Source organism: Nonomuraea sp. NPDC049695 (genome assembly GCF_040674955.1).
Classification (GTDB): domain Bacteria; phylum Actinomycetota; class Actinomycetes; order Streptosporangiales; family Streptosporangiaceae; genus Nonomuraea; species Nonomuraea helvata.
The window spans coordinates 54,426-110,667 of sequence record NZ_JBFANV010000024.1; the positions used below are offsets into that span (position 1 = coordinate 54,426).

Consider the following 56,242-nt stretch of genomic DNA (forward strand, 5'->3'; position numbering starts at 1 on the left):
AGGCCAGCTCCACCATGGACTGGCCGGCCTCGGCCCGCTCGTACAGCAGCTCGCGCAGGGCGTCGATGACCTCCTGGCGGCCGCCGTACCCGATGGCCAGCGTGAGGTGGAAGCCGGTCTCGCACGTGCGGGTCGCCTCGACGGCGCTCTTGAGCGCGCGGGCGGTGGTGTCGGGGAGCATGTCGAGCAGCCCCGCGACGTGGACGCGCCAGCGGGCGTCGGGCCGGTCGAACCGGTCGGCGACCATCTGCTCGATCACCCGCAGCAGGTAGGCGACCTCCTCGTCGCCGCGGCGCTCGAGGTTCTCGGTCGAGCACAGGAACACGGTGACGTGCTGGATGCCCAGGCCCTCGCACCACGACAGCAGGTGCGCGATGTGCTCGGCGCCGTACTTGTGGCCGATGCTCAGGCTCGGCAGACCCTGCTTCCTGGCCCAGCGCCGGTTGCCGTCGGTGATCAGGCCCACGTGGCGGGGCAGCGGCCCGGCCGTGACCTGGCGGCGCAGGCGCCTGGCGTAGAGGGAATGAAGGAGGTCAGTCGTCCGCATCCTCCAATGATCGCTCACCCGAGGGACCGGAAGGCGCTCCTTCCCGATGTGCCGGGCCGAGGTGGGTGAGCTTGTCGGGGTTGGTGATGATGTAGATGCCGCTCACCTGCTCGCCGTCCGGGGTGAGGTCGAGCACCATCATGCCGAACGGCGCGTCGCCGTCGAACACCACGGCCGACGGGTCGCCGTTCACCTCGCGGTGGTGGACGTCCAGACCGGCGGGCACCCGGTCGAAGCCCGAGGTGAGCAGCCTGGCCACCTTGTCCCGGCCGTGGACGGGACGCAGTCCGGGCTGGGGGGCCTTGCCGCCGCCGTCCGACCAGAGGGTCACGTCCGGGGCCAGCAGCCGCAGCAGGCCCGTCAGGTCGCCGCCGAACACGGCCGCCAGGAACTTCTCGGTGGCCCTGCGCCGCAGCCTCGGGTCCACGTCGTAGCGGGGGCGGCGGGCGTGGACGTGCTCGCGGGCGCGGTGGGCGAGCTGGCGCACGGACGCCGCGGTACGGTCGAGGATCTCGGCGATCTCGGTGTGCGCGTAGCCGAAGACCTCGTGCAGCAGGAACACCACGCGTTCCAGCGGGCTGAGCGACTGGAGCACGACGAGCAGCGCCATCGACACCGACTCGGCGCGCATGGCCTCGCCTGAGGCGTCCTCCCGGTCGCCGGTGGCGACGGGCTCGGGCAGCCACGGGCCGACGTACTGCTCGCGGCGGCGGTTGATGCTCTCCTGGCGGGCCAGCGCCCGGTTGATCGCGATGCGTACGAGGTAGGCGCGCGGGTTGGCGATCTCCTCGCCCGACTCGCTGCGCGGCGCCCAGGCCAGCCACGTCTCCTGCAGCACGTCCTCGGTGTCGGCGACGCTGCCCAGCATGTTGTAGACGACGGAGAACAGCAGCTCTCGGTGGTCGACGAAGACCTGGGTGGCCTCTGGCATCGCGGTGTCCCTCCTGGGGCGGTCACGGCCGTCTACCTGGTGAGAGCCCTCCCGCCCCGGGGAATGTGACGCGCTGGGCGCGAATGTGACCGGCCTCTCATTCCGTACGCGGCCAGGCGTCGCCCCAGTCGGCGTCCCGCGCGGCGCGGTAGAGTTCGCCCTGCCGCTTGGACACGATCACGTCGCTGACCTCGTCCTCGCCGGTGCACAGGCGCAGGGACACCACGCCCTTGCGCTTGACCGGGTGGCGCAGGATCCGGGCCGCGGCCCGCTCCGCCGGGGCCGTCGTGGCGGCCACGTACGAGAACTTCTCGTCCTCGAAGCTGAGCGTGCCCGCTTTGATCCGCCGGTGCAGGGAGCTCCTGGGGAGCCTGACGGAGAAGTGGCACCAGTCGCGTCCCGGCACGATCGGGCAGGGACCGTCGTGGGGACAGGGGGCCACGATGGTCAGGCCGCGGGCGGCCAGGACCTCCCTGGCCTCGGCGACGGTGGCGTAGCCCGCGGGGGTGCCGGGCTCGACGACGATCACCATGGCGGCGTCGGCGGCCAGCCAGCCGACGATCTCCCGGCGCTGGGCCGCGGGCAGCTCGCCCAGCGCGTACGACATGGTCACCAGGTCGGCCGGGGGCCGGTCGAGGCCGGGGCGGACCGACGCCTGCCGCCAGGTGACGTCGCGCAGCGACCCGGACGTGCGGGCGAGGCGTTTGCCCAGGTCGATGATGTGCGGGTCATGTTCGATGACGGTGACCTGCTCGATGGGGCCCCAGGTCTGGTCCGCCGCCCAGATCGCCGCCCCGGTGCCGCCGCCCACGTCGAGGTGGGTCCTGGGCCGGAAGCCCGGGGTCAGGGTCGCGGCCTGGCGCATGGCCGTGGCGGCGGCGGCGTACGTGGCGGGCATCCGGTAGGCGGCGTAGGCGACGACGTCGGCCCGCGACCTGATGTGGGTGCCCCCTCCCGTGCCCGTACGGTAGCTCTGGGTGAGGCGCGCGACGGAGTCGGACAGGTCTTGCGGCGAGTAGCCGGAGACCGCCTTGTCCAGTGCGGCTCTGAGTTCATCGGGCAGGAGCATGTACAAACCTCAGCGGATTCCTTGAGCGGGGCGGACGTCTTCACCGGGTGACGGCCGCCGCCGCGTCCGTCACGTGGTCGGAGGGGAGCCAGGCGCGTCCCGTCCGGGACGTATGCTCGGCCAGGAGGCCGCCGATGGCCGACGTCAGCAGCTCCCTGTGCTCCTCCGGCAGCTCCCCCGTCAACGCGTCCAACTGCCGCGTGACCCCCTCGTGGGCCAGCACGGCGATCCGGGCCCCGTCCGGGCTCAGCTCGATGCGGCAGGCCCGCCGGTCACGGGAGTCGCGGGTGCGGACCACCAGCCCCCGTTTCTCGGCCCGGTCCACGAGCCCGGTCAGGCTCGACTTCTCCAGGTGCAGCGCGCGCGTCAGCTCGGTCATCCCCACGGGCCCGTCGATGAGCAGGCACAGCAGCTGCGCCTGCTGGGGCGTCAGGTCGTGCTCCCTGCTGACCTCCCCGAACACCTGCTGCACCAGATGCGCCAGCCGTACGAGCGCTTCGGTGAACCGCAGGGCCGGCTCCTTCGTCGTGACCACGGCACCGAGTCTACTTGACAATGGTTCCTAGTACGAACTAATTTCGTTTTCCCTGTCAACTGTTCGTACAACCAACCAAAGCGCCCGGCCAAGGAGCCCCCATGCCCGACTACGGCCACGACCTGCTCTTCGGCGCGAACATCGTGCCCTCCGCCCAGCAGGCGGACACCGTCGTAGCCCTCTCCCAGCTCGCCGAGCGCGCCGGGCTCGATCTCGTCACCTTCCAGGACCACCCGTACCAGCCCGCCTTCCTCGACACCTGGACGCTGCTCAGCTACGTCGCCGCCGCCACCGAGCGGATCCGGCTGGCCGCCAACGTGCACCCGCTGCCGCTGCGTCCGCCCGCCATGCTGGCGCAGGCCGCGGCCAGCCTCGACATCCTCAGCCGTGGCCGGTTCGAGCTCGCGCTCGGCAGCGGCGGGTTCAGGGACGCCATCGCCTCCATGGGCGGCCCGCCTCTCACGCCGGGCCAGGCCGTCGACGCGCTCGAGGAGGGCATCGCGATCATCCGCGCCGCCTGGGACACCGACGCCGCCGGCGACATCGGCCACAGCGGCGAGCACTACCAGGTCTCCGCCCCGCGAGGTCCCCGTCCCGCCCACGACATCGGCATCTGGCTGGGCGCGTACAAGCCGCGCATGCTCCGCGTGACCGGCCGCCTGGCCGACGGGTGGCTCCCGTCCCTGCCCTATCTCCGCTCGGTCGGCGAGCTCGGCGAGGGCAACGCCGTCATCGACGAGGCCGCCGCCGAGGCGGGCCGCTCGCCGCGCGACATCCGCCGGCTGCTCAACCTCGGCGAGGAGCTGCCCGCGGACCAGCTCGCCGAGCTGGCCCTCACGTACGGGGTCAGCGTCTTCACCATCGTGGCCGGCGATCCCCGCCAGATCCAGCGCTTCGCCCAGGAGACCGCCCCGGCCGTACGCGAGCTCGTCGCCGCGGAACGCGACCAGGCCGTACGCGAGCCCGTCACCGCGGAACGCGACCAGGCCCGCCCGTCCGGCCGCCAGGACACCGGCTCGGGAACCACCCCGCAGGGCGACGCCCCGTTTCCCGCCACCCCGACCCCGGACGACGGCGTACGGCTCACCGACATCCGCGTGTGGGACGAGAGCGCCCGCCCCACCGCCCCGCGCTCCGACCCCGGCAGGCGCTACACCCCCGCGGAGCAGGCCAACGCCCAGCACCTCATCGACGTGCACGACCACCTGCGCGGGGAGCTCGCCCAGCTCCGCGACCTCGTCGACCAGGTCGCCGCGGGCACGATCGACGCGGGCGCCGCCCGCTCCCACATCTCCACCATGACCATGCGCCAGAACAACTGGACGCTCGGCGCCTACTGCGAGTCCTACTGCCGCCTCGTCACCATGCACCACTCCGCCGAGGACGCCATGGTCTTCCCCACGCTGCGCCGCGCCGAGCCCGCTCTCACCCCCGTGATCGACCGCCTCGAGGAAGAGCACCACGCCATCCACAAGGTCCTCGAACGGCTCGACCGCGCCCTCGTCGCCTTCGTGGGCGACCCGGCGGGCCTCGACGACCTGCGTATCGCGGTGGACCTGCTCACCGACAGCCTGCTGTCCCATCTGTCGTACGAGGAGCGCGAGCTCGTCGAGCCCCTGGCCAGGCACGGCTTCTAGGAGCGGCGGGCGGGGAAGGCGTGGCGGCGCGCCGCCACCACGATCGCGAGGGCCGCGGCCACCAGCGGCAGCGAGGTCCACGGCAGCGCGCCCGCCCCGGCGCTCTCCAGCACCACCCCGCCGGCCAGCGACCCGGCCGCGATGCCCGCGTTGTACACGGTGGTCTGCATGGACGTGGCCACGTCCGCGTTCCCCGCGCCCGTGGCGTCCACCAGAGCCGTCTGCAGCAACGTGGGCACGCCGCCGAAGGCCGCCCCCCACAGCCCGACCGCCCCGAGCAGCGCCCAGTCCTGCGCGGCGAGGAGGGCCAGCACGGTCATGGCCCCCGCCACCACGCCCAGCACGGCCACGAGCGCCACCCGAGGGAACCGGTCGATCACGGCGCCGGTGATCCAGATCCCCGCCACCGTCCCGGCCCCGAACACGAGCAGCACGAGACTGGTCTCCCCGTACCCGGCGAAGGCCACGAACGGCGCCAGGTATGTGTACATCGCCTGATGTCCCACCAGTACCAGCACCGTCACCCCGAGGATCGTACGGACCCCGGGAAGGACCGCCACCCGCCGCAGCGGCACCCGCGCGGCGGCCGCCTCGCCGGGGAAGCCCGGCACCTTCCACAGCACCCATCCCACCAGCACGAGCGCGACGACGGCCAGGCCCAGGAAGGTCGCACGCCACCCGAAGACCGAGGCCAGCGCCGCACCGGCCGGGATCCCCGCGCACAGCGCCACCGTGATCCCCGCCGAGACGATCGCGATCGCCCGCCCGCGCCGCTCGGCAGGCACCATCCGCGCCGCGTAGCCGACCAGCATCGCCCACAGGATCCCGCCCATGACCCCGGCCAGCACCCGCGCCCCGAACGTCACCGCGTAAGACGACGAGAGCCCGGTCACCGCGTTGAACAGGGCGAACCCCGTCAGCGCCGAAACCAGCACCGGCCGCCGCGGTAGCCCGCGCAGCAGCGCCGTCACCGGGATCGCCGACAGGGTGGACGCCACCGCGTACGCCGTCACCAGGAACCCGGCCCGCCCTTCCGGCACCTCCAGCGCCCTCGCCATCGGCGGCAGCAACCCGGCGGGAAGCAGCTCGGTCATCACCGCCGTGAACGCCGCCGAGAACAGCGCCAGCAGCCCCGACCACGGCATCCGCCCCACGCGGACCGCGTCGGTGATCGTCGCACCAGACATGCCGCCTATGCTGAAACCTTCACATCAATGTGAAGGCAAGCCGGGAGGCCCGCCATGAAGATCGGGGAACTGTCGCGCCTCACGGGCGTGCCCACCCGCATGCTCCGCTACTACGAGGAGCAGGACCTCCTGCACCCCGACCGGGCCGGCAACGGCTACCGCCGGTATCCCGAGTCGGCCGTGTACCGGGTCCAGCAGATCCGCGGGCTGCTCGATTCCGGCCTCACCACGGAGATCATCCGCCGGATCCTCCCGTTCCTGAACAGGCCCGACGAGATCCACCTCCACCCGCAGTGTCTCACCGCCGAGCTGGCCGAACTCCTCGAGGCCGAGGCGAGCCGCATCCAGCAGCGCATCGACTGCCTGTCCCGCAATCGCGACGCCATCCACGCGTACCTCGCCGCCGTACGATCCGCGGGCCTTTTGGATTCGGAGAAATAGGTGTCTGTCGGGAGCGGTCCCGTTCGTCGGTTGGGCGTCATCACCGTACGAAAGGACCACCGATGAACACCGTGACATCCCGCGACGGCACCCGCATCGCCTTCGACCGGGCGGGCGAGGGCCCGGCGATCGTCCTGGTGGACGGCGCGATGTGCTACCGGGGCGCGGGCCCGTGCGACGCGCTGGCGCCGGAGCTGACCGGCGACTTCACCGTCTACACCTACGACAGGCGCGGCCGGGGCGAGAGCGGCGACGCCGACACGTTCGCGGTCGAGCGCGAGATCGACGACCTCGCCGCGCTCATCGAGCACGCGGGCGGCAGCGCGTACGTGTTCGGGCACTCCTCGGGCGCGGTGCTCGCCCTGGAGGCGAGCCTGCGCGTGGCGGGGATCGCCAGGCTGGCGCTGTTCGAGCCGCCCCCTCTCACGGACGACGCGGCGCTGGTCGGGCGCCTCGACGAGCTGGTACGGGCCGGGCGGCGGGGCGAGGCGGTCGAGGCGTTCCAGCTCGGGATCGGCCTGCCGCCCGAGATGGTGTCCGGGATGCGCGGCGCGCCGTTCCGTGCCGCGCTCGAGGCCATCGCGCCCACCCTCGTGTACGACACCACGCTCACGAGCTCGGCCCGGCTCCACCGGTACGCCTCCGTCGCCGTGCCCACGCTCCTCCTCGACAGCGAGAACAGCACGGAGGCGCTGCGCACCGCCACGGAGCAGGTGGCACGGACGGTGCCGGGGGCCCGGCACCGCAGCCTGCCCGGCGGCTTCCACGACGTCCCACCGAAGGTGCTCGCTCCCGTCCTGACCGACTTCCTCAGCTGACGGAAGCTGCCGGAAGCCGACGCAAGCTGGCGGAGGCCGACGGAGGCCGACGGACCGGCAGGCTGAGCGCGTGCGGCCCTCTGTCATGCGCCGGGAGACTGGTACTCCACCTCCTTCCTCGCGGCCTCGTCGATCTCCTCCGGCGTCATCAGGACAACCGTCTTCATCCGCACGCCGCCGGACGCCGCCACGTTCAGCGCCACGGCGGCCGAAGTCACGTTGTCCGGCAGGTCGACGATGAGGTACACGTCGTTCTCGCCGAACGCGAAGTACATCTGCTCGACCCGGCCACCGACGCTCGCCGTCAGGCGCTCCACTGCCTGGCGCCGTCCGGTGCCTCCTTCTCGGAGCACCCCCTTGGCGCCGTCCGCAGTGTAGGTCGATTGAATGAGGTATTTGGGCATGGTTGAACCCTTCTCGTATCCGCCGCTCCCGCGCTCAGACATCACGGTAGGGAATGACTCGGTGACGACACGGGATCCGCCGCTGGGCCGCAGCGGAACGGACCAATGTTTTGCCGCGATTGAGGCTTTCATCGACTGAGCGGTCGCGTGCTGTGCTACCCCACCGGGTAGCCCGGTCGGGACAGCGATTTAGGGGGGAATCCGATGATTCGAATGCTTCACAAGATGGGAATCCGGTCCACGACGATGTACGCGGCGGGGCTGGCCTCGATCGGGTTGTCGGTCGCGAGCTGGGCCGCCTCGCTGAGCTACGAGCGCGCCGGCATCGACCGGGCCGACCGCTGGGGCATCTTCATCGGGCAGTGGGCGCCCACCCTCTTCGCGCTCGGCACCGCTCTCCACCTCGAGGAGACGCGCCAGGAGACGATGGCGGAGGAGCGCATGCGCATGGGCGAGCGCGAACCCAGCCGTATGCCCGCGGGGGCGCACGCCTGACCGGGGCTCTCCATCCCCGAAGACGCGGCCCGGCCTTTTCGGAGGCCGGGCTTTGCGCTGTCCCCGGCCATGGAGACGTACGTCACCTTCATTTCCCCTAAAAACGGATCTCAGGGCATGATCGGTGTAAAACACACCGAAAGATGGGACCGCGTACTGCCTATGATCCGTGATGTCGCGAAGTGGTGGACCGTTGTCATTCCGGGGCTGGCCCTGCTCGCCCTCGTGGGCTCGTGGGGGCGCGAGCTGCCAGTCGTCCTGGTGATCCTCCTGGCCCTGCTGCTGGCCGGGGCCGTGCTGGCCGCCGTACACCACGCGGAGGTCATCGCCCACCGCGTCGGCGAGCCGTTCGGGTCATTGGTGCTGGCCGTGGCCGTGACGGTGATCGAGGTGGCGCTCATCGTCAGTCTCATGATCTCCGGTGGCACGCAGACGGGGGCGCTGGCGCGCGACACCGTGTTCGCGGCGGTGATGATCACCTGCAACGGGATCGTCGGGCTGTCGTTGCTCACCGCCACGCTCAAACGGCGGATCGCGGCGTTCAACGCGGAGGGCACCGGCACGGCGCTGGCCACCGTGGCCACGCTGAGCACGCTGAGCCTGGTGCTGCCCACGTTCACGACGAGCGCGAGGGGGCCGGCCTTCTCCCCCGCGCAGCTCGGGTTCGCGGCGGTGGTGTCGCTCGCGCTGTACGGGCTGTTCGTGCTGACGCAGACCGTACGCCACCGTGACTACTTCCTGCCCGTCCAGGCGGAGGGCCGGCCGCCCACCGACGAGGAGCACGCCCCGCGGCCCTCGGGGCGCACCACGCTGACCAGTCTCGGGATGTTGCTGGTCGCGCTGGTGTCCGTGGTCGGCCTGGCGAAGGTGGAGTCACCCGTGATCGAGACGGCCGTGTCGGCGGCCGGGCTGCCGCAGGCCGTGGTGGGCGTGGTCATCGCGCTGCTGGTGCTGCTGCCCGAGACCATCGCCGCCATCCGCGCGGCCAGGCGCGACCAGGTGCAGATCAGCCTCAACCTGGCGCTCGGGTCGGCGATGGCCAGCATCGGGCTGACCATCCCGGCCATCGCGGTGGCGTCGATCTTTCTGGACGGGCCGCTGCTGCTCGGCCTCGGAGGCACCCACATGGTGCTGCTCGCCCTGACGGTCGTGGTCTCCACGCTCACGGTGGTGCCGGGGCGGGCGACCCTGCTCCAGAGCGGGGTGCACCTGGTGCTGTTCGCCTCGTTCCTCTTCCTGGCGGTCAGCCCCTGATCGCTCCCTATCACTCCCTTTGCTGTGCCACTATAGGGAGCGATATGGAGCAATACACCGTCGAACAGGCTGCGGCGCTGCTGGGGCTGCACGTCAAGACCGTCCGCAACTACGTACGGGACGGGCGGCTGCCCGCCGTGCGCGTCGGCAAGCGGTACCGCATCGCCAAGGACGACCTCGCGGCCTTCGCGGGCCTGCCGGTCGGCGTTCCCGCCGCGCCCCGCCGCGCCGAGGTGTCCAGCATCGTGCAGATCGACGGCATCACCAGGGCCGACATGGACCGGGTCAGCACGATGGTCCTGGCCTCCCTGGCGAGCCGCCCGCACGGCCTGCGCGTGGAGTTCGCCTACGACGAGGAGCGCGCTCACCTGAAGGTCATCGTGCTGGGCGGGCTGGAGGAGAGCGCCCAGGTCCTGCGCATCGTGGACGCGCTGGTCCGCGATTGACGCCCCCGCACATCGAGAACATGGAGTTGCAGGATGCCTGACGACAGTGTGTACGTCTGCGAGCCGCACGGCGAGCCGCTGCGCGAGAGCAGCGACGCGCTCGACCTCCTCGGCGAGGCCTTCGGCAGGGGCGCTACCTGGGTGGCCGTCCCGGCCGAGCGGCTCCACGACGACTTCTTCGCGCTGCGCACCGGCGTGGCGGGCGAGTTCGCGCAGAAGTTCGTCAACTACCGCGTCGGCCTGGCCATCGTGGGCGACGTCTCCCGCTTCACCGCCGCCAGCTCCGCGCTGCGCGACTGGGTGCTCGAGTCGAACCGGGGCGCCCACATCTGGTTCGTCGGCGACCTGGAGGAGCTGGCGGCACGGCGGTCAGCTCGCGAACATCCCGCCGGCGGCCCGGTCTGAGACGAGGAACGCGGCCGTCTCGGCGACGCTGGGCGGAACGGCGCGTCATCCACAGGGACGCCCATCCCTGCAGCACGCCCTGGAGCGCGGCCTGTCGAGCGCGGCCAGCACGGCGGCCTCCGCGTGGCCGCCCGCGGCGGTGATCTCCTCAGGGCCGGCAATCGGTTCCTGCCGACGCGTCGAACGCGGGCGGCACGGATCGGCAACCGGCCCGAGGATTTTCTCAGCCGTTCTTGACGGGCGCCGCGGCCTGAGAGGAAGGGTCCGTCCGGGGACGGCGGGCGGCCACGGCGGCGAGCATCTCCCAGGCCGCCTCCGGGCGCAGAGTCTCCTCCGGGTCCCGATGGAACGGGTCGAGGACGACGGTCTCCGCGCCGAGCAGCCGCAGCTCCTCCAGGTCCGCCATCACCTGGTCGATCGTGCCCTCCCCCGCGCGCCGCTCCTCCGGCGGCGAGTCCGTGATCCGCAGCAGGATCCTGGGCGCCAGGGCGGGCGCCGGGCGGCCCTGCTCGGCGGCGATGTCCTGCACGCGCGACCACGTCTCGCGCAGCCAGGCGACGCTGTTGCGCAGGGGGTGCCACGCGTCGCCGTACCGTACGGCCCTGCGCAGGGCCGCCTCGCTGCCGCCGCCCACCCAGATCGGCACGCCGCCGGAGCGGTAGTCGTGCTCGTCGGCCCAGGCGGCGCGGATGGCGGCGAGGTACTCGTCGGTCACCTTGCCGCGCCGCTCGTACGCCGCCCCGAGCGCCTCGAACTCCTGCCGCGCCCACCCGACCCCCACGCCGAGCACGAGCCGCCCGCCGCTGAGGTCGTTGAGGTTGGCCGCCATGCGGGCCACCAGGAGCGGATGACGGTACGGCACGAGGATGACGGTGGTGCCGAGACCGATCCCCGAGGTGATGCCGGCGAGCCAGGAGAGCGTCGTGAACGGCTCGTAGAAGGGCGCCGGATACTGCTCGGCCACGTCGGGGGTGATCACCACGTGGTCGGAGACCATGAGCAGGTCGAACCCGAGCCCTTCGACCGTCTGCGCCCACCGCCGCAGCACGTCGGGATCGGTGCCGGGGCCGAAGTTGGGGACGTTCACGCCAAGTCGCATCGACCCAGGTTAGACCAGGGCGCCCGGACCGTGGCTCGACCATGTGCCGGGGGGCGCGCCGCGGCCGCTAAAGTGAGTGGATCTTCCAGACCGCCGTCCTCGCCCTGGCCCTGCTCGCGACAGCCGGTGACCTCTTCTTCGGGCTGATCCACCCCGGGCCGCCGTCGCTCCCCCAGCTGCCCCTGCTCGCGCTGGGCCTGGCGGGCGGCTGGTCGTTCGTCGCCGTCGGCCTCGTCGTCAGGGCCAGGCAGCCCGCCGGCCGCTCCGGCGGGCTGATGACCGGAGCCGGGCTCTGCCTGCTGTTCTCGGGGGTCAACTACCTCGACGAGCGCTGGTCCGTACTGGCGGGAAACGTCATCGGGTGGCTGGCGCTGACGATGCTCGCGCACGTCGTGCTGGTCATGCCGGAAGGCAGGGCCGTCGGGCGCGGGCAGCGGGCCACGGTGCTCGTCCTGTATCTCGGCATGGCGCAGGCGCTGGCCGTCTGGCTGCGGTTCGGCCGGCTGGGCGACGGCAGCTGCACCTGCCTGCCGCTGGTGCCCGGCGGCGAGAGCCTGTCACGGCCGCTGATCGCCGCCGTCGCCGTGTTCCTGTGGCTGTTCGGGCTCGCGCTGACGGCGATGCTCGCCTGGCGCTGGCTGGTCCGGCTGCCCGCGCCGCGCCGCCACACGTTCGCCCCCGTCGCGCTGGCCGGCGGCCTGATGCTGCTCGCCACCTGGACGCGGCAGGCCGTCTACCTGTGGCCGGACGCCGCCGACCCCGATCTCCAGGCCGTCCTGCACGGGCTGCAACTCCTCACGCTGGTGCTCTGGCCGCTGGGAGTGCTGGCGGGGCTGGTCCGCGCCCGGCTGGACCAGGCGGCGGTGGCGCGGCTGGCCGACCGGCTCGGCCCGTCACCGGGCGCCCTGGAGGCGACGCTCGCCAGCGTGCTGCGCGACCCGACGCTGCGGCTCGGCTACCGGACGGGCGACGGGTACGCGGGCACGGCGGGCGACCCGCTCACCGTCCCGGGCACGCGGTCCGCCGCGTACCTGGAGATCGACGGGGAGCCCGCGGCCGTGCTGCTCTATGACCCCGCGCTGGACCTCGACCCTGAGCCGGTGCGGTCGGCGGCGGCCATCGCCCGGCTGGTCGTGGAGAACGAGCGCATGCGGGCCGAGCTGGCCGCCCAGCTCGCGGAGGTCCGCGCGTCCAGGGCCCGCATCGTCGCCGCCGGCGACGCCGAACGCCGGCGGATCGAGCGCAACCTGCACGACGGAGCCCAGCAGCGGCTGGCCGGGCTCGCCGTGCTGCTCGGGCGCGCCCGGCTCCGCAACGCCGATGCCGAGGTGGCGGGCCTGCTCGACGAGGCGGTGACGGGCCTGCGCGCGGCCCTGGCCGAGCTGCGCGAGCTGGCGGGCGGCATCCACCCGGCCATCCTGTCCCAGGCGGGGCTGGCCGCCGCGCTGCGCTCGCTCGCGGAGCGCTCGCCCGTCCCCGCCGTGGTGGAGGAGGCGCCGGACGGGCGGCTGCCGCCCGAGGCCGAGCAGGCCGCCTACTTCGCCGCCGCGGAGGCGCTCGCCAACGTGGCCAAGCACGCCGGCGCGTCCAAGGCGACGATCAGCGCCGTCGTACGCGACGGGATCCTCCTGCTGGAGGTCGGGGACGACGGGAGGGGCGGCGCGCGAGCGGAGGCCGGGACGGGCCTGCGCGGTCTGGCCGATCGCGTGGCGGCGCTCGACGGCACCCTGCGCGTGCACAGCCCGCCCGGCCAGGGCACCCGCGTGACCGCCGAGATCCCGCTCAAGGGGAGCTGACGGCCGCCGCTCAAGGAGAAGCCGTCATGCCCGCAGGTAGGCCAGGACGGCCAGGACGCGGCGGTGGTCGTCCTCCGTCGCGGCCAGCCCCAGCCGGACGAAGATGTTGTGCACGTGCGTCTCGACCGTCTTGGGGCTCAGGTGCAGGCGGTGGCTGATCGCCTGGTTGGAGCGGCCCTCGGCCATCAGCGCGAGCACCTCCCGCTCCCGGTCGCTGAGCCGCGCGACGGGTCCGTTCACGCGCCGCCTGCCGACGAGCCGCTGGACGACGTCCGGGTCGATCACCGTGGCCCCGTCGCGCACCCGCTTGAGCGCGTCGGTCAGCTCGGTGACGTCGGCGACCCGGTCCTTGAGCAGGTAGCCGACCCCGCGGGCGTCCTCGCCCAGCAGAGCGATCGCGTGCTGCGCCTCGATGTGGTTCGACAGCACCAGCACGCCCACCCCCGGGTGCTCCCTGCGGATGCGGTGGGCCGCCTCCAGTCCCTCGGCGTTGAAGCCGGGCGGCATCCGTACGTCCACGACGACGACGTCGGGCGGGTCGGCCCGGACCGCCGCGAGCAGCGCCGGGGCGTCACCGGCCTCCGCGCTGACCGTCACGCCGCAGTCGCCGAGCAACCTGGCCAGCCCCTGCCTGAACAACACACTGTCCTCAGCGAGCACGACGCGCATAGTGCGCCATAGCCTAGCTTTTCGGGGTTAACCCTGAGCGGTTTGGGGGACCGCCCGGTGGGCAACCGGTCCTGGCGTTGCCAGCCTTTCAGGGTGAAAGACTTCGACTCCTCGGCGGCCGTCAGGCTGATAGAGGTGACCAGGCGTTTCGGCCGCGGCAAGAGCGCCGTGGCGGCGCTGCGCGGCGTGTCCGTCGGTCTGAGGGCCGGCACCTTCACCGCGATCATGGGCCCGTCGGGATCGGGCAAGAGCACCCTGCTGCAGTGCGCGGCGGGCCTCGACCGGCCGACCTCCGGCCAGGTGCTGCTGGGCGAGACCGACCTGGCCACGATGAGCGAGTCGCGGCTGACCAAGCTGCGCCGCGACCGCATCGGTTTCGTGTTCCAGTCGTTCAACCTCATCCCCGCGCTGACCGCGCGGCAGAACATCACGCTGCCGCTGCGGCTGGCGGGGCGCCGCGCCGACAAGGACTGGCTGGAGGACCTGGTCAAGCGCACCGGGCTGAGCCAGCGGATCGGCCACCGGCCCACGGAGATGTCGGGCGGGCAGCAGCAGCGGGTGGCGATCGCCCGCGCGCTGATCACCCGGCCGGCCGTGGTGTTCGGCGACGAGCCGACGGGCGCCCTCGACATCGCCACGGGCCGGGAGATCCTCGGCCTGCTCAGGGAGGTCGTCGACACGCTCGGCCAGACCCTGGTGATGGTCACCCACGACCCCGTCGCCGCCTCCTACGCCGACCAGGTGCTCTTCCTGGCCGACGGCTCGATCGTCGACAGCATGGACCGGCCCGGCGCCGACCAGGTCGCCGCGCGGCTGACGCGCCTCGGCGGGTGACGGCATGCTGCGTCTCACGCTGAGCACCATCCGCACCCGCAAGATCGGGTTCGCCGGGTCGTTCGCCTCCGTCCTGGTGGCGGTGGCGCTGATCTCGGCCTGTTTCATGATGATCCAGTCGGGGGTGAGCGCGACGCCCGCGGTGGACCGGTTCGGGGCCACGGCCGCCGTCGTACGCGCCGATCCTGACCTGCACATCGGCTCCGGTGACGACGTGGAGGACGTGCCGCTGGAGCGGTCCAGGCTGACGGCGGCGCGGCTGGCGGAGCTGGGCGCCGTTCCCGGTGTCGAGGCGGTCGTCGCCGACACGCCGTTCTACGCGCAGGCGGTGGACCGGCACGGGGCGACGCTGGCGGGGCCGGGCGGCGGGCCGTCATGGGGGCACGGCTGGCCGGTGGCGCGGCTCACCCCGTTCACACTGGCCGCCGGGCGGGCCCCGGGCACGGACGACGAGGTGGTGCTCGACGCCGACCTGGCGCGGCGCTCCTCCGTCCGCCCAGGGGACGAGGTCCGGGTCGTGACCGTGGCGGGCACCCGGCGCTTCCGGGTCAGCGGCGTCGCCCGGCCGGCCACGGGGCGTGCCGGGCTGCCGTCGCAGTCGGCGCTCTTCTTCACCGAACGGACCGCCGCCCGGCTGTCCGGCTCGCAAGGCGCGGCCGACTTCGCCGGAGTGCTCGCCCGGCCGGGAACCTCCGCCGCCGACCTGGCGAACCGCCTGCGGCGCCTGCCCGAGACGTCAGACCGGTCTGCCCGTACGCAGGTGCTCACCGGGGACGACCGGGCACGGGCGGGGGCGCCTGAGACGGCCGAGAAGCTGGAGTACTCGACGGACTTGTTCGGGCCGATGGCCGGGATCGGCGGCTTCCTCGCCGTCTTCGTCATCGGCGGCACCTTCGGCCTGTCGATCCTGCAACGCCGCCGCGAGATCGCGCTGCTCCGGGCCATCGGCACGACTCCGGGGCAGATCAGGCGCATGATCGCCGGAGAGGCGATCGTGGTGGCGCTGCTGGCCGCCCTGCCCGGATACGCGCTGGCCGTCCCGCTGGCGCGGCTGCTGCGCGCCGTGCTGGTCGCGCGCGAACTCGCGCCCCCGGAGTTCGTCGTGGTGACGGGCGCGCTGCCGCTGATCGCCGGTGGGGGCGCCGGGCTGCTCCTGACGCTGCTGTCGGCCCTCACCGCGGTACGGCAGGCGGCCCGGGTACGCCCGGCCGAGGCGCTGCAGGAGGCCGCCATGCCACGGCGGATCATGACCTGGCCACGCCTGATCCTCGCGCTGCTCACCCTGGGCGGCGGGGGCGCGATCCTGGCGCTCAGCCAGCACCTCGGCGGCGAGGTCGGCGTCGCCTTCCTGGCCCTGGTGGTCATCCTGTTCATGGCCTCGGCCGGGCTGCTGTCCCCGGTCCTGACGCGGCTGCTCGAACGCCCGGCCGGGGCGGTCGTCAGCGCCGTCACGCGGACGACCGGCTGGCTGGCGCACGCCAGCTCGGCCGCCGCGATCCGCAGGGTGTCGTCCGGCGCGGCCGCCATCATGATCAGCGTGGCCATGGCCGGATACGCGCTCCTGGTGACCGCCGTCCTCAACGACACCACCGCGGCCCAGGGCCGGGAGCGGGTCGTCGCGGACCGGGTCCTGGTGCCGCGGAACGGCCCGGGCCTGCCTCCCGACGTCGCGGACGCGGCCCGGCGGCTGGACGGCGCCGAGACGGTCTCCGCCACGCGCGCGACCGCGTTCTCCTCGTACGTCCTCGGGACGCCCGACACGCTGCCCGCGCAGCTGGTGGACCCCGACACCATCGGCAAGGTGCTCGACCTGCGGGTCCTCGAGGGCTCGCTGGCCGCCGTCAAGGAGGCGGGGACCGTCGCGGTCAGCCGCACCCACGCCGGCGAGCACGGCTGGCACGTCGGGTCCCGCTTCCACGGGTGGCTGGCCGACGGCAGTCCCGTCGACCTGCGCGTGGGCGCCGTCTTCGACCGGGCGCTCGGCTTCGCCGACGTCGTGCTCCCCCGGACCGGGGCGGGGCCGGAGCTCGACACCGCCGTCCTGGTTCGCGCCCGTCCGGGGCACCTCGGCGAGCTGGACCGTGCGCTGGCCGCCCTCGAGAGGGAGCAGCCCGCCGTGCGGGTGCTGGGCCGGGACGAGTACGCGGGAGCCGCCGAGACGTCGATCGCGCGGAACGTCACCGGGACCTACCTGGTGCTCGCCGTGCTGGTGTCGTTCACGGCGGTGTCTCTGGTGAACACGCTGGTCATGGGGACCGCGGCGAGGGCCAGGGAGTTCGCGCTGCTGCGGGCCGTCGGGGCGAGCCGCCGCCAGATCGTCCGGATGATCGGCTGGGAGACGGGGATCGTGCTGCTGATCGGTGCGGTCGTGGGCACGGTGATCGCCTGCGTCGCGCTGGCCGGGGCCAACGGGGCACTGTCCGGGACGATGTGGCTGTCCGGACTGCCGATGCCGCTCTACCCGCTGGTGCTGGCGGGGGTCGCCGCCATGGGGTTGGCGACCAGCGTGCTGGCGTCAGGGATGGCGCTGCTCTCCCGCCCGATCGACGCCCTGGGCGGCGCCCGCGAGTGACGTGGGAGATGTGTTGTCCTTTTTCCGACAATGACGGGAAAGGACGGCGCGGGCCCGCGGCAGTGGGCGATCATGGATGGCATGCTGCGCGTTCTCGGCCTGTCCGCGGCCGAGCAGGACCTCTACGAGGCGCTGGTGGAGCACTCCCCCGTCACCCTCGAAGAGCTGGACCGGCTCGCCGCCCAGCACCTGCCTCCTGGGCTGACCGGCGCCGTCGCCGTCAGGCTCGAGGAGCTCGGACTGATCGCCCTGCTCCCCGAGGACCCGCCCCGGTTCGTCGTCGTCCCGCCCGAGATGGGGCTGGACGCGCTGATCCGCGAGCGGGCCCGCGAGCTGGCCGAGGCGCGGCTGCGCGTCGGCCAGCTCGCCACGCGCTACCACCGGACCACGGCCGCGCAGGAGTCCGGCGGCCTGGTGGAGGTGGTCATCGGGCGGGAGGCGGTGCTGCGCCGTTTCGAACAGCTCCAGCGCGGCACGCGCAAGGAGATCCGCATGTTCGACGCGCCGCCGTACGCGGGCGTGGTGGGTGGCAACACCCAGGAGTTCGACCTGCTGAGCCGCGGCGTCGACTACCGGGTCGTGTACGACAGGCGCGCCATCGAGGTACGCGGGACCCTTCAGGCCATCGCCGGCTACATCGCCGCCGGCGAGCAGGTCCGGGTCGGCGACGTACCCATGAAGCTGGTGCTCAGCGACTATCCCATGGGGCTCGTGCCGCTCCGCCACGACCTGCAGATGGTCGAGTCCGCGCTCGTCGTGCACGACTCGACGCTGCTCGACGCGCTGACGGCGCTGTTCGAGATGTACTGGGAGCGGGCGGTGCCGCTGCACATCAGCCACGGACGCGCGCAGCTGGCGGAGACCACGAGCCCGACCGGCGCGCAGCGGGACCTGCTCGCCCGGCTCGTGGCGGGCCAGACGGACAAGGCGATCGCGGCCCACCTCGGATGGAGCGACCGCACGGTACGCCGCCACGTACGCGCGATGATGATCCAGCTGGACGCCCAGACCCGCTTCCAGGCCGGCTACCAGGCCGTCCTGCGCGGGTGGCTGACCGACGAGAAGAGCTCGCAGGATGACGCGACCACCACATGACGGCCCCGGCGGCAGAGCCCGGCACGCGCTCGGCGCGGCCGGGCTCACACCGGACGAGGAGGCGGTGTACGAGCTGCTCGTCGACTCCTCGCCGGCGACTCCGGCCCGGGTGGCGTCACTGGGAGCGGCGGCCGGGCTGCGTCCGGAGGTCCTGCCCGGGCTGCTCGGGACGCTGGAGGCCAAGGGGCTGGTCACCAGGTCCACCGACGAACCGCCGCGTTATGCGGCCGTCGCCCCGGAGGTCGCCCTCGACGTCCTCCTGGTCACGGCGGAACGGCAGCTGGCCCAGGCCCGCGAGCACGCCGCCGAGCTCGAGCGCGCCTACCAGCGCCGCGTCACCGAGGACGCGCCTCCGGTCGTCGTCGAGGTCGTCACCGGCCACCGGGCGGTGCAGCAGCGGCAGGCGCAGATCCAGCGCGGGGCGTCGCACCAGTTGCGCGTCTTCTCCAAGCCGCCCTACTTCGACCCGCCGGGCAGCGTGGCCGCGCAGCACGAGCTGCTCGCCCGAGGCGTCACCGTACGCATCATCTACGAGCGGGCGTTCGTGGACCGGATCGGGGCACTGCGCCAGATCGAGACGATGATCGAGGCGGGCCAGCAGGCTCGGGTGCTGCCCAGCCTGCCCATGAAGCTCTACCTCATGGACGACCGGTTCGCGCTGCTGCTCCTGCGGCACCAGCCCGACGACCCCGACGCCGACGCCGCGCTCATCGTCCACCCGTCCGGCCTGCTCCAGGCGTTGAGCAGGCTCTTCGAGGGGCTGTGGCAGCGAGCGCTGCCCCTGGGCCTGCAGCCGCCGGCCCCCGGCGCGTCGCCGCCGTCCCGCGCCCGTCAGCCCGGCCAGGACGACGAGCGGCTGATCGCCCTGCTGCTCGCCGGTCTCACCGACGAGGCCATCGCCCGCCAGCTCGGCATCAGCCACCGCACGGCGGAGCGCCGCATCGCGGACCTGACGAGCAGGCTCGGCGCCCACACCCGCTTCCAGGCGGGCGTCCAGGCGGCCTTCCGCCATCCCCCGGCCACGGAGTGACCGGGGGTTTTCAGTGACCGCAGGCGGCACGTACGTCCGCCACCAGGCGCACGGCTTCGTCGACGGTGCGCCCGATCTCCTCCCGGGTGCCTCCGACGGCGGCCAGCAGCGCCTGCGCGCGTTCCGCGAAGCCGGCGGGCGCGGACGGAAGCCTGGCGGCCGAGGCGACCATGCCCTTCTCGTTGATCAGCCAGGCGCCGTCGGCGGCGTGCAGGGCGTGGCAGACGACGCCGATCGCGCGGAAGACGGCCCCGGCCGCGTACACCGGGTCCTGGCCGGAGGCGCCGTACCGGGCGATGGTCAGAGCGAAGTCGGCCTGCCCCAGCCCCCGGACGAGGGCCTCCCGCAGCGGCGGCGGGTACTCCTTCGACACCTCCCCCCGCAGCGCCGACAGCTCGCCGGTGGGGTCGGAGAGGACCTTGCACAGGGCGACCTCGCCGGCGTAGGCGTGGGAGTAGAAGCCGAGCGGGTGTCCGTTCTGGAAGCCGATCTCGTAGCGGCCCTCACGGCAGTCGCCCCAGATGCGGCGGACGCGGTCGAGGTCGCGGTAGATCCAGTCCACCCGCCATCCCTCCACGGTGAGCCAGCCGCCGCCGTCCACCCACGGCCCCCAGCCGCCCGGCTCGGTCACCTCGGTCGGCTCGCCCGTCACCTCGCGCGCCAGCGCCCGCAGGCCGGCCACGTCGAGCGGGCCCCGGTAGTAGAGGCCCAGGTCGATGTCGGAGTCGGGGCGGTGCGTGCCGCGTGCCCGGCTGCCGCCGAGTACGACGGCCACCACGCCGGGGACCTCGGTGAGTCGGGCGGCGATGGCGTCGATATCCGGATTCTGCACAAGGCGAACAGTACTCGTTGAGCACCTCATGGACCGTCTCGCGCATCGTCCCGGCATCACCGGCCGCTGACCGCCTCCTCTGTGGTTCCGGGGTTCCGGGCGACGCTCACCGGACGTCGCCCCGAGAAGTCGCCCGCTACAGGTGCCTGTCGAGCAGGATGCGCCCGTTCTTGGTCAGCCGGACGTCGATGCTCCTGATTTGCTTCTTGGTCAGCCCGGTCGTGCCGACGGGCATGGTCGTGGTGTCGGGCGACGCCATCCAGGTGGCCAGCCTGGTGCTGCTGCCCATGACGTCGGTGACGTACATGGCGTACTCGAACGTCTTGGGCTCGGCCGGGCCGGCGGGCACGGCGTAACGGCAGGTCACCTCCACTCGGGTGCCCCAGGGTTCCTGGATGACGCGCACCTCGGCGGTGACAGGGCTGGGAATCGTCTGCAGCATCGGCAGGGCGGCCTCCTGCCGCTCGGGTAGGAGCGGGGACGCCATCACCCCGGCAAGGGCCGCCGCGATGGCGACCGCGCCGGCACGTATTCGGCCCCGCCGCCGGGCCCGCCGGCTGGCGTCCATCAGCTCGCGCAGCAGACTCGCCGGCACCTCGGCAGGCGAGGGGTCGGCGTGCGGCGGGCGCAGGGCGCGATCCGCCGGGACGGCCGAGAGGATGCCGGGTATGCCGGCGAGCGAGGCGACCGCCTGCGAGCAGGCGGCGCATGCGCTCAGATGCTCTTCGTACTCGAGTCGTTCGCGGGGTGACAGGGCCCCTAAGACGTACGCCGCATCCCATTCCGCGTACGGATCCGTTGAGGACATCAATGAGTGGTAACCCCCCTTTCCTGCAGCGCGAGTCGCAGGGCCCTGAGAGCGTAGTGCAGTCTCGACTTCACCGTGCCGGGCGGCAGATCGAGCTTGTCGGCGAGTTCGGCGACGGATTCGCCGCCATAATAGGTGCGCACGATGACGGTTCTGTGGTTCTCCGACAGTTGCGCGAGGGCGTCGGTGACCAGCCAGGCGTCGAGTGTGGCGTCTATCTGGTCGGCGCTGGACGTTTCGGGGAGCCGGTCGGTGCCGACCTCCCGGCGTACCTGAGCGCTGCGGCTATGGTCGATCACCACGTTCCTGGCCACGGTGTACAGCCAGGCGCGCGACGCCGTCTCACCCTTGTGGAAGACCTCTGGACTCTTCCAGGCTCGTAGCAGCGTTTCCTGGACGACGTCATGGGCGAACTGGTTGTCGCCGGTCAAGCGGACAACGAAGCGCCACAGCGCGGGCGCGTGCTCGTCGTACAGCGCCCGCAGGAGTGCCGCATGCGCGTCGGTCATGTCCACACCTATGTGAGTAGGGGGTTACTTTCCCGGGAAAACAGGCCTTCGCTTGCTCAGGAAGGCTTGCGTGCCCTCGCGCATGTCCTCACTGGTGAACGTGCGGCGGAAAGCGTGCGCCTCGATGTCGAGCGCGGCGCCGATCTCCCGGCCGCGCGAGTCGTTGACGGCCTCCTTGCACAACGCCACGGCGACCGGCGAGTTCGCTGAGACCAGCGCCAACGACTCGTACGCCGCCTTCAGCATCTCCTCCCTGGTCACGAACACCCGGTTGACCAGGCCGATCCGCAGGGCCTCCCCGGCATCGACGTTGCGGCCCGTGTAGATCATCTCCCTGGCCCTGCCGGGGGCGACGTGACGTTGCAGCCGCACGCATCCGCCGAAGGCGGGGATCAGCCCGAGCCGTACCTCCGGCTGGCCGAATACGGCGTCCGCCGTCGCGTAGATGTAGTCGCAGGCCATGGCCAGCTCACACCCGCCCCCGAGCGCGTACCCATTCACGCAGGCGATCACCGGGAACGGCAGCGCCTCGATCAGCCGGGTGACCTCCTGGCCCAGCCTGCCGAATTCCTCGCCCTCCTCCGGCGTCATCGCCGCCATCTCCCGGATGTCGGCACCGGCGACGAAGGCGCGTTCTCCCGACCCGGTGAGGACCATCCCGCGGAAGCCGGTCAGGCCCGTGAGGAAGCGTCGCAGCTCGGTGAGGGTCTGCCGGGACAGGGCGTTGAGCACGCTGGGCCTGTCAATGGCGAGCGTCACGATGTCATCATCGTCGTCGACCGTCAGTGTTCGGAAAGCCATGGATCGTCCTCCAGAGATCACGCGCTGTCAGGTCAGGAATCCCAGATCGCTCCGTACGCGGGGACACCCCGCATCTCAAGTTGTTCGACGAGGTGCCATGTGGTCTTCTTGTTGGAGATGCAGATGATCGCCTCGGCGTCGAACTCCACATACGTCCGGTAGGCCAGGGCCAGAAGGTCGGGCTTGCCTTGGGCATCGGTGTCCCAGACGACCGCGTCCGGCTGCACGGCGAGGATCTCCTCCACCAGTTCGTCGCCGTATGTCGTGCGGGGGTGCCGTGTCGACCAGACCAGCCGCGACGGCGTGTCGCGGGACAGCAGGTGCGGCAGGCACGGGCCGATGCCGCTGCCCGTGGCCACCCAGACGACGCGCGCGAACAGCTTGTCGATGTTGCCGACGCCGGCCGTCGGTATGCCCTTGACCCACAGGTGAGAGGGACCGTCGTCGATCAGTGACCCCGTCCAGTCGCCGGCCCGCGAGACGGTGAGCCGGAAGCCGTTCCTGCCGGGGGTGGGCACGTTGGCGAAGGAGTGCCACTCAAGCAGCGGATTACGGCTCACGGTGGTCGACGAGCCCGCGAACGGCGTGACGCCGTAGTCGAACCCGAGCAGGGCCACGTGCGACGACGGCCTGGAGATCCGGACAGGCACGCGCCGCAGGCGCAGCCACGGCAGCGCGACGCTGAGGGTGATGGCCGTGAGCGCCCAGAACGTCGCCTGGTGGGCCGCGGTCAGCAGCGCATGCGCCCAGAACAGGGCGAGCACCGTCCAGCCGCCGAATCGGTGCACGACCTCGAACACGTTGTGGAGCCGCGCCCGCAGCGGGGGCAGCGCGAAGATCACCATCGTGACCAGCAGCGCCAGGATCGCGTACGCGAGCATGAGCAGTCCCGCGGAGACCCCGGCGGGGCGCACGGTCATCACCCCGGTGAGGAAGGCGAACCACAGGGTGGCCGCGACCGCCCCGCCGACGTGTAACCCGCCGAAATGATAGACCTTGCCCAGAATGCGCCGGACCGCCAGCGGCCAGCGGACGGGGGCATCGGTGGCCACGTGGAAGAGCAGGTTGATGACGTACTGCTGGCGGATCAGCACGGCCAGGGTGACATTCGCGACCACCAGGAGGGACAGGGTGCTCGGGTCGGCCCACCAGCCGGCGGTGATCGCGTGGACGAGGAATCCCGTGTTGACGGCCAGCACGACGGCGGCGAGCCGGTTGTAGTGCATGCAGCGCCGACCACTGACCAGGCTCCTGATCGCCGAGCGTGGCGGAGGCAGTTCGAGCGCGTCCGACAAGGAGCGCACGACCGTCATGCGACCACGTCGATCAGCGGGTCGGGCAGGGCGTTCTTGTCGACCTTGCCGCGGTCGGTCATCGGCAGCTCGTCCACGGCCACGACGCGGGAGGGCACGCAATAGTACGGCAGCGACTGCTCGACGGCCTTCCTCGCCGCCTCGACGTCCACGCTCGCCGGGCTGACGAAGCCGATCAGCTCGCCCTCGCGCAGGACCGTGGTGGCGCGGGCGCAATCCGCGGTCAGCTCCAGTGCGCTGGTGACCGCGTCCAGCTCGACCCGGAAGCCTCTGACTTTCACCTGGTCGTCGGTGCGACCGTGGTGTTCCAGCTCACCGTCCGGTGTCCAGCGGCCCAGGTCGCGAGTGCGGAACATCAGATGGCCGCCGCCACGGAAGGGATCGGGCCGGTACCTCTGCATGGTCACGACGTCGTTTCCGAGATAGCCCGCGGTCACGCAGGCGCCGCCCGCCCACATCTCGCCGATCTCGCCGATCGGGCATGGCCTGCCGTTCTGGTCGAGGATGTAGACCGTGGTGTTGGGCAGCGGTCTGCCGATGTTCAGGACGCGGCGCCGCGGATCGTAGCGCTGCATCGTGTTGACGATGGTGACCTCGGTGGGTCCGCACGCGTTGTGGAAGGCACAGAAGCGAGACCAGGTGTCCGCCAGATGCCGGGGGCAGCGCTCGCCCGCGACCGCGACCACCTTGACGTTGCGGCACCGAGAGGGGTCGAGGGAGCCCAAGATTCCCGGGGTGGCGATGACGACGTCGACGTCGCGCACGGTCTCCTCGATGTCGTCGCCGCGGATGACGAGCGTGGCGCCATGCGACAGGGCTCCAAGGGTCTCCCAAACCGCCATGTCGAAGGCGATGTTGAGGATCTGGGCCACCCTGGTGCCAGGGCCGATTCCCAGGGAGCCGGGCTCGTTCAGCAGGATGTTGCACAGGTTGGCGTGGGTCACGTTGACGCCGTTGGGATGGCCGGTCGTCCCAGAGGTGAAGATGACCACCGCCACCTCGCCCGACCCGCCCGGGACACCCGAGGACCACTCCCCCGATCGCGGGACCTCGTCCACCGCGATGACCTCGTCCACGGCGATGACCTCGTGACGATCGCCGGCGGGGATCCTCGGCACCGAATCAGAGGAGGTCAGGATCACCTTGACGGAGGCCGTGTCGACAATGTGGCGCAGGTGGACGGCCGGGGTGATCCGGATGTCCTGCGGCACGTAGGCCGCGCCGGCCTTCAAGATCGCGAGGATGCCCACGACCATCGGGATTGACCGGGTCATGAACAGGCCGACGCGGTCGCCGGGACGCACGCCACGGTGGGCGAGTGACGCGGCGAGGCGGTCGGCGTGGCGGTCGAGTTCCAGGTAGGTCATGCTCTCGCCGAGATGGGTGACTGCGGTCGCGGTCGGCGCGGCCTTGGCGTGGGCCTCGAAGGCATGGTGAATGCGGTCGAACGCCGGGGCGGCCTCCGGGCCGACGCCGAAACTCTGGAACAGGATCCGATCCGCCGAAGGAAGATCGACAAGAGCAGAGCAGTTCAGACGCAGTGTCACTGGAAGTCTCCCGCTGAGTCGACGTGAGCTTGCTGTCCGCGTTTGGCTGATCTTCGAAACGATGTAGCCGCCGAACCGGTTCAACGATGGGGTGAACTTTCCGCAATCGATTCGCCCTGGCTGCGACGGGGTCTCGGTAGCCACTCCCCGACGCCTGCCGGGTGCCACACCGCTTTCACGCGAGCCTCGCCGACCAGGACGTCCTGTGGAGCACGCGAATAAGCGGGGCAGGGTCGAGAACGAGGAGAAGCCGCTCACCGCCGAGGAGTGCGCGGAGCGCCGCGAGCCATGCGCTGAGCAAATTACGACTTCGCTGATGTGCAAGGTCTTGGAGGTGGCGCGGTCGGTTATCACGCCTGGAAAAGCCGCCGGGAGCCGGGTCGCATTCGTGAGGATGCCGCACTTACCGAGGCCTTCAAGGGGATCCGCCACGAGCACGAGGACCGGCTCGGGGTCGCCCGGACCGTGGTCGAGTCGGCCGAGCGCGGTCGCTTTCACTCGGCCAAGCGGATCCGGCGCCTGGCGCGGGTGGCGGGCCTGGCCTGCGTGCATCCCAGGCCGTACAGGGGGACGACGGTGCCGGACGGGGCGAACAAACCGCCCCGGTCGATCCTTTCGAGCGGAACTTCTTGCCCGATCGGCCCAACGAATTGTGGTTCACCGATATCACGTATATGCGAACGTGTACGGGATGGGTGTACGCGTAAGGTGGTCGGCTGGTCCGTGGCCGACCATATGCGAGCCGAACTCGTCACGGATGCCCGAAGATGGCCATCGAGCGCCGTCGTCCAAAGGCCGGCCGGGCGATCATTCATTCCGGCCCTGGGTCGCAGGGCAGTACACCGGCGGCGCGTCCAGGGATCTCGCCTTGGTGATGAGGCCATTCCTTCGGCTGGGCATACGGGGCTCTGTTTCGACAATGCGATGTCGGAGTCGTTCAATGGAACCATCGGCAAGAAACTGATCTACTTCCACACGTGGCCGGCCCTGGAAAGGGTTCGGCGCGAGGTGTTCAGGTACATCGAAATGTCCCGCGTTCCATAATTCATATGTCCATGAAGCCAGCGGGCTCCACCTGGCCCACAAGGCATCGCAGCAGGGCTTCGCCTCCGTGCTGGAACGACTCGGTTCGAGCATGCGCGTATGGGCCAACACGTCAGCGAACGTCACCTGGTCTTGGTGCTCCGCGAGCATCTGATCCATGACAACCGGCACCGGCCGCACCGGTCCCGGCACCAACGCCCCCGGACCTCGCAACGTAGCCACCCGCGACGTGACCGGGAACGGGCCGGGAAGAAGGCGTACCGCGCTGCGGGGGAGCGACTGCATGCCTGCCTGTTTCCTTCGTCAGAACGCTTCGGCCCTCCCGGGGCAGGGTCAACGATCGCTCTCTTGCCCGCCGTAAGCACTCAGCAGCCGGTCGTACTCCGCCTGCGTGACGGGGAGCACCGAGCCGTGCTTGGCTTCAGGGGGCAGTTCGTAGCTGGTCGACGGGACCCACTTCCCCGAGTCGAGAGCGGTGGCCTCGAACGGGACGTAATTGCGGCCCCCGAACTCGTCGATGAACATGTACCACTTCTCCTCCGTGTTCGACTTGAACACGGCCGGGCCCTCGCCACGGCTGATCGCCCCCTCGCCGATGCGGTCGGCCACGAAGCCATATGACGTGGAGACCAGTTCGCGGGACTTCTCGGCGGTGATGAACTTCGCGCCCGGCGTCGGCGTAGCACGCCTTCGGCGCCCAGGCGTTGCCCGCCGCGTCCGGGGCCACCCTGACCAGGCGCACGCCGGTCCAGTTGACCAGGTCCGTGGAGTCCCACACCACGATCGACCTGCTGCCCGTGCGCTGCGCCCTGTCCCAAATATCCGACACCTGCCCATCCGTACCGCCCGAGGTGCGCAGATCCGTGGCGATGAGGTGGAATCTGTCCCCTTCGGGGGAACGGATCAGGAACGGGTCGCGGAGTCCTCCAGTGCCGAGGCTGGAGGTCAGGACGGGCTGTCCGGCGTTCAGTTCCTGATAGCGCAACGGGTCGTTGCCGCGGCTGAGGGCCATCCGGATCCGTTCGTCGCCGGCTGCGCGGTTGCCGACGAAATAGACGAGCAGGTAGCCGGTGTAGAACGGTTCGGGCTGATACACAAATGCTCCTGAGCAGGGGTGAAGGGGGTCCGGCGGGAGCCGTTCCCGCGAGCCTGGCGGTGGACACCCGGCGCATGCGCCTGAAACGCCGTACGCGGTGGCCGGGAATGTCATCGGCTTCGCACGGCTTGCCCGTGTCCGCGGCCTCGCGAGGCAGGCGATGACCGCGGCCACCTCGTCGGCGGTGACCAGGCGTCTCATGGGTTGGCGTGCGTTGAGGGCGGAGCGTTCGGCCTCGGGATCGGCGGCGCGCTCCAGCAGGTGCCCGATCCACCGGAGCGCCGGCGGTGCCGGGGCACCGTTCTTGGCGAAGCAGGGATCAAGGAGCGCATACAGGGGAAGGCGGACAGGCTGGTGCTGCGCGCAGGAAAGCAGGAGGAGAGCGGGCGGCGCCTAGCTGAGCGGCTGGTCGGACCAGGCCTCGGCCATGACCGCGCGCATCAGGGGCCGCGGGTTAGGGGTGATCCCGAGCGCGCGAGCGATCTCCTTGGGAGAGCCACCCTGGCCCGCGCAGCTCGCGTACCTATCAGAGGTGGAGGAGTCTATAGAACGCCCGTTCCGGTTGCAGCCCGGCCTACCGTATCCGGCCGCAAGAGCCGCCCGTCTGAGCCTTCACCTCCTGGTCTGTACGCTTACCGGTGTGACCCGCCGCCCGCACACCCGCCCTCCCGTCCTCGCGGACGTGGCGAGGGCCGCCGGCGTTTCCGTCCCCACGGTGTCTCGGGTGCTGAGCGGGTCCGCGCCGGTGAGCGCCGATAAGCGCAGGCAGGTCCTGCGCGCGATCCAGGAGCTGGGATACCGTCCCAACGCCGCAGCGCGCGCCCTGGTGACTGGCCGTCGCTCCATCATCAGCGTGCTGACCAGCGACACCACCCGGTACGGTTATGCCAGCACGATACGGGGGATCGAGGAGGCTGCCCGCGCGGTCGGCCTGGTGGTCGCCCTGACGATGCTGGACGGCGACGACGAGGAGGCGGCGCGGGTAGCCGTGGACCTTGCGCTCGACCAGCCGCTCGCCGGGATGATCGTGCTCGAGTTCGATATTCAGGGCAGCCGGGCGCTGGCGGCACTGCCCGACACGCTCCCCGTGGCGGCGGTGTCCTCCGCCGGGCAGGGCAGGAGCGTCCCGCGGGCCCTGTTCGACGACCACGCCGGCGCGCGGGATGCGACGAACTACCTGCTCGGACTGGGCCATCGCACCGTGCACCACGTGGGGATACCGGCCTCCGGCCGGCCGAGCGGGCGGCTGCTGGGCTGGCGGGAGGCGCTGGAGGCGGCGGGAGCCCCGATTCCGGAGATCGTGGAGAGTGACGGGACCCCGCGCTCGGGCCTCCAGGCCGGCGCGCGCCTGGCCAGGCGCGGCGATGTGACGGCGGTGCTGTGCGGCAACGACGAGGTCGCCTTCGGCGTGATCAAGGCCTTGCAGGACGAGGGTTCGCGGGTCCCCGAGGACGTCAGCGTCGTCGGCTTCGACGACCACCCGCTGGCCGAGATCTGGACTCCTTCGCTGACCACGATGAGCCAGGACTTCGCCGAACTGGGGCGCATGGCGGTCGACTTCCTGCTCGGCAGGCTGGCAGGCGTGCCGGTCGCGGCGGCGCGGTCGACCCCGCGCCTGGTCGTGCGCAAGAGCACCGCTCCACCCGCCGGCTGACCTCGGCCTAGGAACCCTTGGAACCGCGCAGACGCGTGGTCATGTTCCTACATGACATCTCGTGTTGAAAGCGTTATCAACCCATTTCCCCTGGTCCCCTTGCCACATCGCTTGATAAACGTTTTCATAGCTGAACCGCACCGTATGTCCGGCTTAAGGAACGTGATGACGAGCAGAACCATCCAGTGGCGTCCCGGCTCCCTCGACCTGGTCCTCGAGCGGCCCGAAGACGCTCCGGCCCGCATCGCGAGGCTCGCGACCGCGTCGCCCGCACCGGGCGCCGTGGCCCCGTTCCGGATGCAGCCGCTGGTCGAGCTCATGGTTCTGGGGGAGGGCCGGGGACTGTCCAACACCCGGTTCACTGACACCGCCGCCGGATCGCGGCTCCGGTTCGCGGACGCCGTCGAGCAGACGGACGGCGACTGGCGCGAGCTGCGGGTGAGGCAGCGTGACGAGGTGACCGGTCTGGAGGCGACCAGTGTCTTTCGCGCCAGGACGGACGTCCCGGCCCTGCAGGCCTGGACCGAGGTCACGAACACCGGGCCGGTGCCCCGGGTTCTGCAGATGGTGTCGTCCTTCGCCTCCGGCGCGCTGGCCGAGACGGCGGACGACGGCGACCTGGTCCTGTGGCGGGCGCGCGCCGACTGGTGCGCCGAGGGCAGGTGGGCGGCCATCCCGCTGTCCGGGCCGGACGGGCTGGCGGACATCAACAGCGAACTGCACCAGCACGACGGCCGGGGCGCGCTCGTCACGGTGAGCAAGAGCACGTGGTCCTCGGGCGAATACCTGCCGACCGGCGTCCTGGCGAGCGCCCGCACCGGCCGGGCGTGGGGCTGGCAGATCGAGCACAACGGCGCCTGGCGCTGGGAGGTGGACCGCCGCCGCGACGGGGCGAACGCCGTCTCGCTCGTGCTGAGCGGCCCCACCGACCTCGACCACCTGTGGAGCACCCGGCTGCTCCCGGGGGAGCGCTTCGTCGCTGTTCCCGTGTCCGTCGCTGTGTCCGACGAGGGTTGCCAGGGAGCGCTGGCCGCCCTCACCCGGCAGCGGAGGGCGATCCGCCGCGCGCATCCCGCAGCAGGCGACGCGCTGCCGGTCATCTTCAACGACTACATGAACACCCTCATGGGCGACCCGACCACCGAGCGCCTGCTGCCTCTCATCGACGCCGCCGCGGAGACCGGCGCCGAGTACTTCTGCGTCGACGCGGGCTGGTACGACGACGGCGGGAACTGGTGGGACAGTGTCGGCGAGTGGCGCCCCTCGACCGGCCGGTTCCCGGACGGCGGGCTCGCCCGGGTCTTCGATCACATCAGGGCCAGGGGCATGCGCCCCGGCCTGTGGCTGGAGCCGGAGGTCGTCGGGGTGCGCAGCCCTGTCGCCGCGATGCTGCCTGACGAGGCGTTCCTGAGCCGGAACGGCGAGCGGGTCGTGGAGCACGGCCGGTACTTCCTCGACCTGCGCCACCCCTTGGCCAGAAAGCATCTCGACGAGGTGGTCTATCGCCTCGTGCACGACTACGGCACCGGATTCTTCAAGCTCGACTACAACGTCACCCCGGGGCCGGGCACCGATCGGGGCGCGCTCCAGCCGGGAGAGGGACTGCTCGAGCACAACCGGGCCCACTTGGCGTGGCTGGACGACCTGCTCGGCCGCCACCCGGAGGTGATCTTCGAGAACTGCGCCTCGGGAGCCATGCGGGCCGACTACGCCATGCTGTCCCGCCTCCAGCTCCAGTCCACCTCGGACCAGCAGGATTGGCGGCTCTACGCCGCCATCGCGGCGTCCGCGCCCGCCACGATGCTCCCCGAGCAGGCAGGCAACTGGGCCTACCCGCAGCCGGGGATGCCCGCGGAGGCTCTGGCCTTCACCATGATCAACGGTCTGGCCGGGCGGCTCTACCTGTCGGGGCATCTCGACAAGATGAGCCGGGCCGAGCGGGAGCTCGTCGCGGACGGGGTGGCGGTGCACAAGCGGATCAGGGCCGAGGTCGCCACGGCCGAGCCGTTCTGGCCGCTGGGGCTGCCCGCCTGGTCCGACGATGTCGTCGCGCTGGGCCTGCGCACCGGTGACACGGTGCGCCTGGCCGTATGGCAACGCGACGGCGGGCCGCACGACATCCAGGTGGACCTGCCCGGCCTGCGTGGCCGCCGGCTGCGGGTGGAGACCGAGTATCCGGCGACGCTACCCGGCTGGCAGCACCGGTGGGACGCCTCCACCGCGCGGCTCACGGTCCGTCCTGCCGTACCGGGACCGTCCGCACGCCTGCTCCGCCTGCGGCCGGAGAACTGATCCCTTTCAGCGTGGCAGCCCTCACCTCCCACCACACACGAGGAGAATGATCCATGAAGACGCGAGGCCTTTCCCGCGCGGCAGCCGCCGCCACGTGCGGGGCGCTGCTGCTGGCCGGCTGCTCGGCAGGCAACCCCGGGACGTCCTCAGCCGCAGCCGGGCCGGTCCCCACGACCTGGCCTGACCCGGGTGCCGGCCTGCAGGGGGTGACCCTCACCCTGTGGATGTCGACGCAGACCGCCGCGATGGCCGACAACGTCATCAAGTCGTTCGAGGCCAAGACGGGAGCGAAGATCAACAAGGTCGTCATTCCCGACGTCTACGAGACCAACGCGCCGACCAAGCTGGCCACCGGCGCCAAACCGGACCTCGCCACCTGGCAGCCGACAGGCAGTATGCTCGCGCTGCTCAAGCCGTCCACCGACCTGCAGAGCCTGGACGGCGCTCCGTGGCTGGCCAAGCAGACGCCGGCCATCCAGAAGCTCGGTCTGGTGAACGGGCATCAGTACGCGGCCTTCGTCAACGTCCCCTCCGTTCTCGGTGTCTTCTACAACAAGTCGGTGTTCCAGAAGGCGGGGATCACGAGCACGCCCAAGAACTTCAACGAGTTGCTTGCCGACGCCCAGAAGATCAAGTCGGAGGGGGTGGCGCCGTTCTTCGGCGCCGCCGGCGACCAGTGGCCCACCCAGTGGTGGCCACAGGTCCTGCTGGCTGAGGCGTCGAAGAAGGGCCTGTGGGAGCGGGTCAGCCAGAACAAGGAGAAGTTCACCGATCCCGAGATCCTGGGCGCCGTCCGGCAGTTCCACGACATGGTGAAGCAGGGTCTGTTCAACAAGGACGACAAGACCTCCAAGTACACCGAGTCCGGCCCAGCCCTGCTCAAGGGCCAGGCGGCGATGGTGCTGCAGCTCACCTCGTTCGCGTCGCTGATGCAGTCGACGGCGGACACGGCGACCATAAACCGGGAGATCGGCTGGTTCCCCATCTCCAAGGACGGCAACATCGCCACGTCGGTGCCCGGCGGCGACAACGCCCTGGTCGCCTTCAAGACCGGAGATCCGAAGCGGGAGTCCGGCGCCCGGCAGTTCCTGCGGTTCTGGCTGGAGACCTACTACCCCGACTACGTGAAGTCTGCCGGCACCGTGTCGATCGAGCCCGCCGTACCGGCTCCCGCCGGGGTGCCGGAGGTCGTGAAGCAGGCCTCGGCCGCGCTGGACGACGCGGCCGGCTCGATGCAGCAGAACGCCGCGGTGAACCCGGACTTCTACGTGAACCTGGCGAACATGGTCAACGGGACCATGACCCCCGAACAGGTGACCTCCACTACACAGTCGCAGTTCGTCCAGCTCGCCCAGGCACTCGGGATCCAGGGCTTCTGACGGCGGCGGGGGCACGAGCCCCCTCCCGCCCCCGCCACCACACTGAAGGGTGTGCCGGATCGCCATGATCTCTTCTCTTTCGGCCGCTTCTGGTCGCTCGCCGCGGCGAGCGGTGTTGTACCCGAGCTCGTTCCTCGCTCCGGCGTTCGCGGTACTGGCCGTGTTCTTCTTCCTACCGACCGTCTTCAACTTCGTCTACGCCTTCACGGACTGGTCGGCCTTCCATGACGACATCCGCCCCGTGGGGCTGGCGAACGTCAAGGCGGTGCTGTCCAACGGCTCCCTGCTGTCGTCGCTGCGGATCACCATCGTCTACGCGGTCCTGGTGGCGGTCATGCAGACGGGGTTCGGGCTGGGGCTGGCCCTGCTCCTGGAGCGCGACACCCGGATCAACCGGTTCGCCAGGGTCGTCTTCTTCATCCCGGTGCTGATGTCCGCCCTGGCGGTGGGGTACACCTTCCAGGCGCTCCTCAAGCCCGACGGTCCGCTCAACGGGCTCCTCGGCGCTCTGTCCGGCCAGCAGGTGACGATCCCCTGGCTCGGCAGCACCACGTGGACGGTGGTGACGGTGGCCTTCGTGAACTCCTGGAAGTGGATGGGGCTGGCGATGGTGATCTTCCTCGCCGGTCTCAAGACGATCCCGGCCGACGTGCTGGAGGCGGCCAGGATCGACGGTGCCGGCAGGTGGAGGACCTTCCGATCGATCCGGTTCCCGCTGATCGCCCCCGCGGTGACCTTCAACGTCGCGACCGCGCTGCTGGGCTCCTTCAACGGGTTCGACACGATCCTGGCGACCACGGGGGGAGGGCCCGCACAGCAGACCGAGGTGCTCGACATCTACATCTTCCGCGTCTACGGCAACGGCCTGTTCGCCCAGGCGACCACGATGAGCCTCGCCCTCCTTCTCCTGGTCGCTCTGCTGGCCTTCCCTGTCATCGGCTACCTGCGCAAGAGGGAGCGTGTCCTGTGAGGATCTCCGCCCGGGGCTGGTCCCGTCTCGTTCACCCGGCCGTCGTCGTCATCCTGACCGCCGTCGTCATCGGAATCCCGTTGTGGCTGGCCCTGGTGACCTCCGCCAAGTCGCAAGGCGAGGCGAACCTGCCCGACCTGTCCCTACCACGGGTGTGGCACCTGTGGGACAACTACTCCCAGGCGTTCACGCAGGGCCGCATGCTGTGGGCGCTGTTCGGCAGCCTGCTGGTCATGGTGCCGTCCGTCGCCGGGGTGCTGATCTTCGGCTCGCTGGCTTCATGGGTGCTGGCTCGGCGGGCAGGGCGCGTCATGGCTGTGCTCTACTCAGCTGCGATCAGCGGGATCATCCTGCCCCCGGCCGTCGTCACGATCGTGCTGCTGCTCCGGCAACTCCACCTGGCCAGCACGCCGATCGGCATGATGCTGGTCTACATGGGCATGTACATGTCCCTGGTGATCTTCTTCGTCACCGGTTTCGTGCGGACCATACCGGTCGAGGTGGAGGAAGCGGCCCGCATGGACGGCGCACGGCCGCTCGGCATCTTCATCAAGGTCGTCCTGCCGCTGCTGCGCCCGGTCATCGCGACCGCCACGATCCTCATCTGCCTCTACATCTGGAATGACGTCTTCTACGCCTTCTTCGTGCTCGGCGGAGGGACGTACTCGACACTTCCCCTGAACCTGTACTCGGTGGCGAGCAGCAACCTGTATCAGAACAACTGGAACCTGGTTTTCGCCTACGTCGTGCTCATGAGCCTGCCGCTGGTCGTCGTCTTCGTCGTCGCCCAAAGACGGATCATCTCCGGCATCACCGGAGGAGCCGTCAAGTGACGGTGGTCCATTGCTGGTTGGCCGGCGGCGTCGGGCGGCCGGCGCGACCTGTACCTGCGCGGGTTCATCGGCGAGGTCGAGCACTTCCTGCGATGTGCGCGCAAGGGGGTATCGCCCACGTCTCGAACTCGCGTAGGGCATGAAGCATGCCGCAGCCTGGGTCCGATGTCCATGGATCGTCGTTCCTTCCGGTGGATTCCCCCTGGCAGGCCGGAGGCGGAATGCGGTTTCCCAACGGTCGAGATCAGTGAGGCAAGACAGAGAACGTTATCTGCAGATCGTAGTGATACAGGCCCGATGACCCAGATTTCGTTATCAGGATGTTATGAAATATCCGCCCAGAGCCCCATAGTGCACTCGTTCTGGACCGATGGTACGGAACCGGAGAAGTAGAGAACGGTTGCTATGAAACTCTTGACCGTTTCGACCACTCCCGGCATCCTCGACGTCGAGGCAGGCAAGCGCTTTCCTGCGTAGCCGCCTGAATGGAGGACCGTGCCATGTTCGGTGTTCTGCGAAGAGTCTGCTTCGACCAGAACGTGCGAAGACGTCGACGTCCGAATCCGACTCCAGCCGCCGCAGGCGTCCACATCCGAGGACTCGGCGCGTTCGCCGCAGCGCTCCTGCTCGTCACCGGACTCCTCTGCGCGGCAGCCCGGCCGGCCGCCGCGCAGGATCTCGGCACGTGCGCCCTGACATTCCAGCCCACCGTCAGCGAGCAGGGGTTCGTGCACCCCGGCGTCGGCCTGACCCAGCCGATCCTGGAGAACGCCCGCCGGCAGATCGCCGCGGGCGCCGAACCCTGGACCTCGTCGTTGAAGGCGATGCAGCGGTCGTCCGCGGCTGGGACCGGGGTGACCTCGTCCAACCGCAGCAGCGCCGACCCGACCAAACCCGCCTCCGACGCGTTCAACAGCCAGGGCTTCAACGGCCGCTTCATCGCCGACGGCCTCAAGTCCTACACGCAGGCGATCCTCTACGTACTCACCGGCGAGGAGGTCTACCGCAAGAACGCCCTCGACATCATCCGCATCTGGGAGCAGATGGACCCCGGCAAGTACGAGTACTTCACCGACTCGCACATCCACACCGGCATCCCCCTCAACCGCATGGTCTCCGCCGCCGAGCTCCTGCGCTACACCTCGTGCGCCGACGAGGCACACCCCTGGACCGACGCGGACACGCAGTCGTTCACCGACAACCTCGTGGTCCCGGTCATCAAGACCTTCCAGAACGACAACAACCACTTCATGAACCAGCACAACTACCCGCTCATGGGTGCGATGGCCGGCTCCATCTTCATGAACGACACCGCCCTCTACAAGCGGTCGGTCGAATGGTTCACCGTCAACGCCACCGCGAAGGACCAGGGCTTCAACGGCTCGATCAAGCGGCTGTTCCGTTGGGTCGACACCAACGACGCCACCGGCGACCCGATCGACGACCCGCACGTCCAGCATGCCGAGATGGGACGCGACCAGGCCCACGGCGGTGGCGACCTCACCAACGCCGCGATCATCTCCCGCATGCTGCTGGCGCAACAGACGAAGGTCGACCCCGACGACGGCACCGTCTCCGACGCCCCGGACGCAGTGGGTCCCTATGAGTTCCTCGGCGACCGGATCCTCGCCGCCGCCGACTATTTCTGGCGATTCATGCTCGGCTTCGACACCCCGTGGACCCCGATGGCGTACGCCATCTCGCCTGACGGCACCATCCGCGACACCTACAACCACATCTCGAACAGCTACCGCGGGCGCTATAACACCGCGAGCTTCTGGGACATCTACTACTATTACGCGTTCACCCGCGGCAAGGACGTCAGAAAGCTCGCACCATACTTCGCCGAGGCGTACGCCAAGCGCAACGGCCCCCTGTTCTACTACGGCGGCGGCCTCAACAACGCGTGGGACAACGTGGACGGCGGCGGCGACTCCTGGCTCTTCGCGCCCGCCTCGGCGGCCGGGCAGACCGTGCCGCCGCTGCAGGACAGCCCGACGATCCTCGAAGTCGAGAACAAGTACACCCGGCTCTCCGGCGACGTCGAGCACGGAACCGACGCCGGCACCGCATACGTGCGGATGTCCACCGCGCGCCCCGGCTCCGAGATCGCCTACCTCAGCGGCTCGAGCAGCAAGCAGCTCCTTGCCTTCCGGGTCCGCACCGACGGCGAGGTCCGGCTGCGCATCGACCGCCACGACGACCGCACGATCCTGGTGCCGGACACCCGCCGCGAATGGCGGTACGTCATGTACCCGCACTCCATCGGGGACATGCTGTTCATCCAGGCCACCGGCGACGGGGCGACCGTCGACATCGATCGCATCACCACGAACGCCGCCGCCGAACTGACACCACCCACCTTCGACGACACCTCGACCGCCCGCATCGTGAGCTGGAAGGGCGCGACCGCCACGGCCGACCTCTCCGCGCGCTACGCCGGCGCGGACGATCTCGCCTACACGGCGCAGGGACTGCCCGCCGGGGCGACCCTCGACGCCTCCACCGGGCAGCTGACCTGGACGCCCGCCGCGGCCGGCTCGACCGTCATCACCATGACGGTCTCCGACGGCACCACCGTGGCGAGCCACCACGTCGTACTCGCCGCCGCCCACAACCGCTCCGGCGCGCTCGCGCTCGCCCAGCAGGGCCACGACGCGGACGCCAAGTACGTCTCCGACACCGAGGCCGCCTTCCACCAGGCACTCACCACTGCCCAGGCCCTGGGCAAGAAGGGTACGGACGACGAGTACCTCGCCGCGCTGACCCACCTCGTGACGGCGGTCGACGGTCTCGCCCTCGTCTCCCCGCACACGGCCGCGGACCGCAGCCTCGACTATCCCTCGCTCGTGGTCACCTCCACGGCCGGGGCCAACATCGGCAACCTCGTCGACGGCGACAACCAGTCGGGAACCGGGTACGCCCAGGCGGTCAACCTCTCTCACACCTTCGACTTCGGGCTCGACTTCCGAGTCTCGGCGACCCGCTTCGGATTCCAGAGCAACATCTTCGCCGACCGGCTCGCGAACTCCACCGTCTACGGCTCGAACGACGGCAGGAACTGGACCCGGCTGACCCCGGGCGTCACCCGGTTCACCCAGGACTTCAACACCCTCGACGTCGCCCGCGATCTACGCGACCGACAATTCCGCTACATCAAGGTTCAGCTGCTCCAACCCCTGCCGGACGTGCTCTACGGCATCGTCCGCAACCTGTTCGAAATGACCGAGTTCCACATCTACGGCGACCGGCACGAGATCGGCAACGTCGTCAAGGCGACCTCGATCGCCTCCGACCAGGCCATCGCAGGCAAGATCATGACTGGCGACACCGTCGACGTCTCGGTCACCGCCAAGAAGCCGATCCAACAGGTCACCGTCACCGTCCAAGGTGTGACGGCGAAGGCGAACTCCGACGACGGCGTCACCTGGACCGCCTCAGTCAAACTCGACGACGTGGCCCCCGGCGACATCCAGCTCGCGGTCGACTACCTCGACCCCAACGGCAAGCCCGGGCCGACCGCCTACGGCACCACCGACGGATCGAAGCTCTACATCGCGGGCGACCCCGCGCACTTCATCGACGTGGCCAAGCAGGCCGCTGTCACCGCCTCCGACAAACAGTGGCCGGGCACCGGACTGGGCGCCGACGCGGTCGGCTACCTGCTCTTCGACCGCGACCCCGACACGTACGGCGACCTGAACACCGGACCAGGCGCGTACTACGACATCGACTTCGGCGCTCACGCGACCGTGCGGCCCGACGAGGTCCTGATCCTGCCGAGGGCCAGCCACCCCCAGCGGGCCAACGGCACCGTCGTACAGGGGTCGAACGACCGCCAGACCTGGACCGACCTCACCAAGCCACTCACCGGGGCCGTGGCAAACGGCTGGAGCGACCAGCCCACCTCGGGCGAAGACCACTACCGGTACCTGCGGATCTACAACGCCACAAGCTGGTACGGCGACCTCTCCGAGGTCGAGCTCTACGGCGACATCAAGCGCGACGCATAGTTCGGCTCGAAGGCGCGTACGCCCGACGACGCCACCACGGGGAGCGTCTCGCGGTCCCGCCGGCGATGGCCGGACGGTGGCCACACCACCACGACCACCTTCTCTCGCGGCCGCTCCGGTGATCACGTTCTTGGTCCGAACAAGATCCTCACGGGGCGGCCGCGCCCGCCCGGGAGCTAGGAAAACGTTGTCTGAATCGGCCTGCCTCCTTGACCGGCAAAGTCCCCGAAACACCAGATTTATCCGGGTGACATCTTGCCTCGGGCTACCGCCAGGTTCTAACTTCCGTAGAGACCGTTTTCTATCGGCGACTCCCCGTTCCCGCCGACCCGCGCGGCGCGTTCCCCCCTTACGGAGAGGTGTCCTCATGGCCCGTAAGCAGCTGAAAGCCGCAGCTGTGACCATCCTCGCGACGTCCGTCACCCTGACCGGCTGCGGCGGCGGGCAACCCGCCGCACCCCAGAGCAAGGGATCGGTCACCATCACCTGGTGGTCCTGGGACGAGCACAAGTTCCTCGATCCGATCGCCGAGAAGTTCAACGCCACCCACGACGACATCAAGCTCAAGGTGGTCAAGCAGGCCGACCTTCCGGGCACCGCGGCGAACCTGCGCAATGCCGTGGCCGCGAAGCAGGACGTGCCCTGCCTGGTCAAGAACGTCGGCGAGGTGCCAGGACTGGCCGGTGAAGGGCTGCTGGAGGACGTCACGGAGGAGTTCGAGCCGTACACCAAGAAGGGCCTGTACAACGAGCCGGCCTACGCAGGCGCGCAGGCCGGCGGCCGCTACTACGGCGTCCCGTCGGGGTTCAACCCATCATTCATGATCATCAACCGGGCCGTCTACGACAAGTACGGCATCGCGCCGCCCAAGACCTGGGACGAGCTGATCGCGGCGGGCAAGGAGCTGAAGAAGCACGGCGTCTACGTGATGAACCTCGCCGGCGAGGACCCCTCCACGCTGGTCAACCTGACCCAGCAGGCCGGCGGCACCTGGTACAAGGTCGAGGGCAACACGTGGAAGGTGGACTTCCTTTCGCCCGAGACGCTCAAGGCCGCTGAGGTCATCCAGCAGCTGGTGGAGAACGATCTGGTGGCGAACCAGACCTACCAGGACCGGCCGGCGCTCATCGCCTACTTCGACTCCGGCAAGATGGTGTCCCTGCCCACCTCCACCTGGCAGCTCGGCAACTACGAGCTCAACTACAAGAAGTCGCTGGGCGACTGGCAGCCCATCGACCTTCCGCAGTTCACCGGCGCCCCCGCGTTCGTCACGAACGCGCACGGCAGCGCCATCCTGGTGCCGAAGGGCTGCCAGAACGTGAAGGAGGCGGTCGAGGCGGCCGTCTGGATGACGACGAGCAAGGAAGCCGTCGACGCCAGTTACCAGGAGGACACCAAGCAGTACGCCTGGCCGGGCGCCATCCCGGACCCGAGCCCCTGGGTCGACTCCGCGGTGCCGGCGAAGTTGTTCGGCGAGCGCCGCGCCGAGGCCAAGGACGTCATCCTCAAGGCGGTCAAGAGCGCCCGTGACCCCTGGGTGGTGGGCCCCAACTACACCGGCGTGTTCACCGAGCTCCAGGACCAGTGGGCGCAGATCGTCACCAAGCGGATCACGGTGCGCGAGGCGCTGGAGCACATGCAGAAGTTCACGGTCGACGACCTCAAGGCCAAGAACATCAATGTCCAGGGCTGACAGCATGGCCGCGCCCGGCGTCATGACCTGGCGGCGGATCGCGGCGATCAAGGGAGCCTCCTTCACCGTCCCGTTCTTCCTCGGGTTCGTGCTGTTCACGGCGGTGCCGATCGTCCTGGCGCTGCGCGAGAGCATGTACACGACCAAGAGCTCCGGGCTCGGGTTCGGCGAGAAGACCATCGAGTTCTCGGGGCTCGCCAACCTGCTGAAGGGCATGGGCGACGAGCGGTTCTGGGCAGGGATGGGGCGGGTGGCGCTGTTCGCGGCGATCAGCATTCCCCTCATCCAGGTCGCCAGCATCGCCCTGGCGCTGCTGCTCGACGCCGCCACCCGGAAGGTGGCGGCGCGGTTCCGGCTGGCGCTGCTGATCCCGTACATGATCCCGGGGATCGTGGCGACGCTCATCTGGATCTACCTCTACAGCCCCGACGTAGGGCCGCTGACGCCGTTCTTCGCGCTGTTCGGGGTGGACGCCGACTTCTACAGCGGCGACCTGATCTGGGTGTCGATCGGCAACCTGATGGCGTGGGGCGGCATCGGCTTCAACATGCTCATCGTGTACGCCGCGCTGCAGGCCGTGCCTCGGGAGATCTTCGAGGGCGCCCGCGTGGACGGGGCTTCGGAACTGCGGATCGCCTGGTCGATCAAGGTGCCGTTGATCCGGCGGTCGCTGGTGCTGACGACTGTGCTCAGCATCATCGGCACGCTGCAGATCTTCAGCGACCCGATGCTCTTCCGGTCGATGGCGCCGGAGACCGTCACCCGCGACTTCACGCCGATCATGGGCATTTACGACTGGGCCTTCGCGCAGGGTGACTTCAACTACGCCGCCGCCCTGTCCATCATCCTGGCCCTCGTCGTCGGCCTGGCGTCGGCGCTCTTCTATCGGTTCACGGACAAGGCGCCGACCTCATGACCACGACGCTCGACCGCCGTACCGTCACCGGCTCCCCACCGCGGCAGCCGGTGGCGCCGCACAGCAAACGTACGAAGGCGACGGTGCTGTTCGGGCTGATCGCCTTCACCGTGTACTCCGTGGCTCCCCTGTGGTGGCTGATCGTGGCCGCGACGAAGGGGCAGAGCGACCTCTACACGACCAACGGGCTGTGGTTCGCCGAGTTCCGGCTGCTGGACAACTTCAGGGAGCTGTTCACCTACCAGGACGGCATCTTCCTGACGTGGATGTGGAACACCGTGGCCTACAGCTTCGCCGGGACCGCCGGAATGACGCTGATCTGCGTGGCCTGCGGCTACGGCCTGGCGATGTACCGCTTCCGGGGCCGCGGCGTGATGATGGGCTGCATCATCGGCTCCTTCCTGGTGCCGCACGCGCTGCTCACCATCCCGTCCTTCCTGCTCTACACGGACCTGCGGATGATCGACACGCCCTGGGCGATCATCGTGCCGAGCTTCTTCAGCGCCTTCTCGGTATACCTGGCGAAGGTCTACGCCGAGGGCGCCATCCCGCACGAGCTGCTGGAAGCGGCCCGGATCGACGGGGCCGGCGAGTACCGCGTCTTCTTCGTCATCGGGGCGCGGCTGATGTCCACGGGCGCGGCGACGATCTTCCTGCTCGGCTTCGTGGGGTCGTGGAACTCCTTCTTCGGCCCTCTGGTCTACCTGCGCAGCCAGGACAAGTGGACGGTCATGCTGGGCCTCTACTCGTGGCTCAAGATCAAGGTGGACAACTCCACGGACCTGACCGGGCTGGTCGTGGTCGGCTCGATCGTCTCGCTGATTCCCATGGTGGCCTTGATGGTGTCCATGCAGCGCTACTGGCGCTCCGGCGTCACCTTGGGCAGCCTCAAATAGAGTGCCGTTGGAAAACGTTGTCTATACTTCGGGATCATGGCCAGGAGAGACGAGCACCGCCAGAACACGATCCGGGACGTCGCGGCGCGGGCCGGCGTGTCCGTCTCCACCGTGTCCAGGGTGATGGCCGGCGACTACCCGGTGGCGCAGGCCACCAAGCTGCGGGTGCAGCGGGCCATCAAGGAGCTCAACTACGTGGCCAACACCCACGCCCGCGCGCTGGTGGCGGGCAGCACCCAGACGGTGGCGTTCATCGTCAACGACGTGCGCGGACCCGCCTTCGCCGCCGCCGTGCACGGGGCCGAGCAGGAGGCGGCCCGCCGCGGGCGGCTGTGCCTGGTGTGCACGACCGAGGGCGCTCCCGAGCGGGAGCTGGCCGCCATCCACCTCATGCGCGAGCAGCGTGCGTCGGCGGTGATCCTCATCGGCGGGGCGGTCGACGAGCCTGCCTACCGCACGCGCATGGCCGAGATCGCGCACTCGCTGGACGCGGCGGGGTCGCGGCTGGTCCTGTGCGGCCGGCCGCCGATCGGCGCCGACATGCCGGTCACGGTCGTGGAGTACGACAACGAGGCCGGCGCCTACGCCGCGACAGCTCACCTGCTGTCCCGCGGGCATCGGCGGATCCTTTTCCTGGGCGGCGGGCCGCCGGGGTTCACCACGACCGCGGGCCGGCTGGCGGGTTACCGGCGGGCGCTGGAGGACAATGGCGTGCCCGTCGACCCCGAGCTGATCGAGACCAAAGTGCAGTTCAGCCGGGCGTCCGGCTATGAGCACACGCGGCGGTGGCTGAGCTCGGGGCCGCCGTTCACCGCGATCTTCGCCGAGACGGACATCGTCGCGGGCGGTGCGATGGCCGCGATCTTCGAGTCGGGTCTGAGCGTGCCCGAGGACATTTCGCTCGTGGGATACGACGACATATCGCTGGCGACGGACCTGCGGCCGCAGCTGACGACCGTGCGCGTGCCGTACGAGGAGCTGGGCCGCAGCGCCGTGCGGCTGGCATTGGAGCTGAAAGAGGAGCGGGCGCGCAGCGGCTCGGAGCAGCACGCCGTGTTCGGCACCCACGTCGTGGTGCGCCAGTCCGTCGCGCCACCCGCTCGCCAAGGTGTCAGGCCCAGGCGGTGACGGCCGTGAAGGAGCTGTCGTCGCGGAATCCGCTCGTGCCGTCGCAGGCGTCCACCCAGAGCTCGTAGTCGCGGTGCCGCAGGAAGCGGCCGGGATAGTTGCTCGATTCGAGCCGCACCGAGCCGCTCGCGGTGCCGGGGACGGCGTAGAAGGTGGCGTCGCTCTTGAAGGTGGCCGTCCCGTCGTCGGCGGCCAGGCACACGCGGAAGTCGTAGTGGCGCAGGTACTGCCCGTTGGGCGCGCAGGGAGCAGCCGTTCGGTGCGGCGAGGCCCCCCACGATCGTGGGCCCTGGCGTGCGTGAGCGTGCCGAAGCCGGCCTGGTCAACGCCATCGACGGTCACGCCGACACAGCAGTGTCGCCGGTGCCCTCGAGTCGAGGGCTCGTTACGAGGCTGACACAGACGGGCTTGACCCTGACACCGTGTCAGGCGGCACGGTGCAGGGCATGTCTGTCACCTATGTCGGCTCCGGACCGTACTGCTACGCCAATTCCCTCGCCATGGTCCTGGGCGGCGAGGCGCCGGCTCCGGCTGTGATCGAGGTCCTGACGGGCTCGCCGTACGGGATGCAGCTGATCGGCGGGCGTCTGCCGTTGTTCGACGCCTTCGGCTGGGACCCCGAGATCGGGCTCGACACCGCGATCGGCCTGCTCGGCTGGGAGTGTGAGCGCGCGGACGGCGGTATGGCGGCAGCAGCGCTCGATCGGCTGCGCCGGGCCTGCCAGGACGGCCCGGTGCTGGCCGGGCCGCTTGAACTCGGCTTGCTGTCGTACCAACCTGGGTCGGGCAAGGCGGTCGGCGCCGACCACTACGTGGTGGTGCTGGAAGTGGGCGACGACACCGTGCTCGTGCACGACCCGCAGGGCTACCCGTACGCCACGCTGCCGGTGGACGCCTTCGCCGAGGCGTGGCGCGGGGAGTTGATCCCCTACCTGAAGCGGCCGTTCCGGATGCGGCACGCGTTCACCCGGCGCAAGCAGGTCGGCCGGGAGGAGGCGGTGCGGCGCTCCCTGCCTGCCGGGCTGGCCTGGCTGGCAGGACGGACGGATGTGGAGGTCCCTCCTGGCACGCTCGGGCAGGCCGAGGCCGCCGAGCGCACGGCCGAACTGGTGGAGGAAGGGCTGGATCCCGAGATCAGGACGCTGTGGCAGGCGTTCGCGGTGCGGGTAGGCGCCCGCCGCCTCAACGACCTGGCGGCCTGCCTGTCGCTCCTGGGCCTCGACGCGGGCGCGACCGTCGCCGCGGAGCAGGCCCGTATCGTCGGTGGCCTGCAAGGCCCGCTCGTGTCGGGCGACGACGTGGTGCTCGCGGCCGGCCTGCGCCGATTGGCTCCGACGTACGAACGGCTGCGTGCCGCCCTGATCTCCGGCGAGGGGGCGTCCTGGCTAGCCGAGAAAGACCACCTGGAAGCTGGTGTTCGACAGCGCCGCGAAGCCGCAGGGCTGGGTGCCGAACACGTACTGGCAGGGCCCGGGACCCCAGGAAGTGATGTCTCCGTCGGGGGTCAATCGCACGGTTGATCCGACGGGCACCATGTACTGGCAGTTCGAGACGGAGCAGGTGCCGGTCGGTGATCCGTTGACGAGGACGCTGACAGAGCCGTAGGCGCCGCGCAGTTGCAGGTTCACGGCGACGTCCGCGAAGGCGCGGGCCGCGTGGGCGGGGAGAACGGCCGCGACGATCAGCGCGGATGCGATGAACGATGCCGCTCGCCGCCGTATCCGCCGCATTCGCCGCATGTCGATCCGGCCGTGAGCGGAAGTCGATGCTGTCATTGGCGTGGACCCTCCGTGAATGTTCGACTGACTTGTCCGTGATCAGGGGTGAGGGTGGTCGGCTCCGGATACCGGCCACCGATACGCCGACCGTGAGGCGTCATGCCCCCGCTCCGCAACGGCCGCCGAAGCATCCGTACAAGCCCGTACAGAGCGGCTGTCACCAGTTGTGATCAGCCGGCGACATACAGGTGGCGCCCGCCGATGGCCGCGTAGCCGCACGACTGCAGAGGAGGCCGGGTGTCCGAGACCACCGGCGCCGATCCGGGCTGTCCTGATCCGAGCCGTCCTGATCCGCGCGAACTCCTGGCGAGTGGCGATCACCAGGACGACCCCGAGAAGAGGGAGCAGGGATATCTCATGCCGTGCCCGCTGGTCAGTCGGGACTCGGTGGGGCCGCCACCGCGGTGAGACACGGCGGCGACCCAGTTCACAACCGCGGTCGGGACACCGCCTTGACAAGCTTTTTTGTCGGTGCCATCGTTTCACCATGCACGAAGTCGCGGTGATCGAAGATGCGGCGGCGGCCGAGGCGTCGCTCGACCCCATGCGGTCGAAGCTGCTGGCCGCCCTGGTCGAGCCGGGCTCGGCCACGTCGCTGGCGGCCAAGGTCGGGCTGGCCAGGCAGAAGGTCAACTACCATCTGCGCACGTTGGAGCGGCACGGCCTGGTCGAGCTGGTCGAGGAGCGCAGGAAGGGCAACGTCACCGAGCGCGTGATGCAGGCCAGCGCCGCGTCCTTCGTCATCTCACCGGCCGCGCTGGCCGCCGTCCAGCCCGACCCGGGCAGGTCGCCGGACCGGCTGTCGGCGCGCTGGCTGCTGGCGCTGGCCGCGCAGCTCGTACGCGATGTCGGCACGCTGATAACGGGGGCCGCCAAGGCGCAGCAGCGGGTGGCGACGTTCGCCATCGACGGCGAGGTGCGCTTCGCGTCAGCGGCCGACCGGGCGGCCTTCGCGGAGGAGCTTGCGCAGTGTGTGACGGAGCTGGTCAGCAAATATCACGACGAATCCGCCGAGGGCGGGCGCGATCACCGGCTGATCGTCGCCGTGCATCCCGCCGTGAAGAAGGAGCGCTGAGCGTTGGGCCACTCGTTCGAACTGCCCCATGAGGCCCTGGTCGAGGCGGCACCCGAGGAGGTGTGGGAGGCGATCTCGACGGGTCCGGGCATCGACTCGTGGCTGGTGGGGCGGAGCGTCGTGGCGGACGGCGTCGTACGCACCGCGTTCGGCGGCGGCGAGATGCCCCCGTCCACGGTGACCGCCGCCGAGCCGCTCCAGCGCTTCGCCCACAGCAGCGACAAGGCGGACGACGGGCGGTTCGTCGCCTACGAGTTCCTCGTCGAGGGCCGGGGGCAGGGCAGCACGCTCGTGCGCATGGTGACCAGCGGATTTTTGCCGGGGGACGACTGGCAGGACGAGTTCGAGGCCATGTCGCGCGGGATGGAGATGTTCTTCGCAACCCTGGTCGAATACCTCTCTCACTTCGCGGGACGGACCGCGCGGCCGGTCACGGCGTTCGGGCCGATGGTCCACGACTGGCCGCGCGCCTGGGAGACCCTGTACGCCGCCCTGGGCGGGCCGCCGTCCCCCGGCGACCGGGTGCGTGTCGGCCCGGCCGAGGGAGTCGTGTACTTCCGCAACTCCCAGACGCTCGGGATCCGCGCCGGCAATGCCCTCTACCGCTTCCTCCAGGGGTTCAACGGACCCATGATCGCCGCGCACGTGCTGTTCGACGGGGCGGACGAGGGGCCGCTGTGGCAGGCCTGGCTGGAGAAGCTGTACGCGGACGGCGGCGCCTGACGTCCGGGCCGAGTCGGCCACAGACGCGTCGCGCGGATCGTGTCGACCGTGACGACGGCCCGTGGGTTCAGCTGCCTGGCGTTGTCGCCGGCCGGCCGACCCGCGAACACGTCGTCTTCCCGCCACGGGTGCCGCCTTGTGTCGCCGTCAGCCACAGCCCGTCGGGAGACCAGTGGACGAACGCATCAGTCAGCGGTATCTCCATGAGTATGTCGCCGTCCGCAAGCCGGAGCACGGTCAGCGCTTCCTTGCCGCCGACGGCGAGGTAGCGCCCGGTCCGATCCACGGCGAGGGAACGCACCGGTTCGGGGCCGCAGGACGCGTACGACCGGTATCCCTTCTTGATCGTCTCGGCGATGACACCGGCCGTCGGATCCACTGCCAGGATGTCGCCGGCCGTCGCGATGTAGAGCCGAGAGCCGTCCAGGGCGAATGCCGCAGCCGTCAGAACCCCGTTCACCGCCGGTGACTGCTGTGTTCGGTCATCGTCGCCGATGATGACCGTGCCGTCCGCCGACCGGCTCAGCCGGTACCGGCCGTCGGCGGAGCGGGCCAGCCACCGCTGCGACGGCGCCGCCACCACCGCTCCCGCGTCCATGTCGTACGCCCACGACGGTGAAGCCGGCGCCTGCGGCTGCAGCACGACCACCGGCCGCCCCGGCAACCAGTCCACCGCCGATGCGGACACGCCGGAGGATGTGCGCAGCCGTTCGGTCCACCCGGGAACGTCATAGACGACCAGCTCGCCCGCCCCGCTGGCAACGGCCAGCCATCGGCCGTCAGGCGAGACAGCCGATCCGGCGGCGGTCTGCGCACCGGCTCGGTCATCGTCGTCGTAGTCCACCGCGAACACGTCGATGGTGGCGGCAGGCGGGCGAGGGTCCGGCATGAACGGCGCGTCCTCGGGACGCAGCCGGTCGGCCTGGGTCGGGTACGACGTGGTGGTCCAGCTCTGGCCCAGGCGCAGGTGTGCCAGCCAGCGGGGATCGGTCACCCACACGTCATAGTCGGTCTGGACCAGCAGCTCTTCGTCGGTGAACCAGTCCAGGTCGTAGTGTCTGGTCGGCAGGTTGGCGATGTCCGTCTTGGTGAACGGCACGTTCTTCGACGTCACCGCTTCGAACCGCTCGATGAACAGCCAGGTGTTGCCGTCGACCCAGTCCTCGTCGAGGATCTCATCCAGGCTGACCTGCTCGCCCAGCGGTCCGCCGTCGTCGAACCGGGTGTCGGCCTCGTCCCACAGCACACGCAGGAAGAAACTCGCATCGCCATCCAGCAGCGCCTGGTCGTACTCATCGGCGTCGTAATACGTCACGAAGACGCGCAACCGAATCCGGCGCCGCTCCGGCTCCAGCGCCATCACACGGATCCCGTACAGGTCTGTACTCATCACACTCCCCGTCGCGACTGATCAGCGGTCAGCCTTGGTCAAGTACGGTTCGCACATGAAGTCGAGGGATTCTTCCGGGCTGCCGGTGAACCAGAGCTGGTCTTCGTAGCTCTCCTTGCGCCACTTGTAGATGGCCAAGTCCCAGCGGTCGGGCGAACCGCCATAGCGCAGGCGCATCGAGGGCAGGACATCGCCGTTGGTCAACTTCACGCTGATGTAGCCGTACGACGCGCGAAAGCGCACGTGAACCGCGGCCAGTTGAGGCCAGCTCTGCCTGGCGTGCGCGCGGAGCCGCTGGCGCAGAGAAGTCTTGACGGCGTCGGGGATGACGGACATGGCCGACATCTTGCCACTCCCCTTTTCTCGCGTACGTGATCTGCCCCGGGTAGGGCCGGGGCTGAGCGAGGCGCGTTGCGGGCGGGTGGGGAGTGGGCAGGGGGACGGTGTGAGAGTCGTCGCGCTGTCGGACACGCATGCGCCCAGGCGGTGGCGTTCGTGCCCGCCCCAGGTCGCCGAGCACCTGCGGGACGCGGACGTCATCCTGCACGCGGGTGACGTCTGCGTCGCGTCCGTGCTCGACGAGCTGGCCGCGTACGCGCCGGTTCACGTCGTGAAGGGGAACAACGACGGGCCGGACGTGGTCGCGCCCGAGACCCTGGAGCTGACCCTCGAGGGGCTGCGGATCGGCATGATCCACGACAGCGGCCCGGCCAAGGGCCGCCTGGCCCGCATGCGCCGCCGCTTCCCGCAGGCCGACCTGGTCGTCTTCGGCCACTCCCACATCCCGCTCGACGAGGAGGGCGAGGACGGCCTGCGCGTCTTCAATCCCGGCTCCCCCACCGACCGCCGCCGTCAGCCGCACGGCACGCTGGGCCTGCTCACCATCGAGAACGGCGTCCTGACCCGCGCCGAGATCGTGCCCGTCACTTGACGAGGTCGTCGCGGGCCTGGTCGAGGTCGGCCTTGAGCTCCTCCATGACCTGCGCGTACCCGAGGTAGCTGTAGCGCTCCGCCGCGTGCCACGGGTAGAGCTGGCCGGCCCTGACCGCGGGCAGCTTGGCCCAGGTCGGCTTCTTCGCCATCTCCTCGGTCTTCATCGACTGCGAGCGCGCGTCCACGAGGATCACGTCCGCCTGGTACTTGTCGGCGTTCTCCCAGCTCAGCACCTCCCAGAAGCCGCCCTCGCTCTCGGTGGGCCGCGCCGGGTGGACGATGTTCAGCCCGAGCTCTCCCCAGTACGTGATGTCGGGGTGGTCCGGCAGGTAGGCGACGTACAGGTTGTCGGGCGTCGCGGTGACGACCATGACCTTGAGGCCGGGCCTGGCGGCGGCGAGGCTCTTGAGCGCGGCGGAGGCCGCGTCGAATCGGCTGTTGGCCGCGACCACGGGCGCCGCCTTCGGGTCCGCGCCGAGCGCGGCGGCCAGCTGCCCGTACTTCTCGATGATCTCGACCAGGGGCCTGCCGCTGAGCTGCACCCCGACCGACGGGGCGACCTGGTCGACCGCCTGGACGGACTCCTGGGGGACGTACCAGAGCGTGTTCTTCTGGTACATGCCCGCCACCAGCAGGTCGGGCCGGAGCGAGGCGTACTTCTCGACGTTGAACTCTCCCCACACGTTCCCGATCGACTCGACCTTGGAGATGTCCACCTCGCCTACCTCCGGGTCCCGGCCGCCGTCCTTCAACCGGTGCGGGCCGAACACCGCGACCGGCCGCACCCCGAAGTCCCACAGGGCGGCCGCCGCTCCCGACTGGGCGACCACGCGCTGCGGCCTGCGGGGGAGTGAGATGTTCTTGCCGCGGTCGTCGGTCCAGGTCCAGGTGGGCTGACCCGCGGACGGGGAGGCAGTCGTGGCCGTCCCGCCGCAGGCACTGACGCCGGCCAGGGCGGCGATGCCGAGGGCGATCAGGGTACGTCGCGGGACAGCGGCCATGGAGTCTCCTCGCTGGGCGGGCTTCTCCACGGAATATTAGATTAGCCTTACCTAACTAGGAAGATCGTCAGGTGAGCGGCGATGAACACGGCCATCGGCAGCAGGCCCGCGGCCGCCGCCCGAGCCATCCGCCCAGGCAGCGACGTGGACCGGTTGTTCATGACCATGCTCGCGATCGTACGACAGGCGGATGAGGCCCTCGGTGGCGTACGACCGGTGGTGTAACGGAGGAGGCGACGGCGGGCGGATTCCGTCGGACCCCGCTGCCAGGATCCTGAGGACTTAAGGGCGGCGGTAAGGCGACGGGAACGGAGCCGTAAGCGCCCTCCAGCACTGTGGTCACAGATCACCGGAGAGAAGGGCACGAGAAGATGAGCCAGGCGTACATCATCCAGGACGAGATCGCGCTTCCCGGGTTCGCCGGGGCTGTGCACCTGCCGGGCGAGGCCGGATACGACGAGCTGCGCCGCTCGCTCAACCCGCGGGTGGACTCCCGTCCGGCCGTGGTGGCCGAGGCGCACGACGTGCGGGATCTGCGGGCCGCCCTGCTGGCGGCGCGGCAGCACGGGGTGCCGTTGGCGGTGCAGGCGACGGGGCACGGCACGCACGCCGCGTGCGACGGCGGCGTCCTCGTCAGGACCTCCCGCATGGCATCGGTGCTGGTGGACCCGGATCGGCGGGTCGCCCGTGTGGGGCCGGGCGCGCTGTGGGGTGATGTGATCGCCGCCGCCGCGCCGTTCGGGCTGGCGCCGCTGTCCGGGTCGTCGCCGTCGGTCGGCGTCACCGGTTACACGCTCGGAGGCGGGCTCGGGTGGCTGGCGCGCAAGTACGGGTTCGCGGCCGACAGCGTGGTGCGGGCCGAGGTGCTGCTGGCGGACGGCCGGCACGTCGTGGCGAGCGCCGACAGCCACCCGGAGCTGTTCTGGGCGGTGCGCGGGGGCGGCGGCGGGTTCGGCGTCGTCACCTCGCTGGAGTTCCGCCTCTACCCGGTGGAGAAGGTCTACTCCGGGTTCGCGTACTTCCCCATCGAGACGGCCGCTGAGACGCTGAGCGCGTACCGGAGCTGGATCGAGCAGGCCCCTGACGAGATCAGCACGGCGGTCGTGCTCAAGCGGATGCCCGACGACGCGCCCGAGCCGGTCCGGGGCAGGCACGTGGTCATGGTCAAGGTGGTGCACGCGGGCGACGCGGCGGAGGCCAGGCGGTTGCTGGCGCCGCTGTGGCAGGCGGCGGGGCCGGCGCTGCTGGACGAGACGCGGCCCAGCACGTACGCGGCCACGTCCATGGGCGGGACGCCCAACCGGCACATGGACATGTTCGAGACCGTGCCGGACGAGGTGATCGGCACCCTGGTGCGGGCGGCCGAGGTGGCGCAGACCGTGGAGATCCGCCACTGGGGCGGCGCGATGAGCCGCCCTGGTCCGGAAGCCGGGCCCGTCAGCCACCGCGCCACCCGGCTGTCGGTCATCGTGGACACGCCGGTGCCGGGGCTGCCCGAGGCGCTGCGCCCGTACGCGAACGGGGGCACGTTCCTGAACTTCCTGGCCGACCCGTCCAGGACGGCGGCCGCGTTCACGGCGCCCGACTACCGGCGGCTGCGTGACGTCAAGCGGGCCTACGACCCGGACGGCTTCTTCCGCATCGGCCACGTCGCCCGCTGACCGGCCGCCTTGGCGTCGGCCTCCTTCTGTCCTTCACCTGGTCCGGGTCGGGCCCGTGCGCGACGGCTCGGCGATCTCGTCACGCGGTGCCTCCGGGGGATGGCGCGGCGGTGAGGACGGCCCCGGCTCAGCGCCCTGGCCGACGAGGTCAACGCCGCCCCCCTGGCGGGTCGCGCGTGAGGCCGTCCATGACGAGCTCGAAGAGGTGGTCGCGCCGTGAACCGAGGGACGGGGCCTGGTCGGTGATCCAGCTCAGGGCGTTGGCCAGCGCGAACAGGTCCGTCCCGTCGATGTCCTCGCGGATGCGCCCCTCCGCCTGCGCGCGCTCCAGGAGGCGCCCCGCCGCCGAGCGCATCGCCATGCAGGACGCGTGCAGCGGCGACTGCTCGTCGCTGATCGTGGCCATCATCGAACCGGCCAGCCCCCGGTAGGCGCCCGCGCCCCCGATGAGGTCGCGCAGGAACTCCACCAGCGCCTCGTACGGCGAGCCGCTCTCCCCCAGCGCCTCCGCCCGTCCGGCCAGCCGGTCGAACCCCTGCCGCAGCAGCGCCTCCAGCAGCGCCTCCCGCGTCGGGAAGTGCCGATAGAGCGTCCCGAGCCCGACCTCGGCGCGGCGGGCGATGTCCCGCAGCGAGGCCTCGGTCCCCTGCTCCTGGACGACGCCCCTGGCCACGGCGAGGATGCGTTCCCGGTTGCGCCGGGCGTCGGCCCGCTGCTCCTTCGGCGATTCTCCCGTCATGCACGGTCCTTTCCGTTGACAAGCGGAGCACTGCTCCGGTTATGATCCGGAACAGTGCTCCGAATCATATCGGGGCTGATTCCGTTGGGGGAAACCATGCCCGCTGTCATGCATGCCGTCCGCATTCACACGCCCGGCGGTCCGGACGTCCTCACGTACGAGGAGGTGCCCCGTCCCGAGCCGGGACCCGGCGAGGTCCTGATCCGGGTCCACGCCGCCGGGATGAACCCGCTCGACTGGTACGCCCACAAGGGCTTCGCCGGCATCCCCGAGGATCTGCGTCCGTCGCTGCCCCTGCCGTACACGCCGGGGACCGACGTGTCGGGCGTCGTGGCCGCGCTGGGGCCGGGCGTCACCGAGTGGCAGGTGGGGGACGAGGTCTTCGGCCTGCTCCGCTTCCCGAGCATGGAGGCGAGGGCGTACGCCGAGTACACGACCGCTCCGGTCGGCGATCTCGCCAGGAAGCCCACGTCCGTCGATCATGTGCACGCGGCGGGCGTGCCGATGGCGGGGCTCACCGCGTACCAGTTCCTCTTCGACTACATCGGGCTCGAGCCGGGCAGCCGGGTTCTCGTGAACGGCGCGGCCGGCGGCATCGGCCACTTCGCCGTGCAGCTGGCCAAGGGCGTCGGCTGTCACGTCATCGGCGTCGCCTCCGGGCGCCATGAGGCGTTCCTCAAGGAGCTGGGAGTGGACGAGTTCATCGACTACACGCAGGTGGCTGCCGCGGAGGTGGTGCGGGACGTGGACTACCTGCTCGACACGGTCGGCAGGCAGCAGGCGTACCGGTTGCTGCCCGCGATCAGGGACGGCGGCGTGTACAGCCCCTGCTTCCTGGTGAACTTCGGGGACGAGGAGCTGGCGAGGCGGGGCATCGTCAAGCGTGGGGGCCAGGTGCGCTCGGACGGGGCCCACATGGCGGAGCTGGCCAGGCTGATGGAGGAAGGCCGCCTCCGGGTGGGGATCGACTCCGTCTTCCCGCTGCGAGAGGCCGCCGAGGCCCACGCACGGGCCGAGCGCGGACACATCCAGGGCAAGATCGTCCTCCAGGTGGCGCCCTAGCGTGCGGCGGCGTCCCGGCGCGCGTCAGGCGCACCGGCCGCCGGGACGCCGAGGGCAGCCGGGACGCCGAGGGCAGCCGGGGCGCGGGGGCGTCAGGGCGCGGGGGTGCCACGCCGCGGGGGTGTCACGCCGCAGGGGTGTCAGGCCGCGGGGCGGAGTCGGGCGCCGGCGGTCTGGCCCAGAAGGGTTCTGGCCAGGGCGTCCGTCTGGCGGAAGAGCGGGGCGTCGGCGCCGGGCCGCGCGAAGCCCGCGGCGCCGGGGCCGCCCACCGTCCACGGGCCGAGAGCGAAGCGGCGGGGATGAGCGGCGCCGGCCCGGTTCACCAGGCGACGGCACGGGAGGCGTACGTCGAGCAGGCCCCCTGACTCGCGGCACTCGCCCCGGACGTAGAGCCCGGCGACCAGCGGATCGGTGCTGCGGACCACGGCCGGATCCGGCAGCCGGGCCTCCACCAGGGCCCGCGCCTCGACCGCACCCGGCACGGTCGCGCTGACCGCCCGCCACACCCCTGCCCGATCGTCGCGCGCGACCCGCGTCCCCGCCCCCAGGAACGTGACCACGCCCGCCCGCGCCAGCGCCCGCAACTCCTCCAGCCGGGGTGCGGGCGGGCCGCTGGCGAAGTAGTTGTACAGCCCCTGGAACCAGGGGTCCTCGGGCAGCACGCCGCGCAGGGCGGCCAGTCCGTGGATCATCGCCAGGTCCGCGCTGTGCGCCGGGTCGGCCCGCCGTTCCAGGTCGGCCGCCAGATAACCGGACATCCACCGCCCCAGCCCCGCCAGGTCGCCGAACCTCATCCCGTGCAGGGGCCGCTCCAGCCGCTCCAGGTGCAGCCGGTCGGCGAACCTGGGGACGGACCTGGTGACCAGCGCGCGCATCTCCTTGCCGCCCCACTCGGCCCGCTCGAAGGCGGGCTCGAACTCGTCCCACGCGATCCGGGTGCGCGAGCGGTGCGCGGTGAACAGCTCGAAGTAGTACGCGTACGCGAGCTCCTTGGCCACCGCCCGCCGCAGATCCCCCGAAGGCACGCCCGGGGTGACGAACCTGGGCAGGCCGGGTGGCGGAGCCGCCAGCCGGTAGCCGGTCTTGGCGTGGTACGGCACTCCCCTGCGCGACCCCACGTACAGCCGCGGCTCCGCCCCGCTCGCCACGTAGTGGAGCTCCCCGCCCTGCCGGGTGAACCGGCCGCCGCGGCCCGACGTGAGCAGCACCATCAGGTCGATGAACGCCAGCCCGGCGCCGCGCGCGAGTACCGGCTCCCCCGCCGGGATCACGCCCGGGTCGAGGTCGGCGGCGTACCCGGTGGGGAGGTACGCCAGGCCGTGCCGGTCGGCGAACGCCGCCTCCGCGGCCTCCTGCGGCGAGGGCAGCACGCCCTGGTGACCCTGTGCGAGCACCACCGCGTCCACCTCCAGCGCCCGCCCGCCGGACAGCTCCACCCGCTGGCCCCCGCGCAGGTCGGCCAGGCCGACCGCCGTGTCGCGGTGCAGGTGCACCCGTACGGTGCGGGGCGCGGCGCGCACGGCGCGTTCGAAGGCGAAGGACAGGTAGCGGCTCAGGACCGGGCGGGGCGCGAAGAACCCGGGCTCGCAGCCGAGCCACTCGGCCAGCGACGGCCCCGTCCGGACCGGCCCCTCGCAGCGCACCGACGGGTCGGTGAAGACCGTGATGTCACCGGCCATGGAGTTGGCCCACAGCAGCTCGGGCTGGTCCGTCCGCCAGACCCGCCCGGCGCCGTGCGGGTACGGGTCCACCACGTGCACGTCCAGCACCTGGTCTCCGAGCAGCTCGGAGGCGTTGGCGCAGATCCGCTCCACGAGCGATGTCCCCGTGGGGCCCGCCCCGATGACCGCGACAGCACCCATCCCGACCACCTCCCCCAACCGCCCTGCCATCCCACGGCACCACACCCCAAATACCCATATAAACAGTAGGGATTATGGGAAAGATCGTCAACTCGAAGGCACAGTCGATTTTGGCGGTGGTGCTGCCTAGAGTCCCCGGCATGGCCGTCGTGAGCGGGCTCGTCATCCATCCCCATGACGCCACCGCGCTGCCCGAGGAGCGCATGGCGGAGCAGAACCTGCGTCCCACGAGCGCCATCGTCGAGGCGCTGACCCGGCTCGACCCGGCGCCCCTCACCACGCCACGCCCCACGCATCTGCGGGTCGTGGGCACCTGCCGCCACTTCGCCACGCTGAGCTGCGCCCTGCTCCGCCTGCGCGGCATCCCGGCCAGGGCTCGGTGCGGATTCGCCACGTACTTCGACCCGGGCAAGCACCTCGACCACTGGATCACCGAATACCGGCACGCCGGTGAGCGGCGATGGGTGCGCGTCGACAGCGAGATCCTCGACGGGGACCTGGTGGCCCGTCCAGAGGACCTGGCCCAGGGAGAGTTCCTGACCGGCGGCGAGGCATGGACGCTCTACCGCAAGGGCGCGGTGGATCCGGACACGTTCGGGGTCGGGGGGACGACGCACGCGTGGGGCGTCGCCGAGATCCGGGGCAACGCGATCCGCGACCTGGCCGCGCTGCGCAAGATGGAGACGCTGCCCTGGGACGAGTGGGGCCGGATGACCGCCTCCTACCAGGGCAAGACCGGCCCCGACTACGACCTGCTGATCGACGACGTCGCGGCCGCCTGCGCGGCGGACGACCCGGACACCGTCGACCGGCTCTACGACACCGCGGAGTTAAGGGTCCCTGACGAGTTCCGCTGAACAGCACCATGGCCGCGCGGCGGCGCGCGATTCGGGACCCGCCTTAGCGCCGCCACCAGGGCATTTGCATCCAGACGCAAACATCTGGCCCCCTCACCGGACGGTCGCCGAAAATAGTGCCGTTTCGAGATCACCGGCACTCGCGGGGACGTGCCGTGCATGGGCGGGGGCGG

51 protein-coding genes (1 of these 51 running past the window's edge) are annotated in these 56,242 nt (G+C 70.6%); 30 read left to right on the forward strand and 21 right to left on the reverse strand.

Features of this window, described 5'->3' with window-relative positions; genetic code table 11:
- The 4 genes from uppS to AB0J64_RS22055 form a co-directional block, all read right to left on the reverse strand.
- Nucleotides 1–547, reverse strand: the 5' portion of a protein-coding gene (uppS, locus tag AB0J64_RS22040) for a polyprenyl diphosphate synthase (protein ID WP_364029485.1). The gene continues 230 nt to the left of window position 1, outside the view; only the first 547 of its 777 coding nucleotides appear in the window; its start codon is at nucleotides 545–547; the stop codon falls past the left edge of the window.
- Nucleotides 534–1,478, reverse strand: coding sequence for an RNA polymerase sigma factor SigJ (gene sigJ, locus AB0J64_RS22045; protein WP_364029487.1), 945 nt, complete (start codon nucleotides 1,476–1,478; stop codon nucleotides 534–536). Before sigJ ends, uppS begins: the two co-directional genes overlap by 14 nt.
- A 97-nt stretch (nucleotides 1,479–1,575) precedes the next feature.
- A complete protein-coding gene (locus AB0J64_RS22050; protein ID WP_364029489.1) occupies nucleotides 1,576–2,547 on the reverse strand; it encodes a small ribosomal subunit Rsm22 family protein in 972 nt (323 codons plus the stop codon).
- Nucleotides 2,548–2,587: 40 nt separating this feature from the next.
- Nucleotides 2,588–3,082: a MarR family transcriptional regulator gene (locus AB0J64_RS22055; RefSeq protein WP_364029491.1), complete on the reverse strand. Its 495-nt coding sequence runs from the start codon at nucleotides 3,080–3,082 to the stop codon at nucleotides 2,588–2,590.
- Between the two features lie 101 nt (nucleotides 3,083–3,183).
- Between AB0J64_RS22055 and AB0J64_RS22060 the strand changes: the two genes are divergently transcribed.
- Entirely contained in the window at nucleotides 3,184–4,719 is a 1,536-nt protein-coding gene (locus AB0J64_RS22060) for an LLM class flavin-dependent oxidoreductase (RefSeq protein WP_364029493.1), read from the forward strand.
- Here the strand turns inward: AB0J64_RS22060 and AB0J64_RS22065 are convergent.
- Nucleotides 4,716–5,906, reverse strand: a complete 1,191-nt coding sequence (locus AB0J64_RS22065) for an MFS transporter (RefSeq protein WP_364029495.1) — start codon at nucleotides 5,904–5,906, stop codon at nucleotides 4,716–4,718. The genes AB0J64_RS22060 and AB0J64_RS22065 overlap by 4 nt on opposite strands.
- Before the next feature lie 54 nt (nucleotides 5,907–5,960).
- On the opposite strand from AB0J64_RS22065, the gene AB0J64_RS22070 reads away from it, so the two are divergent.
- Nucleotides 5,961–6,347, forward strand: coding sequence for a MerR family transcriptional regulator (locus tag AB0J64_RS22070; RefSeq protein WP_364029497.1), 387 nt, complete (start codon nucleotides 5,961–5,963; stop codon nucleotides 6,345–6,347).
- Between the two features lie 62 nt (nucleotides 6,348–6,409).
- Nucleotides 6,410–7,165 carry an alpha/beta fold hydrolase gene (locus tag AB0J64_RS22075; protein WP_364029499.1) on the forward strand — a complete coding sequence of 252 codons (756 nt, stop codon included), beginning with the start codon at nucleotides 6,410–6,412 and terminating at the stop codon, nucleotides 7,163–7,165.
- A gap of 83 nt (nucleotides 7,166–7,248) precedes the next feature.
- Here AB0J64_RS22075 and AB0J64_RS22080 read toward each other — a convergent pair whose 3' ends face one another.
- Nucleotides 7,249–7,701 carry a GYD domain-containing protein gene (locus AB0J64_RS22080; protein ID WP_364029501.1) on the reverse strand — a complete coding sequence of 151 codons (453 nt, stop codon included), beginning with the start codon at nucleotides 7,699–7,701 and terminating at the stop codon, nucleotides 7,249–7,251.
- Nucleotides 7,702–7,794: 93 nt separating this feature from the next.
- Between AB0J64_RS22080 and AB0J64_RS22085 the strand changes: the two genes are divergently transcribed.
- From AB0J64_RS22085 to AB0J64_RS22100, 4 genes are all read left to right on the forward strand, one after another.
- Entirely contained in the window at nucleotides 7,795–8,064 is a 270-nt protein-coding gene (locus AB0J64_RS22085; protein WP_364029503.1) for a hypothetical protein, read from the forward strand.
- A 162-nt stretch (nucleotides 8,065–8,226) separates the two neighbouring features.
- Entirely contained in the window at nucleotides 8,227–9,318 is a 1,092-nt protein-coding gene (locus AB0J64_RS22090) for a hypothetical protein (RefSeq protein ID WP_364029505.1), read from the forward strand.
- Between the two features lie 44 nt (nucleotides 9,319–9,362).
- Complete coding sequence (locus AB0J64_RS22095) at nucleotides 9,363–9,764, forward strand: helix-turn-helix domain-containing protein (RefSeq protein ID WP_364029507.1); 402 nt, start codon at nucleotides 9,363–9,365, stop codon at nucleotides 9,762–9,764.
- A 33-nt stretch (nucleotides 9,765–9,797) separates the two neighbouring features.
- Nucleotides 9,798–10,169, forward strand: coding sequence for a DUF4180 domain-containing protein (locus AB0J64_RS22100; RefSeq protein ID WP_364029509.1), 372 nt, complete (start codon nucleotides 9,798–9,800; stop codon nucleotides 10,167–10,169).
- Between the two features lie 223 nt (nucleotides 10,170–10,392).
- Here the strand turns inward: AB0J64_RS22100 and AB0J64_RS22105 are convergent, their stop codons facing one another.
- Nucleotides 10,393–11,268 carry a TIGR03619 family F420-dependent LLM class oxidoreductase gene (locus tag AB0J64_RS22105; protein WP_364029511.1) on the reverse strand — a complete coding sequence of 292 codons (876 nt, stop codon included), beginning with the start codon at nucleotides 11,266–11,268 and terminating at the stop codon, nucleotides 10,393–10,395.
- A gap of 275 nt (nucleotides 11,269–11,543) precedes the next feature.
- On the opposite strand from AB0J64_RS22105, the gene AB0J64_RS22110 reads away from it, so the two are divergent.
- Nucleotides 11,544–13,064, forward strand: coding sequence for a histidine kinase (locus AB0J64_RS22110; protein ID WP_364029513.1), 1,521 nt, complete (start codon nucleotides 11,544–11,546; stop codon nucleotides 13,062–13,064).
- 24 nt (nucleotides 13,065–13,088) lie between these two features.
- On the opposite strand, the gene AB0J64_RS22115 is transcribed toward AB0J64_RS22110, so the two are convergent.
- Nucleotides 13,089–13,733, reverse strand: coding sequence for a response regulator transcription factor (locus tag AB0J64_RS22115; RefSeq protein WP_364029515.1), 645 nt, complete (start codon nucleotides 13,731–13,733; stop codon nucleotides 13,089–13,091).
- Between the two features lie 93 nt (nucleotides 13,734–13,826).
- Here AB0J64_RS22115 and AB0J64_RS22120 point away from each other — a divergent pair, with 93 nt between their 5' ends.
- The 4 genes from AB0J64_RS22120 to AB0J64_RS22135 all read left to right on the forward strand — a co-directional run bounded on the left by AB0J64_RS22120 (nucleotide 13,827) and on the right by AB0J64_RS22135 (nucleotide 19,264).
- Nucleotides 13,827–14,567, forward strand: coding sequence for an ABC transporter ATP-binding protein (locus tag AB0J64_RS22120; protein ID WP_364029517.1), 741 nt, complete (start codon nucleotides 13,827–13,829; stop codon nucleotides 14,565–14,567).
- Between the two features lie 4 nt (nucleotides 14,568–14,571).
- Nucleotides 14,572–17,139 carry an FtsX-like permease family protein gene (locus AB0J64_RS22125; protein WP_364029519.1) on the forward strand — a complete coding sequence of 856 codons (2,568 nt, stop codon included), beginning with the start codon at nucleotides 14,572–14,574 and terminating at the stop codon, nucleotides 17,137–17,139.
- Nucleotides 17,140–17,220: 81 nt separating this feature from the next.
- The gene (locus tag AB0J64_RS22130) at nucleotides 17,221–18,234 is read left to right on the forward strand and encodes a LuxR C-terminal-related transcriptional regulator (RefSeq protein WP_364029521.1); all 1,014 of its coding nucleotides are present in this window, start codon (nucleotides 17,221–17,223) and stop codon (nucleotides 18,232–18,234) included.
- Nucleotides 18,215–19,264 carry a LuxR C-terminal-related transcriptional regulator gene (locus AB0J64_RS22135; RefSeq protein WP_364029523.1) on the forward strand — a complete coding sequence of 350 codons (1,050 nt, stop codon included), beginning with the start codon at nucleotides 18,215–18,217 and terminating at the stop codon, nucleotides 19,262–19,264. Before AB0J64_RS22130 ends, AB0J64_RS22135 begins: the two co-directional genes overlap by 20 nt.
- A gap of 10 nt (nucleotides 19,265–19,274) precedes the next feature.
- Here the strand turns inward: AB0J64_RS22135 and AB0J64_RS22140 are convergent, their stop codons facing one another.
- From AB0J64_RS22140 to AB0J64_RS22170, 7 genes are all read right to left on the reverse strand, one after another.
- Entirely contained in the window at nucleotides 19,275–20,096 is an 822-nt protein-coding gene (locus AB0J64_RS22140) for a nucleotidyltransferase domain-containing protein (protein ID WP_364029525.1), read from the reverse strand.
- A 136-nt stretch (nucleotides 20,097–20,232) separates the two neighbouring features.
- Entirely contained in the window at nucleotides 20,233–20,904 is a 672-nt protein-coding gene (locus tag AB0J64_RS22145; protein WP_364029527.1) for a zf-HC2 domain-containing protein, read from the reverse strand.
- Nucleotides 20,904–21,413, reverse strand: a complete 510-nt coding sequence (locus AB0J64_RS22150; protein ID WP_364029529.1) for a sigma-70 family RNA polymerase sigma factor — start codon at nucleotides 21,411–21,413, stop codon at nucleotides 20,904–20,906. The genes AB0J64_RS22145 and AB0J64_RS22150 overlap by 1 nt, the downstream gene beginning before the upstream one ends.
- 24 nt (nucleotides 21,414–21,437) lie before the next feature.
- Entirely contained in the window at nucleotides 21,438–22,214 is a 777-nt protein-coding gene (locus AB0J64_RS22155) for an enoyl-CoA hydratase-related protein (protein ID WP_364029531.1), read from the reverse strand.
- Nucleotides 22,215–22,246: 32 nt separating this feature from the next.
- Entirely contained in the window at nucleotides 22,247–23,527 is a 1,281-nt protein-coding gene (locus tag AB0J64_RS22160; protein WP_364029533.1) for a hypothetical protein, read from the reverse strand.
- On the reverse strand, nucleotides 23,524–25,074 hold the full coding sequence (locus AB0J64_RS22165; RefSeq protein ID WP_364029535.1) for an amino acid adenylation domain-containing protein: 1,551 nt from the start codon (nucleotides 25,072–25,074) through the stop codon (nucleotides 23,524–23,526). Before AB0J64_RS22165 ends, AB0J64_RS22160 begins: the two co-directional genes overlap by 4 nt.
- A gap of 1,377 nt (nucleotides 25,075–26,451) precedes the next feature.
- Nucleotides 26,452–26,727, reverse strand: a complete 276-nt coding sequence (locus AB0J64_RS22170; RefSeq protein ID WP_364029537.1) for a hypothetical protein — start codon at nucleotides 26,725–26,727, stop codon at nucleotides 26,452–26,454.
- A 1,127-nt stretch (nucleotides 26,728–27,854) separates the two neighbouring features.
- On the opposite strand from AB0J64_RS22170, the gene AB0J64_RS22175 reads away from it, so the two are divergent.
- The 10 genes from AB0J64_RS22175 to AB0J64_RS22220 all read left to right on the forward strand — a co-directional run bounded on the left by AB0J64_RS22175 (nucleotide 27,855) and on the right by AB0J64_RS22220 (nucleotide 42,988).
- Entirely contained in the window at nucleotides 27,855–28,868 is a 1,014-nt protein-coding gene (locus AB0J64_RS22175; RefSeq protein WP_364029539.1) for a LacI family DNA-binding transcriptional regulator, read from the forward strand.
- A 165-nt stretch (nucleotides 28,869–29,033) separates the two neighbouring features.
- A complete protein-coding gene (locus AB0J64_RS22180) occupies nucleotides 29,034–31,160 on the forward strand; it encodes a glycoside hydrolase family 36 protein (RefSeq protein WP_364029541.1) in 2,127 nt (708 codons plus the stop codon).
- Between the two features lie 53 nt (nucleotides 31,161–31,213).
- Nucleotides 31,214–32,539 carry an extracellular solute-binding protein gene (locus AB0J64_RS22185; RefSeq protein WP_364029543.1) on the forward strand — a complete coding sequence of 442 codons (1,326 nt, stop codon included), beginning with the start codon at nucleotides 31,214–31,216 and terminating at the stop codon, nucleotides 32,537–32,539.
- Between the two features lie 112 nt (nucleotides 32,540–32,651).
- Nucleotides 32,652–33,509: a sugar ABC transporter permease gene (locus AB0J64_RS22190; RefSeq protein WP_364029545.1), complete on the forward strand. Its 858-nt coding sequence runs from the start codon at nucleotides 32,652–32,654 to the stop codon at nucleotides 33,507–33,509.
- On the forward strand, nucleotides 33,506–34,342 hold the full coding sequence (locus AB0J64_RS22195; RefSeq protein WP_364029547.1) for a carbohydrate ABC transporter permease: 837 nt from the start codon (nucleotides 33,506–33,508) through the stop codon (nucleotides 34,340–34,342). The genes AB0J64_RS22190 and AB0J64_RS22195 overlap by 4 nt, the downstream gene beginning before the upstream one ends.
- A 500-nt stretch (nucleotides 34,343–34,842) precedes the next feature.
- Nucleotides 34,843–38,355, forward strand: a complete 3,513-nt coding sequence (locus tag AB0J64_RS22200) for a putative Ig domain-containing protein (RefSeq protein WP_364029549.1) — start codon at nucleotides 34,843–34,845, stop codon at nucleotides 38,353–38,355.
- Between the two features lie 367 nt (nucleotides 38,356–38,722).
- Nucleotides 38,723–40,048 (forward strand): extracellular solute-binding protein, encoded by a 1,326-nt coding sequence (locus AB0J64_RS22205; protein WP_364029551.1) that lies wholly within the window; start codon nucleotides 38,723–38,725, stop codon nucleotides 40,046–40,048.
- Nucleotides 40,035–40,964, forward strand: a complete 930-nt coding sequence (locus AB0J64_RS22210; protein WP_364029553.1) for a sugar ABC transporter permease — start codon at nucleotides 40,035–40,037, stop codon at nucleotides 40,962–40,964. Before AB0J64_RS22205 ends, AB0J64_RS22210 begins: the two co-directional genes overlap by 14 nt.
- Nucleotides 40,961–41,860 (forward strand): carbohydrate ABC transporter permease, encoded by a 900-nt coding sequence (locus tag AB0J64_RS22215; protein ID WP_364029555.1) that lies wholly within the window; start codon nucleotides 40,961–40,963, stop codon nucleotides 41,858–41,860. Before AB0J64_RS22210 ends, AB0J64_RS22215 begins: the two co-directional genes overlap by 4 nt.
- Nucleotides 41,861–41,896: 36 nt before the next feature.
- Entirely contained in the window at nucleotides 41,897–42,988 is a 1,092-nt protein-coding gene (locus AB0J64_RS22220; protein WP_364029557.1) for a LacI family DNA-binding transcriptional regulator, read from the forward strand.
- Here AB0J64_RS22220 and AB0J64_RS22225 read toward each other — a convergent pair.
- Nucleotides 42,972–43,211 carry an AbfB domain-containing protein gene (locus tag AB0J64_RS22225; protein WP_364029603.1) on the reverse strand — a complete coding sequence of 80 codons (240 nt, stop codon included), beginning with the start codon at nucleotides 43,209–43,211 and terminating at the stop codon, nucleotides 42,972–42,974. The two genes, AB0J64_RS22220 and AB0J64_RS22225, sit on opposite strands and share 17 nt — an antisense overlap.
- A 223-nt stretch (nucleotides 43,212–43,434) precedes the next feature.
- On the opposite strand from AB0J64_RS22225, the gene AB0J64_RS22230 reads away from it, so the two are divergent.
- From AB0J64_RS22230 to AB0J64_RS22240, 3 genes are all read left to right on the forward strand, one after another.
- A complete protein-coding gene (locus AB0J64_RS22230; protein ID WP_364029559.1) occupies nucleotides 43,435–44,508 on the forward strand; it encodes a hypothetical protein in 1,074 nt (357 codons plus the stop codon).
- Nucleotides 44,509–45,253: 745 nt separating this feature from the next.
- A complete protein-coding gene (locus AB0J64_RS22235; protein WP_364029561.1) occupies nucleotides 45,254–45,841 on the forward strand; it encodes a helix-turn-helix domain-containing protein in 588 nt (195 codons plus the stop codon).
- Nucleotides 45,842–45,844: 3 nt separating this feature from the next.
- On the forward strand, nucleotides 45,845–46,564 hold the full coding sequence (locus AB0J64_RS22240; protein ID WP_364029563.1) for an SRPBCC domain-containing protein: 720 nt from the start codon (nucleotides 45,845–45,847) through the stop codon (nucleotides 46,562–46,564).
- Nucleotides 46,565–46,631: 67 nt separating this feature from the next.
- Here AB0J64_RS22240 and AB0J64_RS22245 read toward each other — a convergent pair whose 3' ends face one another.
- Both AB0J64_RS22245 and AB0J64_RS22250 read right to left on the reverse strand, forming a co-directional pair.
- A complete protein-coding gene (locus AB0J64_RS22245; RefSeq protein WP_364029565.1) occupies nucleotides 46,632–47,954 on the reverse strand; it encodes a hypothetical protein in 1,323 nt (440 codons plus the stop codon).
- A gap of 21 nt (nucleotides 47,955–47,975) precedes the next feature.
- Nucleotides 47,976–48,290, reverse strand: a complete 315-nt coding sequence (locus AB0J64_RS22250; protein ID WP_364029567.1) for a hypothetical protein — start codon at nucleotides 48,288–48,290, stop codon at nucleotides 47,976–47,978.
- A gap of 109 nt (nucleotides 48,291–48,399) precedes the next feature.
- On the opposite strand from AB0J64_RS22250, the gene AB0J64_RS22255 reads away from it, so the two are divergent.
- Nucleotides 48,400–48,885: a metallophosphoesterase family protein gene (locus AB0J64_RS22255; RefSeq protein ID WP_364029569.1), complete on the forward strand. Its 486-nt coding sequence runs from the start codon at nucleotides 48,400–48,402 to the stop codon at nucleotides 48,883–48,885.
- On the opposite strand, the gene AB0J64_RS22260 is transcribed toward AB0J64_RS22255, so the two are convergent.
- Nucleotides 48,878–49,888, reverse strand: coding sequence for an ABC transporter substrate-binding protein (locus AB0J64_RS22260; RefSeq protein ID WP_364029571.1), 1,011 nt, complete (start codon nucleotides 49,886–49,888; stop codon nucleotides 48,878–48,880). The genes AB0J64_RS22255 and AB0J64_RS22260 overlap by 8 nt on opposite strands.
- Nucleotides 49,889–49,969: 81 nt before the next feature.
- Between AB0J64_RS22260 and AB0J64_RS22265 the strand changes: the two genes are divergently transcribed.
- Complete coding sequence (locus AB0J64_RS22265; protein ID WP_364029573.1) at nucleotides 49,970–50,113, forward strand: hypothetical protein; 144 nt, start codon at nucleotides 49,970–49,972, stop codon at nucleotides 50,111–50,113.
- 146 nt (nucleotides 50,114–50,259) lie between these two features.
- Entirely contained in the window at nucleotides 50,260–51,549 is a 1,290-nt protein-coding gene (locus tag AB0J64_RS22270; protein ID WP_364029575.1) for an FAD-binding protein, read from the forward strand.
- A 148-nt stretch (nucleotides 51,550–51,697) separates the two neighbouring features.
- Here AB0J64_RS22270 and AB0J64_RS22275 read toward each other — a convergent pair whose 3' ends face one another.
- Nucleotides 51,698–52,288, reverse strand: a complete 591-nt coding sequence (locus tag AB0J64_RS22275) for a TetR/AcrR family transcriptional regulator (protein ID WP_364029577.1) — start codon at nucleotides 52,286–52,288, stop codon at nucleotides 51,698–51,700.
- Nucleotides 52,289–52,384: 96 nt separating this feature from the next.
- Here AB0J64_RS22275 and AB0J64_RS22280 point away from each other — a divergent pair, with 96 nt between their 5' ends.
- Complete coding sequence (locus AB0J64_RS22280) at nucleotides 52,385–53,350, forward strand: NADP-dependent oxidoreductase (protein WP_364029579.1); 966 nt, start codon at nucleotides 52,385–52,387, stop codon at nucleotides 53,348–53,350.
- A gap of 140 nt (nucleotides 53,351–53,490) precedes the next feature.
- On the opposite strand, the gene AB0J64_RS22285 is transcribed toward AB0J64_RS22280, so the two are convergent.
- A complete protein-coding gene (locus AB0J64_RS22285) occupies nucleotides 53,491–55,212 on the reverse strand; it encodes an FAD/NAD(P)-binding protein (RefSeq protein ID WP_364029581.1) in 1,722 nt (573 codons plus the stop codon).
- 140 nt (nucleotides 55,213–55,352) lie between these two features.
- Between AB0J64_RS22285 and AB0J64_RS22290 the strand changes: the two genes are divergently transcribed.
- Nucleotides 55,353–56,069 (forward strand): transglutaminase-like domain-containing protein, encoded by a 717-nt coding sequence (locus tag AB0J64_RS22290; protein WP_364029583.1) that lies wholly within the window; start codon nucleotides 55,353–55,355, stop codon nucleotides 56,067–56,069.
- The last annotated feature ends 173 nt before the right edge of the window (nucleotides 56,070–56,242 follow it).

What these genes read in the sequence shown, in the direction of transcription:
- AB0J64_RS22235 (WP_364029561.1), top strand. Translation starts at nt 45,254, where the DNA reads ATGCACGAAGTCGCGGTGATCGAAGATGCGGCGGCGGCCGAGGCGTCG.
- AB0J64_RS22290 (WP_364029583.1), top strand. Translation starts at nt 55,353, where the DNA reads ATGGCCGTCGTGAGCGGGCTCGTCATCCATCCCCATGACGCCACCGCG.
- AB0J64_RS22260 (WP_364029571.1), bottom strand. Translation starts at nt 49,888, where the DNA reads ATGGCCGCTGTCCCGCGACGTACCCTGATCGCCCTCGGCATCGCCGCC.
- AB0J64_RS22185 (WP_364029543.1), top strand. Translation starts at nt 31,214, where the DNA reads ATGAAGACGCGAGGCCTTTCCCGCGCGGCAGCCGCCGCCACGTGCGGG.
- AB0J64_RS22080 (WP_364029501.1), bottom strand. Translation starts at nt 7,701, where the DNA reads ATGAAAGCCTCAATCGCGGCAAAACATTGGTCCGTTCCGCTGCGGCCC.
- AB0J64_RS22100 (WP_364029509.1), top strand. Translation starts at nt 9,798, where the DNA reads ATGCCTGACGACAGTGTGTACGTCTGCGAGCCGCACGGCGAGCCGCTG.
- AB0J64_RS22070 (WP_364029497.1), top strand. Translation starts at nt 5,961, where the DNA reads ATGAAGATCGGGGAACTGTCGCGCCTCACGGGCGTGCCCACCCGCATG.
- AB0J64_RS22135 (WP_364029523.1), top strand. Translation starts at nt 18,215, where the DNA reads ATGACGCGACCACCACATGACGGCCCCGGCGGCAGAGCCCGGCACGCG.
- AB0J64_RS22245 (WP_364029565.1), bottom strand. Translation starts at nt 47,954, where the DNA reads ATGAGTACAGACCTGTACGGGATCCGTGTGATGGCGCTGGAGCCGGAG.
- AB0J64_RS22160 (WP_364029533.1), bottom strand. Translation starts at nt 23,527, where the DNA reads ATGACGGTCGTGCGCTCCTTGTCGGACGCGCTCGAACTGCCTCCGCCA.
- AB0J64_RS22280 (WP_364029579.1), top strand. Translation starts at nt 52,385, where the DNA reads ATGCCCGCTGTCATGCATGCCGTCCGCATTCACACGCCCGGCGGTCCG.
- AB0J64_RS22205 (WP_364029551.1), top strand. Translation starts at nt 38,723, where the DNA reads ATGGCCCGTAAGCAGCTGAAAGCCGCAGCTGTGACCATCCTCGCGACG.
- AB0J64_RS22200 (WP_364029549.1), top strand. Translation starts at nt 34,843, where the DNA reads ATGTTCGGTGTTCTGCGAAGAGTCTGCTTCGACCAGAACGTGCGAAGA.
- AB0J64_RS22065 (WP_364029495.1), bottom strand. Translation starts at nt 5,906, where the DNA reads ATGTCTGGTGCGACGATCACCGACGCGGTCCGCGTGGGGCGGATGCCG.
- AB0J64_RS22265 (WP_364029573.1), top strand. Translation starts at nt 49,970, where the DNA reads ATGAACACGGCCATCGGCAGCAGGCCCGCGGCCGCCGCCCGAGCCATC.
- AB0J64_RS22110 (WP_364029513.1), top strand. Translation starts at nt 11,544, where the DNA reads ATGACCGGAGCCGGGCTCTGCCTGCTGTTCTCGGGGGTCAACTACCTC.
- AB0J64_RS22275 (WP_364029577.1), bottom strand. Translation starts at nt 52,288, where the DNA reads ATGACGGGAGAATCGCCGAAGGAGCAGCGGGCCGACGCCCGGCGCAAC.
- AB0J64_RS22210 (WP_364029553.1), top strand. Translation starts at nt 40,035, where the DNA reads ATGTCCAGGGCTGACAGCATGGCCGCGCCCGGCGTCATGACCTGGCGG.
- sigJ (WP_364029487.1), bottom strand. Translation starts at nt 1,478, where the DNA reads ATGCCAGAGGCCACCCAGGTCTTCGTCGACCACCGAGAGCTGCTGTTC.
- AB0J64_RS22230 (WP_364029559.1), top strand. Translation starts at nt 43,435, where the DNA reads ATGTCTGTCACCTATGTCGGCTCCGGACCGTACTGCTACGCCAATTCC.
- AB0J64_RS22155 (WP_364029531.1), bottom strand. Translation starts at nt 22,214, where the DNA reads ATGGCTTTCCGAACACTGACGGTCGACGACGATGATGACATCGTGACG.
- AB0J64_RS22180 (WP_364029541.1), top strand. Translation starts at nt 29,034, where the DNA reads ATGACGAGCAGAACCATCCAGTGGCGTCCCGGCTCCCTCGACCTGGTC.
- AB0J64_RS22105 (WP_364029511.1), bottom strand. Translation starts at nt 11,268, where the DNA reads ATGCGACTTGGCGTGAACGTCCCCAACTTCGGCCCCGGCACCGATCCC.
- AB0J64_RS22270 (WP_364029575.1), top strand. Translation starts at nt 50,260, where the DNA reads ATGAGCCAGGCGTACATCATCCAGGACGAGATCGCGCTTCCCGGGTTC.
- AB0J64_RS22095 (WP_364029507.1), top strand. Translation starts at nt 9,363, where the DNA reads ATGGAGCAATACACCGTCGAACAGGCTGCGGCGCTGCTGGGGCTGCAC.
- AB0J64_RS22150 (WP_364029529.1), bottom strand. Translation starts at nt 21,413, where the DNA reads ATGACCGACGCGCATGCGGCACTCCTGCGGGCGCTGTACGACGAGCAC.
- AB0J64_RS22125 (WP_364029519.1), top strand. Translation starts at nt 14,572, where the DNA reads ATGCTGCGTCTCACGCTGAGCACCATCCGCACCCGCAAGATCGGGTTC.
- AB0J64_RS22285 (WP_364029581.1), bottom strand. Translation starts at nt 55,212, where the DNA reads ATGGGTGCTGTCGCGGTCATCGGGGCGGGCCCCACGGGGACATCGCTC.
- AB0J64_RS22215 (WP_364029555.1), top strand. Translation starts at nt 40,961, where the DNA reads ATGACCACGACGCTCGACCGCCGTACCGTCACCGGCTCCCCACCGCGG.
- AB0J64_RS22075 (WP_364029499.1), top strand. Translation starts at nt 6,410, where the DNA reads ATGAACACCGTGACATCCCGCGACGGCACCCGCATCGCCTTCGACCGG.
- AB0J64_RS22145 (WP_364029527.1), bottom strand. Translation starts at nt 20,904, where the DNA reads ATGTCCTCAACGGATCCGTACGCGGAATGGGATGCGGCGTACGTCTTA.
- AB0J64_RS22090 (WP_364029505.1), top strand. Translation starts at nt 8,227, where the DNA reads ATGATCCGTGATGTCGCGAAGTGGTGGACCGTTGTCATTCCGGGGCTG.
- AB0J64_RS22085 (WP_364029503.1), top strand. Translation starts at nt 7,795, where the DNA reads ATGGGAATCCGGTCCACGACGATGTACGCGGCGGGGCTGGCCTCGATC.
- AB0J64_RS22115 (WP_364029515.1), bottom strand. Translation starts at nt 13,733, where the DNA reads ATGCGCGTCGTGCTCGCTGAGGACAGTGTGTTGTTCAGGCAGGGGCTG.
- AB0J64_RS22220 (WP_364029557.1), top strand. Translation starts at nt 41,897, where the DNA reads ATGGCCAGGAGAGACGAGCACCGCCAGAACACGATCCGGGACGTCGCG.
- AB0J64_RS22250 (WP_364029567.1), bottom strand. Translation starts at nt 48,290, where the DNA reads ATGTCCGTCATCCCCGACGCCGTCAAGACTTCTCTGCGCCAGCGGCTC.
- AB0J64_RS22060 (WP_364029493.1), top strand. Translation starts at nt 3,184, where the DNA reads ATGCCCGACTACGGCCACGACCTGCTCTTCGGCGCGAACATCGTGCCC.
- AB0J64_RS22130 (WP_364029521.1), top strand. Translation starts at nt 17,221, where the DNA reads ATGCTGCGCGTTCTCGGCCTGTCCGCGGCCGAGCAGGACCTCTACGAG.
- AB0J64_RS22050 (WP_364029489.1), bottom strand. Translation starts at nt 2,547, where the DNA reads ATGCTCCTGCCCGATGAACTCAGAGCCGCACTGGACAAGGCGGTCTCC.